The organism is Streptomyces sp. CB01201, from assembly GCF_002803085.1.
Classification (GTDB): domain Bacteria; phylum Actinomycetota; class Actinomycetes; order Streptomycetales; family Streptomycetaceae; genus Streptomyces; species Streptomyces hundungensis.
In genome coordinates, this window is record NZ_NNBJ01000013.1 from 1 (window position 1) to 40,533 (window position 40,533).

Consider the following 40,533-nt stretch of genomic DNA (forward strand, 5'->3'; position numbering starts at 1 on the left):
TCGGGCCCGATTCCCGGTCTCCCGGGGCCAAGTCGGCTTGTCTTCCCGGCTGTTGGGCCGTTCCGACGAGTGAGACATTAGCGGAATCCTGGCCCCCGACGCCAATCGGGGTGCGTTCTCGAACGCGGATTCCTCATTTCGCAAAAGCGCACGAAAAACGAGACGACTAGGTGTCGTTCATAAGAAGTGGTTGGTGCGGAATGGCTGTCCGGGGACCGACCGGGGTCGGCGCTCACGTCGGACAACTCGGAGAACACTACGTAGCGGGGATGGCCGTGTCAACCCTCGGCCGTGGCTCCCCGGGGGAGATCGGGGGCGGGCCGCCGGGGTGGTCCCACGGGGTGGTTCAGCGGGGTGGTTTGGCGGGCTCAGGCGTCCCGACCTCGTACTTTCGGCGGAGGCAGGCGTGGCGTGACGGCTGATCTCCTGGCGCTGCCCTGCGTCCTAGCTTGGCGAGTATGAGGTCTCTTCTTCGGATTGCCGTGGCCGCCGCGACCTTCCTCCTGGTGGGGATGGCCGTCGCGCCCGGGGCCGCACACGCCGTGAATGGCGATGAGCGGATCGCCCAGATGCGGCTGCGGGTCGTCGATGCGGTCAACGAGGGCACCCTGAGCGAGATCCAGCGGCTCCGGGGCGCCACCGGTGGTGGCCTGTCCGAGGAGGTGGTCCGGCTTGAGGCGAAGCTGCGCAGCGGGTGGCAGCTCGCGGCGGACCTGAGGTCGGTGCGGTCGCACGGGGCTGTGCAGGGACGGGGCTTCGTGGAGGCCGCCGGGACACACACGGCGATGGGGTCGGCGACGGGCGCTGTCGCGGACGACGCCGGTAGTGGCGCGGCTCTGCTGTCGACGCCGGCCTCGTCGGCCTCGTCGACGCCGGCTGTGTATTCGGTCGCGTACTCGGTGGATCCGTCGGGCGGGTCCGTGAGCGGTTCGGCGAGGGCCTCGGCAGGCGGCTCGGCAGCTGGCTCGTCTTCCGGGCGTGGTCGCGGTGGGGACAACGCGTTCGAGGCCGCGCGGGCCGCGCTGCCGGACACCCCGGTCGGGGTGCTGAGCCTCATCGGTGGAGGTGCACTGGCCCTCGTCGGGGGCGGGATGGCCGCCGCCGTGGTGCGGCGGCCGTACAAGAAGGACTAGCCGCGGCCCGGTTCAGCTGTTGCCGGAGGCCAGTTCGCGGCTGCGGTCGCGGGCCGCTTCGAGTGCCGCGATCAGGGCGGCCCGTACGCCGTGGTTCTCCAGCTCGCGGATCGCGCTGATGGTCGTGCCCGCCGGGGACATCACCGCCTCGCGGAGCTTCACCGGGTGCTCGCCGCTGTCGCGCAGCATCACGGCGGCGCCGATCGCGGACTGCACGATCAGGTCGTACGCCTGGGCGCGTGGCAGGCCGAGCAGGATGCCGGCGTCCGTCATGGCCTCGACCAGGTAGTAGAAGTAGGCCGGGCCCGAGCCGGAGAGGGCCGTTGCCGCGTCCTGCTGCGACTCCGGCACGCGCAGGGTCTTGCCCACGCCGCCGAAGATCTCCTCCGTATGGGCGAGGTGGTCCGGGGTCGCGTGGCTGCCCGCACTGATCACCGACATGCCCTCGTCGACCAGGACCGGCGTGTTCGGCATGACGCGTACGACCGGGGTGCCGGCGGCCAGGCGGGCCTCGATGAACGAGCTCGGGATGCCGGCGGCGGCACTGATCACCAGGCGGTCGTTGGTGAGGTGCGGGGCGAGTTCGTCCAGGAGCGTGCCCATGTCCTGGGGCTTCACGGCGAGGATCAGGGTGTCCGCGCGCTTGGCGGCCTCGGCGTTGGTGACGGCGTCCACGCCGTAACGGTTGTGGAGTTCCGCGGCGCGGTCGGGGCGGCGGGCGGTCACGAGGAGGTTGGCCGGGTGCCAGCCGGCCCGGATCATTCCGCTGAGGAGGGCCTCGCCGATCTTGCCGGTGCCGAGGACTGCGACGGTCTGGGTCATGGTCACCCTCCAGGTGGTGCGGCGCTTCGTGCCGTCATCCTCGCATCGGGGGCGGCCGGCCGAAGGGGGCGTCCGAAGGGCGGTACGGGGCGCGGCGTTACGCCGTTGCGGGGCCGGCGGGCAGGTACGGGTTCACGGGGTGCGGCGGGGCAGGGTGGCCGCGCCCAGGGCCAGGACCACGATCGCCACCGCGGCCACGATGCCGGCGTCCCGCGCGAAGGCGGCCGTGGGGTGGGGGTGGTGCAGGACCTGGGTCATCGCGTCGACCGCGTACGACATGGGCAGCACGTCGGAGATCCAGCGCAGTACCGGCTGCATGGTGTCGCGCGGGGTGAACAGGCCGCAGAGCAGGAGCTGGGGGAAGATCACCGCCGGCATGAACTGGACCGCCTGGAACTCCGATGCCGCGAACGCGGAGACGAACAGGCCGAGGGCGGTGCCGAGCAGCGCGTCGAGGAGGGCGACCAGAAGGAGCAGCCACGGGGAGCCGGTGACGTTCAGGTCGAGCAGCCAGAGGGCGATGCCCGTCGCGATGAGCGACTGGAGCACGGCGATCGCGCCGAACGCGAGTGCGTAGCCCCCGATGAGGTCGCCTTTGGCCAGGGGCATGGCGAGGAGGCGTTCCAGGGTGCCGGAGGTGCGTTCGCGCAGGGTGGCGATGGACGACACCAGGAACATCGTGATCAGCGGGAAGATGCCGAGCAGTGAGGCGCCGATGCTGTTGAACACGGCCGGGCTGCCGTCGAACACGTACCGGAGCAGGATGATCATCAGGGACGGGACGATCAGGAGCAGCGCGATCGTGCGGGGGTCGTGGCGCAGCTGACGCAGGACGCGGGCGGCGGTCGCGAGGGTGCGGGACGCGGTCATGGGGTTGCCTCGTCGGAGTGGGGGGTGCACGAAGGTGGCCGGGGGCGTGCCCGAAGGTGGCGGGGGGTGCGCGTAGGTGGCGGGGGCGGTCATCGGGCGGCCTCGTCCACCAGGTGCAGGAAGGCTTCTTCGACGGTTTCGGTGCGGGTACGGCTGCGCAGGGCGTCGGGGGTGTCCTCGGCGAGGAGCGTGCCGTCGCGGAGCAGGAGCAGGCGGTGGCAGCGCTCCGCTTCGTCCATGACGTGCGAGGACACCAGGAGGGTGGTTCCGCGGGTGGTGGCGATGGAGTGGAAGAGGGCCCACAGGTCGCGGCGGAGTACGGGGTCGAGGCCTACGGTCGGTTCGTCCAGGACGAGCAGTTCGGGGCTGCCGAGCAGGGCGACGGCGAGCGAGACCCGGCTCAGCTGGCCGCCGGAGAGCCGGCCCGCCAGGTCGTCGGCGTGGCTGGTGAGGTCGACGTCCTCGATGGCTCGGGCGACGGCTTCGGCGCGGGCGGTGCGGGCTTCGGCCCGGGTGGGGCGGGCCTGGGTTCGGCGGGCCTGGGTTGGGCGGGCTTCAGGGTGGGCTTCCGCTTGGGGCTCGCCGTGGGTGCGGCCGGGGTGGAGTACCGCCGCGAAGTAGTCCAGATTCTGACGCACCGTCAAGTCCTGGTAAATGGACGGGGCTTGAGTCACGTAGCCGATCCGTTTGCGCAGGGCGGGGGTGCCTGCGGGGGCGTCCAGGACCGTGAGCGTGCCGGTGGCTTTGGCCTGGGTGCCCACGATCGCCCGCATCAGGGTGGACTTTCCGCAGCCGGAGGGGCCGAGGAGACCGGTGATTCGGGCGCGCGGGACGGTGAAGTCCAGGCTCTGGAGGACTTTGCGGTTGTCTCTTACAACCGTGAGGGCGGTCGCCGTTACGGCGGGGCGGGGGCCGGGTGACTGCTCGGGGGTGGGGCCGGTGCCGGGCGGCCCGTTGTCGGGGGTGGTGCTGTTGCCCGGAGGGTGCGGGCTGTAATTCACCATGTGATGAATAGTGCGCCCGGGTGGGTTCGGGCGTCAAGGACCGTCGTGCGTCGTCATGGGGCGTCGTTGCGGGCCAGGCGCAGGTGGACCACGTAGCTTTCCTCGATCGTGCCGTCGGGGAAGAGTTCGCTCAGTACGGCGTGCTCGCGGGTCATGAACTCCTGCGTCCGCTCCTCGCCGGAGACCAGAAACAGGGAGTGGCTGCCGAGGTTCGCGAGGTGGGTGGCGAGCGGGACCTTGCGGGTGTGGGGGATGGTGCGTTCGGTGAAGGTCAGGCCGGGGATGTCGGTCCAGGGGTGGTCGCCCCGTTGGGTGGGCTCGGGGTGGTTGGGGCGGCCTGCTTGGACGGGTTGGCCCGTTTGGGCCGCCTGGTCTGCTGGGGCCGGTTGGGCTGCTGGGGTTGCCTGGTCTGCTTGGAAGAAGGCGCGGATTCGGGCGTCCTGGTCTGCGAGCCACTGAGCGGAGTGGTCCGTGTGGTTCCACCACAGGGCGAGTGCGCCGCCCGGACGCAGTACTCGGCGGGCTTCCGGGCCCGCCTTCGCCGGGTCGATCCAATGCCAGGCCTGGGCGTACGTGATGAAGTCCGCGGATGCGGTGGCGAGGGGGAGGTGGTTGCCGTCGCCCCGCACCAGAGGGATGTCCGGGTTGTTCCTGCGGAACTCGGCGGCCATGCCGTCGCCGGGCTCCACCGCTGTGACCCTGGCGCCTCGGGCGTGCAGGAGGGTGCTGGCGATGCCGGTGCCGGCGCCGATGTCCGCGACGTGCGCGTTGCGCAGGGGGTGGGCTGCGAGTGCCTCGACGGCGTCGAGGAGGGCCGGGGGGTAGGAGGGGCGGTTGGCGGCGTATTGGGCTGCGGCGGCGTTGAAGGAGTGGGCGCGGGGTCGGGTCATGGGGGGAGTTTGCCGTGCGGGGGGTTGGGGGGTGGTGGTTTTCCCGCCCGCCCGTTCCGCCGTGCCGAGGGGTTCGGGGGGTGGGGGAAGCGAATTCCTTCGCGCTGAGGTGGGCGGGTCCCCTTCCGACTGCCGACCGTGCGTGGTCGCTCGCGCAGTTCCCCGCGCCCCCAAGCACGCCAGCACCCGCAGAACCGAAATCCCACCCCGGGTGAGCCCGACCCCCTATCGACCAGCCACCATGCGTGGTCGCTCGCGCAGTTCCCCGCGCCCCTAAACACGCCAGCACCCGCAGAACCGAAATCCCACCCCGGGTGAGCCGGACCCCCTTTCGACCGCCCACCGGGCATGGCCTGTCGCGCCCCTGACCACGCCACCGCCGGTCGGCAGCGCCCGAAGCCGACCCCATCGTGAGGTGGCGCCTTCGGTCGGGCGACGGGGGTCGGTGCTCGGGGATAATCGGGGTCATGACCGAGAACAAGGGCGAGAGCGACGCCGCGCGCGGGGCCACTCCCGTCGGACCCCAGCCCGAGGCCATCCGATTCTTCGGCACCACCTGGGTGGACCACGACGGGGGCTACGGGCTGCGCCGGGTGGGCGCGGGGATCGGCGCGGTCGCGGCGGCGGTCGCGGCGTGCTTCGTCCTGCGGTTCGCCTACGAGGGCTTGCAGCTCGCGAACACCGGCTCGTTCGTCAACGTGCTGGTCGTCGTGATGTTCGCGATCTGTAGCGCGATGGCCTTCCGCAAGACCTGGGAGGGCTTCTCGACCCGGCCCGCCGACCCGGACGCGGACCGCTCCCTCCAGGGCCTCAAGGCCATCGGCTTCATCGGCTCGCTGCTGGCCTACGCCGCTCGCACCTTCACCGAGGCCCCCGGTGAAGCCCTGCACCGCAAGGAATACGAAGCGGCCCTCGCCCAATGGACCCGGCGCAAGAACAACCCCGCGACCCGCAAGCGCCCCAAGCGGAAGTAGGGGAAGTAGGGGACGACGGGGGGAAGGTAGGGCGCCGGGCGGGGCCGGTCAGCCGCAGCGCGGAGCCACGTAGCCGTCGCTGCCCGTCTTCACGTACGCGTCCGCGACGAACCGGCCGTTGCCGATGTTGTCCCAGATGTTCGACGTGCCGTAGGGGCCCGTGACCCGCGTGCCCGGGGTCTGGCAGTTCACCGGGACCGTCGCGCCCAGCGGCAGGACGTCCACGATCGAATAGCCCGTGCCCGGACCACTGCGTACGTTCAGTTCGCAGCCGGGGGCCACCGGGTAGCGGTGCACCGACCCCGACGCCATTGTTTCGGCCGACTCTGCTGTCATGTCCAACTCCCCCATTGGCTTCACTCTGCGTGCAACACGCAGGCTAGCAAGCGCCGTGGGTCCCTTAAGGCCCATCGACTAGGCTCCGTCGGGCGTACGCGTAAACCGGACACACGGGGGTGGGCCATGGCGTCGCCGCGCACTGTCGGGTTCGGGGCGCCGGGTGACGACGACCCGGAGTCCGTCGGGGCGTACCGGCTCGAAACCGTCATCGGCTCGGGTGGCATGGGGGTGGTGCATCTGGCCACGTCGCCGTCCGGCATGCGGCTCGCCGTCAAGGTCGTGCACGCCCAGCACGCCGCCGATCCGGAGTTCCGGGCGCGGTTCCGGCAGGAAGTCTCGGCGGCCCGGCGGGTCAGCGGCGCGTTCACCGCCTCCGTCGTCGACGCCGACCCCGATGCCGAGCGGCCCTGGATGGCCACCCTGCACGTCCCCGGGCCCACTCTCGCCGAGCGGGTCAAGCAGGACGGGCCCCTGAACGCCGTCGAGGTGCGCCGGCTCGGTGCCGGGCTCGCCGAGGCGTTGCGGGACATCCACCGGGCCGGGGTGGTGCACCGGGACCTCAAGCCGAGCAACGTCCTGCTCGCCGCCGACGGACCCAAGGTCATCGACTTCGGGATCTCGCGGCCGTACGACAGCGATCTGCGCACCGAGACCGGCAAGCTCATCGGCACCCCGCCGTTCATGGCGCCCGAGCAGTTCCAGCGGCCCCGGGAGGTCGGGCCCGCCGCGGACGTGTTCGCCATGGGAGCCGTGCTCGTGCACGCCGCGACCGGGCGGGGGCCCTTCGACTCCGACTCCCCGTATGTCGTCGCCTATCAAGTGGTCCACAACGAGCCCGACTTGGCCGGGGTGCCCGACGACCTGGTGCCCGTGCTGCGCGGCTGTCTCGCCAAGGACCCGCGGGAACGGCCCACTCCGGACCAGTTGATGTCGGCGCTGCGCTCCGCCGCGTACGGCTCCGAGGCCCATATTCCAACTCAGCAGTTTCGTAACCCTGTTGGTGGCGTCGGTTCCATGGATCGCGTCGACCCCGTCGGACCCGCCGAACCCGCCGGATCCGAGAAGGGGGCCCCGCGCCGGGCTCGGTGGGTCGCGGGGGCCGCCGTCCTGGTCGGGGTCGCCGCGGTCGTCGGAGCCGGTGTCGTCGGTGTGCGGATGCTGCCCGATGGTGCCGACGGTACGGAGGCCGTGGCCGCCGCGCCCGAGCAGCACGGGGCCGCTCAATTCCGGCCCTGGAATACCCAGTTGGAGGCATCAGGCAAGGCGAGCGGTGGCATTGGTGGGAACCGTACGGCCTTCTGCTCGGCGGGGGACGGCGACGGCGCCCTGTACTGTTCCGCGCCCGGCATCGCCCTGGCCCGACTCGACGCCGTCGGTGGGAAGGCCGTGTGGACGGTGGCAGGGGCGGGTGAACAGCTCCTCTCGGACGACTACGCGCCCATCGTGTCCGGCGGCCGGGTCCTGGCCAGGGTTCCGGGCGGACCGTTGCGGGCGTATGACCCGGGGACCGGGAAGCCGGTCTGGTCCGCCGACGTATCGGGGTACTCGGGGGTACGTTCCGCAGCCGGCGCGGTACTGCTCACCACGGCGGACGGGCACGCGACCGCGCTCAACTCCCGTACGGGCAACGAGATTTGGCGGAAGGCGCTGGGCGGTCCCCGGTCCCAGTGGATCGCGCCCGGCGGGGTTGGAACAGGGGCCGTCTACGTCGTGACGCCCCCCGGCGCCTCCGGTGACGGCGGCACGACCTCCATCGCCGCCGTCGATCCCGCCGACGGTTCGGTGCGGTGGCGGGCCGGCGTGAAGGGGCGGCTGACGCCCGTCGCGGCCGACGGCGGGGCCGTGATGCTGCTCGCCACCGACACGAGCGGGTTCACCACCGCGGTGGTACGCCTCGACACGGCCACCCGCACCGCCCGCCGCACCACGCTCACCGCGCCGCTCGACCAGGCGCAGGCCGGGGTCGACGGGGACGCGGTGTATCTGTTCGGGGCGGGTGGGGCACTGGTCTCGGTCGATTCCCTCCGCGGCGAGGAGAAGTGGCGGCTCGACACGGGGGTGGCCCGCGCCTCACGGCCGGTCGCCTCGGGCGGGCGGGTGTTCCTGACCGGCGCCGACGGCCGGCTGCTCGCCTTCGACGCGGGCAAGGGTGTACTCGTCGGGCAGACCAACCCCCGTATGAACGAGGGGCGTTACTCCTTCACGCCCGCACTCCCGGCGCCGCTCGCCGTCGGGGGGCGGGTGTATGCCGCCTCCCCCGACGGGTCGGTGTTCGGGGTCGATCCCGGGGACATCGGGAGCTGGTGACGTCCCGTCAGGCCGCTGTCGCCCGGTGGCTTCAGCCGAGCTTCGAGACGTCCCTGACCGCACCCCGGTCGGCGCTGGTGGCCATCGCCGCGTAGGCGCGCAGCGCTGCGGACACCTTGCGCTCGCGGTCCTTCGGGGCGTACACCCCGTTCAGTGCCTCGCGCCGGGTCGCCAACTCGGCGTCGGGGACCAGGAGTTCGATCGTACGGTTGGGGATGTCGATCCGGATGCGGTCGCCGTCCTCGACGAGCGCGATGGTGCCGCCGGACGCCGCCTCGGGCGAGGCGTGGCCGATGGACAGGCCCGAAGTGCCGCCGGAGAAGCGGCCGTCGGTGATCAGCGCGCAGGTCTTGCCGAGGCCGCGGCCCTTGAGGAACGACGTCGGGTACAGCATCTCCTGCATGCCGGGGCCGCCCTTGGGGCCCTCGTAGCGGATCACGACGACGTCGCCGTGCGTGATCTGCTTCTTGAGGATCTTGTCGACGGCCTGCTCCTGCGACTCGCAGACGACGGCCGGGCCCTCGAAGGTCCAGATCGACTCGTCGACCCCGGCCGTCTTCACGACACAGCCGTCCTCGGCGAGGTTGCCGTGCAGGACCGCGAGACCGCCGTCCTTGCTGTACGCGTGCGCCGCGTCCCGGATGCAGCCCTCGGCGGCGTCGGTGTCCAGCGTGTCCCAGCGCTCGGACTGCGAGAACGCGGTGGCCGAGCGGACGCAGCCGGGGGCGGCGTGCCACAGCTCGACCGCCTCGGCGGACGGGGAGCCGCCGCGCACGTCCCAGGCGTCCAGCCACTCCTTGATGGAGCGGGAGTGGACGGTGTGGACGTCCTCGTTGAGCAGGCCCGCGCGGTACAGCTCGCCGAGGATGGCGGGGATGCCGCCGGCCCGGTGGACGTCCTCCATGTAGTACGTACGGTTCTTGGCGACGTTCGGGGCGACCTTGGCCAGGCACGGGACGCGGCGGCTCACGGCGTCCATGTCGCCGAGGCCGTAGTCGAGTTCGGCCTCCTGGGCGGCGGCCAGCAGGTGCAGGATCGTGTTGGTCGAGCCGCCCATGGCGATGTCGAGCGCCATGGCGTTCTCGAACGCGGCGCGGGTCGCGATGGAGCGGGGCAGGACGGTGTGGTCGTCCTCCTCGTAGTGCCGCTTGGTGATCTCGACGACCGTGCGGGCCGCGTTCTCGTAGAGCGCGCGGCGGGCGGTGTGGGTCGCGAGCACCGAGCCGTTGCCGGGGAGGCTCAGGCCGATCGCCTCGGTCAGGCAGTTCATGGAGTTGGCCGTGAACATGCCGGAGCAGGAGCCGCAGGTGGGGCAGGCGTTCTCCTCGATGCGGAGGATGTCCGCGTCGGAGATCTTGTCGTTGACCGCGTCCGAGATCGCGTCGACCAGGTCGAGGGTGCGGACCGTGCCGTCCACCAGGGTCGCCTTGCCGGACTCCATCGGGCCGCCGGAGACGAAGACGGTGGGGATGTTGAGGCGGAGCGCCGCCATCAGCATGCCGGGGGTGATCTTGTCGCAGTTGGAGATGCAGATCAGGGCGTCGGCGCAGTGGGCTTCCACCATGTACTCCACGCTGTCCGCGATGAGGTCGCGGGAGGGGAGGCTGTAGAGCATGCCGCCGTGGCCCATGGCGATGCCGTCGTCCACGGCGATGGTGTTGAACTCGCGGGGGACCGCGCCGGCGGCCAGGATCGCCTCGCTGACGATCCGGCCCACCGGGGCGAGGTGGGTGTGGCCCGGCACGAACTCGGTGAAGCTGTTCGCCACGGCGATGATCGGCTTGCCGATGTCCTCGCTCGCTACACCGGAGGCCCGCATAAGGGCGCGGGCGCCCGCCATGTTGCGGCCGTGGGTGACTGTGCGGGACCTCAGCTCGGGCATCGTCGCTCGTCTCCTAGGTATGGGTCTGCTCTGGTGCGAGCCTACGCCTGGCTCCGCCATCTGGACAGGGCGTCCAGATGTTGGGACAGGGGGTTCGCCATGTGGCCCCCGGGCCGGGCGGGGCCGAGTCCCTGGGGCTTGCGCCCCCAGACCCCCGTTCGCGCCTGAACGGCGCTCGTCCTCAAACGCCGGACAGGCTGTAGGTGTCCCAGCACCCGGCGCTCTCAGGGGCGCGGGGAACTGCGCGAACGGCCCCCACGGGCCGCAGCCGAAGAACTCACCCCCGGGGTCTGGGGCGGAGCCCCAGGGGTCATGCCTCGGTCAGGTAGCGCTGGAGGGTGGGGCCCACCAAGGCCACGATCCGGGCGGGCGGGACCGACGCCAGGGGCTCCAGCTCCAGTACGTACCGCATGATCACGATCCCCATCATGTGCGACGCCGCCAGCTCCGCCCGGAGCCGGGGGTCGGGGACCGACAGCTCGGCCGCGACCCGCTCCAGGAGGCGCCGCAGCACCACCCCCCGCAGCACCTTCGCCGCCGCCTCGTGCGTGAGCGCCGAGCGGATCACGGCGAGCAGCGGCGTGCGGGTCGCCGGGTTCTCCCAGATCGCCAGGAAGTGGCGGGCCAGGCGTTCGCCGACGCCGTCGAAGGAGTCGCCCAGGATCGCCTCCACCGTCAGCGCCGGTTCGAAGTCGACTTCGATGGCCGCCGCGAACACCGCCTCCTTCGTGCCGAAGTAGTGGTGCACCAGCGCCGCGTCCACCCCCGCCGCCTTGGCGATCCCGCGCATGGACGTCTTGTCGTACCCCCGGCCGGAGAACTCCGTACGGGCCGCCCCGAGGATCCGTTCGCGGGTGCCGGGGCCGTCGTCCCCGGCGGAGCGCGGCGGGCGGCCGCGCCGGCGGGGGGTGGCCGGCCCCGCGCCCGTGCCGTTCGCCGCGTCCGTCATCCGCGGCGGGCCGGCGCGGACGCCAGGTGCAGCCGGGTGAAGGCGAGGGCCTCGGCCAGGTCGGCCTCGCGTTCGGCGGCGGACATGGCCCGGCGGGTGTTGACCTCGATGACGATGTGGCCGTCGAAGCCCGTCAGGGCGAGGCGCTCCAGGAGTTCCGCGCAGGGCTGGGTGCCGCGGCCCGGCACCAGGTGCTCGTCCTTCGCCGATCCGCGCCCGTCCGCGAGGTGGACGTGGGCCAGCCGGTCGCCCATCCGGTCGACCATGGCCATCGCGTCGATGCGGGAGGTCGCCGCGTGCGAGAGGTCGACGGTGAAGTTGCGGTAGTCGTCCTTCGTCACGTCCCAGTCGGGGGCGTACGCCAGCATCTCGCGGTCCCGGTAGCGCCACGGGTACATGTTCTCCACCGCGAATCTGACGTCCGTCTCGTCCGCCATCCGCCAGATCCCGTCGACGAAGTCGCGCGAGTACTGGCGCTGCCAGCGGAAGGGAGGGTGGACCACCACCGCGGAGGCGCCGAGCTTCTCCGCCGCCGAGCGCGCCCGCTGGAGCTTCACCCAGGGGTCGGTGGACCAGACCCGCTGCGTGATCAGCAGACATGGCGCGTGGACGGCCAGGATCGGCACCTGGTGATGGTCGGAGAGCCGCCGCAGGGCTTCGATGTCCTGGCTCACGGGGTCGGTCCAGACCATGACCTCGACACCGTCGTAGCCCAGGCGCGCGGCGATCTCGAAGGCCGTTGCCGTCGACTCCGGATAGACCGAGGCCGTGGACAGGGCGACCTTCGCATCCGGGATGCGCACCACTGGTTCTGCCACGCAGACAGGGTACGGGCCGTCACCGCCGGGAGGGGAGGCGGTCCGGCGACCCCGACGAACGTCACACTCGCCGGTAACCCCGGGCCCGCCCCCGGCCGCTTTCAGCCCACCGGCAGGTGGTCGAGGTGGCGCAGGATGACGCCCTCGCGCAGCGCCCAGGGGCAGACCTCCAGCTCGTCGACCGCGAACAGGTCCATCGCCCCCTCCGCGACCAGCGCCCCCGCCAGCAGTTGCGGGGCCCGGCCCTCCGAGACGCCGGGCAGCGTGGTGCGCTGCTCGGCGGTCATCGCGGCGAGCTTGGGCACCCACTCCTCCAGTGACCTGCGACTCAGGGTGCGCTGCACGTAGGCGCCCTCGCTCGACCGTGCGGCCCCCGCGATCCGCGCGAGCTGCTTGAACGTCTTGGAGGTGGCGACGACGTGGTCGGGGCGGCCCGAACGCGTGAACTCCCCTACCGTGCCCGCGATTTGAGCCCGGACATGGCGGCGCAGCGCCCGTACGTCGGCCGGGTCCGGCGGGTCGCCCGGCAGCCAGCCCGCGGTCAGCCGGCCCGCGCCCAGCGGCAGCGAGACCGCCGCGTCCGGTTCCTCGTCGATGCCGTACGCCACTTCGAGGGAGCCGCCGCCGATGTCGAGCAGCAGCAGCTTCCCGGCCGACCAGCCGTACCAGCGGCGGGCCGCGAGGAAGGTGAGGCGGGCCTCCTCCTCGCCGGACAGCACGGCGAGCTCGACACCGGTCTCGTCGTGGACCCGGGCGATGACGTGCTCGACGTTGCTGGCCTCGCGCACCGCCGAGGTCGCGAAGGGGAGCAGTTCCTGGACGCCCTTGTCCTCGGCGGAGAGCAGCGCCGCACTGATCGTGGCGACGAGCCGGTCGATGCCCTCCGGTCCGATCGCACCGTCCTCGTCGAGGAGTTCGGCCAGCCGCAGTTCGGCCTTGTGCGAGTGCGCGGGCAGCGGCGCGGCACCGGCGTGCGCGTCCACCACCAGCAGATGAACCGTGTTCGACCCCACATCGAGGACTCCGAGTCTCATGGACTGAACGCTACTGCGCGTGGCGACACCCCCTCGGACATACGCTGGAGGTGTGCCAAAGACGAAAAAGGCGAAGCCGGGCAAAGCCAATGCCCCGAAGAATCCCGCGAAGCCGTCGCAGGACGGGCGGAAGAAGGTCCAGGACGAGCAGGGGATCGACTTTCCGCGGGCCTGGGTCGAGTTCTCCGATCCCGCCGACGACGAGCAGGTCTTCCGCTGCGACCTGACGTGGCTCACCTCACGGTGGACCTGCATCTTCGGCAGCGGCTGCCAGGGCATCGAGGCGGGCCGGGCGGACGACGGCTGCTGCACGCTCGGCGCCCACTTCTCCGACAAGGACGACGAGAAGCGGGTGGCCGGGCACGTGGCGCGGCTCACTCCGGAGCTCTGGCAGTTCCACGACGTGGGTACGGAGTCGGGCTGGATCCAGACCGACGAGGACGGCGACCGCCAGACCCGGCGCTGGAACGGCTCGTGCATCTTCCAGAACCGGCCGGGCTTCGCGGGCGGCGCCGGCTGCTCGCTGCACATCCTGGCCCTCAAGGAGGGCAAGGAGCCGCTGGAGACCAAGCCGGACGTCTGCTGGCAGCTGCCGGTGCGCCGGACGTACGACTGGATCGAGCGGCCCGACGACACCAAGGTGCTCCAGATCTCGATCGGCGAGTACGACCGGCGCGGCTGGGGCCCCGGCGGCCACGACCTGCACTGGTGGTGCACCTCGGCGACCTCCGCGCACGGGGCGGGTGAGCCGGTGTACGTGACGTACCGGCCGGAGCTGACCGAGCTGATGGGCGCGGAGGCGTACGCCGTCCTCGTCGAGCAGTGTGAGGCGCGGCTCGCCTCGCAGCTTCCGCTCGTCGCTCCGCATCCGGCCGATCCGAAGCGGTAACTCTCGTACGGGGCAAGTGAGTTGTCAGCCGCTCGGAGTCGCGGTCGGGGACGGCGGCGTCTGCGTAGGTGTGGGCGTTGCCGTCGGGGTGGGGCTCTGGCTGGGCGGGGTCGGCGTCGGCGTGGGGCTGCCCGGGCTCTGAGTGGGCGGGGGCGAGCCCGGCGCGCTGGATCCGCCGGGTCCGGGGTGGCCCGTGGTGCCGGGGTCGGGCGAGGACGGGGTCACGATCGGGGTGCCGTCGCCGCCGATGCGTACCGCGGCACCGGACGGGGCCACCTCGACCCGGGCCGACCAGGCGTGGTGCGGCTCCGCGGCGTGGTCGACGCGGATGTACACGGTGACGCTCTCGCCGGGCGCGAGCCGGCCCGCGCTCTGGCTGAAGGTGAGCCAGCGGGCCCGGCTGCGCAGCGACCAGTCGACGGGGGCGCCGCCGGTCGAGGTGAGCGTGAGGACGGTCGTGTCGCCCGCCGAACTCGCGGCGACCGCGAGCCGGGCCGCGCCCGCCGGGGCCGTCGTGGGGCTGATGACCTCCACCGACACATCCGGGGCGCGGCTGCCCGCGGTGAAGCGGCTGTCGGGCTCGCTGCGGGCGTTGCCCGCGTTCTCGTAACGGTCGTACGGATGCCCGGCGATCCCGCCCGGGTTGTCGGCCTCGCTCGCGGTGACCTTGGCGCCGCCCTCGGGCTCGCCGGTCGCGGGGGCGCCGCGGTAGGCGGCCCACAGCGCGAAGACGGGGGCCGCCACGACCGTGGCGACGACCGTGGTGGTCACGGCCCTGGCGCGCAGCCGGTCGCGCCGGGCGGCCCGGTCCTTGGGGTCCATCGGGAAGCCGGTGCGGTCGAAGCGCGGGGCCCCGCCGCGCGCCCTCGGCACGTGCAGCATCGCGGCCTGCGCGGCGGCCCGCGGCGCCTCGGCCAGCGGCAGCGCGGCAGGCGTCACGGTCGAACCGGGCCAGGGATCGGCCGCGCCGGCGCGCTCGGCGGCGCGGCGGCAGCGGGGGCAGTCGTCGACGTGCCGGACCAGCTCGCGGCGCAGCGCCGCGGAGAGCAACACCTGGTGGTCACCGGTGAGTTGGGCGACCGTGGGGCAGCCGCCCATCTCGACGACGGCGAGCGCGGCCCGGGTCCGCTCGACCTCGCAGGCGCCCGCCGCGAGCAGTTCGCGCGCGGCCGGGTAGCTCAGGCCGAGCACCGAGGCGACCTCGCGGGTGCCGAGCTGGTGGCGGACGGCGAGTTCGAGCGCCTCGCGCTGCTCGGGCGTGGTGCCGGCGGCCTCCGGCCAGGCCAGCAGGGCGAGTTCGCGGTGGCGGCGCTCGCGCTCCTCCTCGGAGACCTCCACGGCCGGGGCCGGCTCGGGGGCCCGGCCGGTGTGGGCGCCCTGGCGGCCGCGCCTGCGCTCGGCGAGCTTGCGCAGACAGGCCCAGCGGGCCAGCGCGTACAGCCACGCCTTGCGTTCGGCCTCGCCCGCGGGGCAGCGCGCGTACTGGCGCTCGGAGACGGCGAGCAGGTCGCCGAGGGCCTCGGTCGCCTCGTCGTGGTCGCACAGGACGGACAGGCAATAGGTGAACAGGCCGTCGAGGTAGGCCTCGTACCGCGCGGGCGGCCGCTGGGTCAGGGTCCGGGGCGCACGGCGCTGCGCCCGGTGTGCGCCGGTGTTGTGCGCTGGTTGATCCAGTCTGCTGCTCGTCACGCGTGCGACCGTAGGGGCAGCATGAAGGGTTCTTCGTACCGGTTGAGCACATTTAATCCTTACGGGTGAACGTGTCCCTCAAAAGGGGACAGGAATGGGGAATTCCACGGCATTCCATGGCAGAGCCATCACGCACTGTGCAAACGGGCGCAAGGGATCGGGGCGACGTGCGCCCGGCCGCATCCACCCGAACGGCGGGGCGCGGAAAGCCGGGCCCCGCTCCCCGGCGCCGCTCCCGGCCCCACCGCCCGGCCTCGCGCCCCAGCCCCGCTCCGGTACGGCTCCGGCACGGCTCCCCGGCCCGGCCCCCCGCGCTCCCCGCCTCCACAGGTCCGCCGGGCGGGACTGTCAGTGGGCCCCTATACGGTGACGCCATGGCTGCCCGTACGAAATCCGCGAAGGACCGGCCGTCCTACCGCTGCACCGAATGCGGCTGGACCACCGCCAAATGGCTCGGCCGTTGCCCCGAGTGCCAGGCGTGGGGGACGGTCGAGGAGTACGGCGCGCCCGCGGTCCGCACCACGGCGGCGGGCCGGGTCTCCACGGCCGCGCTGCCCATCGGCGAGGTCGACGGCCGCCAGGCCACGGCCCGCTCCACGGGCGTCGACGAGCTGGACCGGGTGCTCGGCGGCGGTCTCGTGCCGGGCGCGGTGGTGCTGCTCGCGGGCGAGCCCGGGGTCGGCAAGTCCACGCTGCTCCTGGACGTGGCGGCCAAGGCGGCCAGTGACGAGCACCGCACGCTCTACATCACGGGCGAGGAGTCGGCGAGCCAGGTCCGGCTGCGTGCCGACCGCATCAAGGCCCTCGACGACCACCTCTACCTGGCGGCCGAGACCGACCTGTCCGCGGTGCTCGGCCACCTCGACGCGGTGAAGCCCTCCCTGCTCGTCCTCGACTCCGTGCAGACCGTCGCCTCGCCCGAGATCGACGGCGCCCCCGGCGGCATGGCCCAGGTCCGCGAGGTGGCGGGCGCCCTGATCCGCGCCTCGAAGGAACGCGGCATGTCCACGCTCCTGGTCGGCCACGTCACCAAGGACGGCGCGATCGCGGGCCCCCGCCTCCTGGAGCACCTGGTGGACGTGGTGCTCTCCTTCGAAGGCGACCGGCACGCGCGGCTGCGCCTGGTACGCGGTGTCAAGAACCGCTACGGGGCGACGGACGAGGTCGGCTGCTTCGAGCTGCACGACGAGGGCATCACCGGACTCGCCGACCCCAGCGGCCTGTTCCTCACCCGGCGTGACGTGGCGGTGCCCGGCACCTGTCTGACGGTCACCCTGGAGGGCCGCCGTCCGCTGGTCGCCGAGGTGCAGGCGCTCACGGTCGACTCGCAGATCCCCTCGCCGCGCCGCACCACCTCGGGCTTGGAGACCTCGCGCGTCTCGATGATGCTCGCGGTGCTCGAACAGCGGGGCCGCATCACGGCGCTCGGCAAACGCGACATCTACAGCGCGACCGTCGGCGGGGTGAAGCTCTCCGAGCCCGCCGCCGACCTCGCGATCGCGCTCGCGCTCGCCTCGGCGGCCAGCGACACTCCGCTGCCGAAGAACCTCGTCGCGATCGGCGAGGTGGGTCTCGCGGGCGAGGTCAGACGGGTCACCGGGGTGCAGCGCCGGCTCGCCGAGGCGCACCGGCTCGGCTTCACGCACGCCCTGGTGCCGACCGACCCGGGCAAGGTCCCGGCCGGTATGAAGGTCACGGAAGTCGCCGACATGGGGGACGCGCTGCGGGTGCTGCCGCGCGGGCGTCGCGCACAGGCCCCACGGGAGGAGTAGCCGCGCCGGTAGACTTTGCCCTGGTCTCGCCCGTCCGTACGTGCAGTACGCAAGCAGCACGCGAGCAGTACGCGCCGTAAGAGCAACACCGGAGGAGTGCAGTGGCAGCCAACGACCGGGCATCATCACCCGGAAAGTCCGGCACAGGCTCCGGTAACGAAGCACTGATGCGGGCCGCGCTGAGCGCGGTCGCGCCCGGCACCGCGCTCCGCGACGGCCTGGAGCGCATCCTGCGCGGCAACACGGGCGGCCTGATCGTCCTCGGCCTGGACAAGACCGTCGACTCGATGTGTACGGGCGGCTTCGTCCTGGACGTCGAGTTCGCCGCGACGCGGCTGCGTGAGCTGTGCAAGCTCGACGGCGCACTCGTCCTGGACAAGGACATCACCAAGATCCACCGGGCCGGCGTGCAGCTCGTGCCGGACGCGGGCATCCCCACCGAGGAGACCGGCACCCGCCACCGCACGGCGGACCGCGTCTCGAAGCAGTGCAACTACCCGGTGGTGTCCGTCAGCCAGTCCATGCGCCTGATCGCGCTGTATGTGAACGGCGAGCGCCGGGTCCTGGAGGAGTCGGCGGCGATCCTGTCCCGCGCGAACCAGGCGCTCGCCACCCTGGAGCGCTACAAGCTCCGCCTCGACGAGGTGGCGGGCACGTTGTCCGCCCTGGAGATCGAGGACCTGGTGACGGTGCGGGACGTCACCGCGGTCGCCCAGCGCCTGGAGATGGTGCGGCGCATCGCCACCGAAATCGCCGAGTACGTCGTCGAGTTGGGCACGGACGGGCGCCTGCTCTCGCTCCAGCTGGACGAGCTGATCGCCGGGGTCGAGCCCGAGCGGGAGCTGGTCGTACGGGACTACGTGCCCGAGCCCACGGCGAAGCGCTCCCGCACGGTGGACGAGGCGCTGCGCGAGCTCAACGACCTCACGCACGCGGAGCTGCTCGAACTGCCCATAGTGGCACGGGCGTTGGGCTACAGCGGCTCGCCCGAGACGCTGGACTCGGCGGTGTCCCCGCGGGGCTACCGGCTCCTCGCGAAGGTGCCGCGACTGCCGGGGGCGATCATCGAGCGCCTGGTCGAGCACTTCGGGGGGTTGCAGAAGCTGCTGGCCGCCTCGGTGGACGACCTCCAGGCGGTCGACGGGGTCGGGGAGGCGCGGGCGCGGAGCGTGCGGGAGGGGCTTTCGCGGTTGGCGGAGTCTTCGATTCTGGAGCGGTACGTATAGCTGGGGCCGGCCTGGGGGTTTGCCCACCCGCCCGTTGCCCGGGGTTGGTAGGCCCCGGGTCCCCCTGGGGCTCCGCCCCAGACCCCGGGCATCTTGCCCACCCTCCCGCCCGTGCAGCGGATTGGATCAGCTGAGCCCTGGGGCTACGCCCCAGACCCCCTGAGGGGCTCCGCCCCTCGAACCCCCGTCGCGCCTGAACGGCGCTCGTCCTCAAACGCCGGACGGGCTGGGGATGCCTGCGCCGGCCAGCACCAAGTCTTTTAGGGGCGCGAGGAACTGCGCGAGAAGCGACCACGACCCGCAGACGAAAACGGGGTTGGGGGCGCGAGGAACTGCGCGAACAGCCTCCACGGCCCACGCACGAAAACGGGTTTCAGGGGCGCGGGGAACGGCGCGAGAAGCGACCACGGCCCGCAGACGGAAACGGGGTTGGGGGCGCGGGGAACGGCGCGAACAGCCCCCACGACCCGCGGACGAAAACGGGTTTCAGGGGCGCGGGGAACGGCGCGAGAAGCGACCACGGCCCGCAGACGGAAACGGATTTTGGGGGCGCGGGGAACTGCGCGAACAGCCCCACGGTCCGCGCCGGGGGCAGGGGCCCCGGGGCGTAGGCCCGGGAGGTTGGGGGCGTGGGGCTAGTCCTTGGCCAGGGCGAAGGAGGCTCGGGCCACCGGGAGGCCGGGGAGGTGGGCCTCCAGGAGGTAGGTGCCGGGCGGGACCGCACCCGGCGAGGGAGTCGCACAGGCCGGCGCCGACTTCGTACGGTCCCACTCCACGGTGTGGGTGATCGTCGAACCACCGGGCACCTGGAAGAAGGCACCCGCATCGCCCGACGCGCAGTCGTCCGTCGACCACACCCGGTCGTTCGCGGTGGACGTGACCGTCACCACCGCCCCCTTGGGCCCGAGGTCCGCCTTGCACGCCGACCCCGAGTTGTTCTTGAGGAGGATCTCGATACGGGGCTTCTCCCCCGGCTCGTACGAGGTCTTCGTGCTGCGCAGGGTCAGCGACAGCGCCCCCGGCGCACAGGTCGGCAGGCTGGAGTCCGCCGGCACCTGGCTGCCCGCGCTGCCGCCACCGCCCGAACTCCCGCCCCCGGAAGCGGAGTTGGCGCCGCCGGAGCCACCCGAGCCCGTACTCGTACCGCCGTCACCGGAGTTGGCGCCCCCGGAGCCGCCCGAGCCTGCGGAGCCGGAGCCTCCCGAGCCGCCCGACCCGCCCGAGCCGCCCGACTCGTCGCGGCCGCCCGGAGCCGTGCTGATGGCGGGGCCGGAGCCCGAGGGGCCCGGGGTGATGGACTGCGTGGGGTTCGGGCCCTTGTCGTTGCCGCCGCCCTTGTTCCCGCTGCCGCCACCGGAAGTGACGGCCCATAGGACAAGAACGGCAAGCAGCGCGATCAAGGACAGCGCTACTGCCCTCCGTCGCCAATAGATGGAGGAGGGAAGCGGCCCGACCGGATTGCGCAGAGATCCCACGCACCGAACCTTACGAGAGATCGTGGCCAACTCCGGCCCCACCCGCCGCCACTCCGGCCAAGTTTTCCGGATCATCATCCCGGAGCACCCCGCTCCGCGGTCCTGGCGCAGCCTCACGGCCGACTCGTGGTCACCCCCCATTCATGATTCATACTGTCGGTCACCATGGATAGTGAGCTCTACCGCAACATCACCGACTTCGCCCACGACATGCCGTCCTGGGTGCAGAGCTTCGTCGAGGTCTGGACGGAGCTCGGCCTGCTCCTGTTCGGCGTGCTGTTCGTCTGCGCCTGGTGGCGGGCCCGCCGCCGGGACACGACGGCGTTCGCCCTCGCCCTGCTCGCGCCGCTGGCGACCGCGGCCGCCTACCTGTGCAGCGAGGTGATCAAGTCGCTGATCGACGAGGAACGGCCCTGCCGGGCGGTGGCCGGCGCGGCGACCTCGCTGATCGCCTGCCCCGCCAACGGCGACTGGTCGTTCCCCTCGAACCACGCCACCATCGCGGGCGCGGCGGCCGTCGGCCTGGCCCTCGCCTGGTCGCGCATCTGGATGCTCACCGTCCCGATGGCCCTGGCGATGGCCTTCTCACGGGTCTTCGTCGGGGTGCACTACCCGCACGACGTGGCGGTCGGCCTGGTGCTCGGCACCGTGATCGCGCTGATCGTGGTGAAGGCGGGGACCCGGCCCGTGCGGGCGTTGGCCGAGTCGATGCGGAGCAGCGACATCGCGGCCGTCGCCTGGTTCACCGGACCCGGCGCACGTGTGCACGCGAGGCAGCACGCAGGCCGCTGAGGGCCGCTGCGCGCCCCCCTTCGGGCCCGAACATGCCAGGATCGGCTCTGCGATGAACATTCTGCCGACGATGCCCACCGTGACCACGCCCATGAACGAGACGAACCCGGCGGCCCCGGCCGCCGAGCCCGCCGTCCTCCACGAATCCGTCATCGGATGGTTCGGCGAACACGCCCGCGACCTGCCCTGGCGCCGCCCCGAAGCGGGCGCCTGGGGCGTGATGGTCAGCGAGTTCATGCTCCAGCAGACCCCGGTCAGCCGGGTCCTTCCGGTGTACGAGCAGTGGCTGGCGCGCTGGCCGCGCCCGGCCGACCTGGCCGCCGAGGCACCCGGCGAGGCGGTCCGCGCCTGGGGCCGGCTCGGCTACCCGCGCCGCGCGCTGCGGCTGCACGGCGCGGCCCTGGCCATAACGGAACGGCACGGCGGCGACGTACCGTCCGACCACGCGCAGCTGCTCGCGCTGCCCGGTATCGGCGAGTACACGGCAGCGGCGGTCGCCTCGTTCGCGTACGGGCAGCGCCACGCGGTCCTGGACACCAACGTCCGCCGGGTCTTCGCCCGGGCCGTCACCGGCGTGCAGTACCCGCCGACCGCCACCACCGCCGCCGAGCGGCGCCTGGCGCGCGCGCTGCTGCCCGAGGACGACGTGACGGCGGCCCGCTGGGCGGCCGCCTCCATGGAGCTCGGCGCGCTGGTCTGCACGGCGAAGAACGAGACGTGCGGGCGCTGCCCGATCGCGGCGCAGTGCGCCTGGCGGCTCGCCGGCAAACCCGCGCACCAGGGCCCGGCCCGGCGCGGCCAGACGTACGCGGGCACCGACCGCCAAGTGCGCGGCCGGCTGCTCGCGGTGCTGCGCGACGCCACCGGTTCCGTACCGCAGTCGGCGCTCGACGCGGTGTGGCACGAGCCGGTGCAGCGGGCCAGGGCGCTCGACGGGCTGGTCTCGGACGGTCTCGTCGAGCCGCTCGAAGACGGCTTCTACCGGCTGCCCCAGTCCTGATCCCGGCCCGGCGGCCGAGGGTGCCCGACTGTGTCCGTAACGCCCGAAAGAGCGGCGTTACCCCTGGAAAACGGCGGTAAACCTCGGCTGTTACACAACCGATGGCTCTCCGTGCGTCGGCCGACGGCTGCTCCGCACAGGCCCGTGACAAGTCCTCCGTAGGTTCATTCACGTAAGCGACCAGCAGGGCGAGCGGGACCAGCTCACGGGGATGACGGAGGCGGTTGGGTATGGCGCAGGGCGAGGTGCTTGAGTTCGAGGAGTACGTACGCACCCGGCAGGACGCGCTGCTGCGCAGTGCCCGGCGGCTCGTTCCGGACCCGGTGGACGCGCAGGACCTCCTGCAGACCGCACTGGCCCGTACGTACGGCCGCTGGGACGGCATCGCCGACAAGACGCTGGCCGACGCGTACCTGCGCCGGGTCATGATCAACACCCGGACCGAGTGGTGGCGGGCCCGCAAGCTCGAAGAGGTGCCCACCGAGCAGCTGCCCGACGCCCGCGTCGAGGACGGCTCCGAGCAGCGCGCCGACCGCGCCCTCCTGATGGACATCCTGAAGGTGCTCGCCCCCAAGCAGCGCAGCGTCGTGGTGCTGCGACACTGGGAGCAGATGAGCACCGAGGAGACGGCCGCGGCCCTCGGCATGTCGGCCGGCACCGTGAAGAGCACGCTGCACCGGGCGCTGGCCCGGCTCCGCCAGGAGCTGGAGAGCCGCGAGCTGGACTTCCGTGCGCTGGAGCACGGTTACACGGGCGAGGTAAAGGGGCGGGAGCGGTGCGCGGCCTGAGCAGGCGGAGCGGGGGCGCTTTGACGGCGGGGACCACGGCACTGGCCGGGCTCTCCGCCCTCGGGCTGCTCATGGCCGGTTGTTCCACCGGCGGCACCGGGACCCGGGACGAGGGCGAGGCCCCCCGGTCCGACAAGGTCGCCCACGCCACACCGTCGCCGAGCGTGTCCTCGCCGGCGCCGTTCACCAAGGTCGACCCGGTACGGCTGCTCAAGGGCGACCCGAAGGTGAGCCCCCGGGTCAAGGCCGAGCTCAAGCCCTGCACCAAGGACGAGTACCCCATCGACGTGACGTACGGGCACCTGACCGGCACGACCGGCCAGGACGTCGTCGTGAACGTCATGAACTGCGCGGACGCGGTCGGTCTCGGCTCCTACGTCTACCGCGCCTCCGGGGCCTCGTACGACAACGTCTTCATCGCCGAGGAAACGCCGGTGTACGCGGAGATCGACCGCGGCGACCTGGTGGTGACCCGGCAGATGTACGCGCCCGGCGACAAGCCGGCCTTCGCCTCCAGCGAGGTCGTCACGACGTATCGCTGGTCCGGCGGCACGAACGGTAAGTTCGCCCAGCAGGACCAGGTGGAGAACGACTACAGCAAGGCCGTCGACGGCAACGGGACCCCCGCGCCCGTCCCCGCCACTCCCTGAGCCGCCCGCCCGTGTCGGCAAGCTGCGCGGTGGGCATGCCGCAGACTGGTACTGCGCCCGGAGCCGCTCGCCACCACGAGAGCGGCACCGCCGAACACCGTACGACCTGCACGACCCGCACCGCCGCACCACCGCCGGGCGCCGGAAGAGACCGCCGGAGAACTGAGAGAGCAGCGCGATGGCCGAGACCCATGTTCTGTTCGTCGAGGACGACGACGTCATCCGTGAAGCCACCCAGCTCGCCCTGGAGCGGGACGGCTTCACCGTGACCGCCATGCCCGACGGGCTCTCCGGCCTGGAGGCGTTCCGCGCCGACCGGCCGGACATCGCCCTGCTCGACGTGATGCTGCCGGGCCTCGACGGCGTCAGCCTGTGTCGCCGCATCCGCGACGAGTCGACCGTGCCGGTCATCATGCTGTCCGCGCGGGCCGACTCCATCGACGTCGTCCTCGGCCTGGAAGCCGGTGCGGACGACTACGTCACCAAGCCGTTCGACGGCGCCGTCCTGGTCGCCCGGATCCGCGCCGTGCTGCGCCGCTTCGGGCACGCGGGCGGGCCCGGCGCCGCCACCGACACGGCCGACGAGGCGCCCGAGCGCGGGGTGCTCGCCTTCGGCGACATCGAGATCGACACCGAGGGCATGGAGGTCCGCAAGCGCGGCGAGACCGTCGCCCTGACGCCGACCGAGATGCGGCTGCTGCTCGAATTCTCCTCGGCTCCCGGCACGGTCCTGTCCCGCGACAAGCTCCTGGAGCGGGTGTGGGACTACGGCTGGGGCGGCGACACCCGGGTCGTGGACGTGCACGTCCAGCGCCTGCGCACCAAGATCGGGCAGGACCGGATCGAGACCGTCCGTGGCTTCGGCTACAAGTTGAAGGCGTGATGGCCACGTGAGGCGCCCCGCCGAAGCCGAAGCCGAAGCCGAACAGGAGCACCGCGCATGAGGCGGTTCGCCCTGCGTACCGGCGTGCGCTGGAAGATCAGCATCGCCATTACCGCGGTCGGTGCGCTCACCGTCATGGCGCTCAGCCTCGTCGTGCACAACGCGGCCCGTGTCTCCATGCTCGACAACGCCCGCGAAGTGCAGATGGAGCGGTTGAACTTCGCGCAGAACTACTACGAGACCAGCAACAAGCGGGTCCGCTTCGGCACCAAGCTGAACGATCCCGCGCTGCCGCCCGCGCTGAAGTCCAAGGCACTGCAAGGGCGCAAGGTCTCGTCCGTGCAGGAGCGCGGCAGCGGGCCGCCCGACATCTGGGCGGCGGTCCCGGTGGGCAACGGTGACGTCCTGTCGCTGCACTCCACCTTCACCGACCGCAGCTCCAACGTGATGGCCGACCTCGACCGGGCCCTGGTCATCGGCTCGGTCGCGGTCGTCTTCGGCGGCTGCGCGCTGGGCATCCTCATCGGCGGCCAGATCTCGCGCCGGCTGCGCAAGGCGGCGGACGCGGCGGGCAAGGTCGCCGAGGGCAACACGGACGTACGGGTACGGGACGCCATCGGCGGTTTCGTACGCGACGAGACCGACGAGCTGGCCCGCGCGGTCGACGCGCTCACCGACGCGCTACAGGAGCGCATCGAGGCCGAGCGCCGGGTCACCGCGGACATCGCGCACGAGCTGCGCACCCCGGTCACCGGACTGCTCACCGCCGCCGAACTCCTGCCCCCGGGCCGCCCCACCGAGCTGGTGCGCAACCGGGCCCAGGCCATGCGCACGCTGGTCGAGGACGTGCTGGAGGTGGCGCGGCTCGACAGCGCGTCCGAGCGGGCCGAGTTGCAGGACGTGGCGCTCGGCGAGTTCGTGAGCCGCCGGGTCGCGGCCTTCGACCCCGAGGTGAAGGTGCGGGTGGTGCACGAGTCGTGGGTCAGCACCGACCCGCGCCGCCTGGAACGCATCCTGGGCAATCTGCTCGGCAACGCCGCCAAGCACGGCAAGGGGCCGGTCGAGGTCACCGTCGAGGGGCGCGTCGTACGGGTCCGCGACCACGGGTCCGGCTTCCCCGAGGCGCTGCTGCGCGAGGGGCCGAGCCGGTTCCGTACCGGGTCGAGCGACCGGGCGGGCAACGGGCACGGCCTGGGGCTGACGATCGCGGCGGGCCAGGCCAAGGTGCTCGGCGCCCGGCTGACCTTCCGCAACGCCGCGCCCGAGGGCGCCCCGAACGCGGCGGGCACCGGCGGGGCGATCGCCGTGCTCTGGCTGCCCGAGCACGCACCGACCAACACGGGAAGCTTCCCTGTGCAGCCGCCTTCGTCGAAGAGCGCGCGCCAGGTGTAGCCGACGGGTGGGCGAACCGGGGGGCGCCAACGGGCAACAGTGGCAACACTGTTGACCATGCATGAGGGCCCACACACTTCGCCGTCCGATCCCCTATCGACATCGCCGTCGCTGTCGGCATCGCCGTCGCTGTCGCCGTCGTCCGAGCCGCCCGAGGCGCCCGAGGCGCCCGAGGCGCCCGGGGCGGTGGAGGCGGTGGAGGGCGAGCGGCGGGCGACCTGGTTCGAGCTGTTCTGCGACCTCGTGTTCGTCGCGGCCGTCGGTCAGATCACCCGGCGGATCAGCGCCGAGCCGACCCTTGGCTCGGTCGCGGCCGCGGCCGCCCTGTTCGTACCGCTGTGGTGGACCTGGGTGCTGTACGCGGTCCGGGCCAACCGGGCCGACCGGGACGTCACCTCGCACCGGCTGCTGACCATGGCGGGGCTGGTCGCCGTGTGCGGGCTCGCGGTGTTCGTGGGCGGCGTGGGCCACTCCGACAGCGCGGACACCGGCTTCGCCCTGTCGTACCTCGGCGCGCGCCTCGGCGTCGCGCTGCTGTACGCCCTGGAGGCCCGGCGGGACCGGCGCCTGGTCCCGCTGCTGCGTTCCTTCGCCACGGGGTCGGCGCTCTCCGCCCTGTTCTGGGCGGGCGGCGCGCTGTTCGCCCCGGCGGGGGCGGTGCGGTACGGGATCTGGGCCGGCGGGATGGCGGTCGACCTGGCGATCCCGCTGCTCTCGGGGAGCCGGATCGCACGGGCCCCGCACCACAGCGAGCATCTGCGGGAACGCTTCGGCCTGTTCACGATCATCGTGCTCGGTGAGTCGGTGCTCGGCTTCACCAACGGGCTCGTCCAGGCGCGTACGGCCGGCTCCGCGATGGTGACCGGGGCGGCGGCGTTCGCGCTGTGCGCCTGCCTGTGGTGGTCCTACTTCAGCGCGAGCGGTACGCGGCCGGGTGCGCACGCCGAACTCGCCGACAGCCCACGGCTGTTGAACACGTACGTCCTGGGGCATCTGCCCGTGCAGCTCGGCCTCGCGGTGGCCGGGGGCGCGGTGGGTACGGCCGTCCTCGGCTCGGGCAGCCGGCTCACGACCGCGCTCGCGCTGTGCGTGCTGGGCGGGGTCGCGCTGTTCCTGGTCTCCACGGCGGCGGTACGGGTCGCCTTCACGGGGGTGGGGGATCCGGTGGTACGCCTCCGTCTGGTGACGGCGCTCCTCATTGCGGCGCTGGTGCCTGCGGCGGGGCGGGCTCCGGTGTGGGCGATGCTGGCCGGGCCTGCCCTGCTGCTCGCCCTGTCCGTGGCGGCGGAGGCGCCGAGTCATCGCCGGCGTGTCGCCGAAGCGGGCTGAGCTGGGGGCCGTTTGGGGCTGCGCCGCGGACCCGGGGGGCCGGAGTTTGCCCACCCGCCCGCCCGTGACCCGGGGTTGGTTGGTTCCGGGTCCCCCTGGGGCTCCGCCCCAGACCCCGGGGCATCTTGCCCACCCACCCGCCCGTGCGGCGGAGTCGAAGGGCTCGGGCCCTGGGGCTGCGCCCCAGACCCCCCTGAGGGGCTGCGCCCCTCGGACCCCCCGCAGGGGGCTACGCCCCCTGCACCCCGCTTCGGGGCTCCGCCCCGGACCCCGTATCGCGCCTGAACGGCGCTCGTCCTCAATCGCCGGACGGGCTGGGGATGCCTGTGCGGGGCCAGCACGGATCAGCCGCCCGGGCTGAAGTGCCCGACGCGGGCCAGCACCGAGGCCTTTAGGGGCGCGGGGAACTGCGCAACCAGACGCGCACGATCCGCGGACGAGAACGGGGTTCAGGGGCGCGAGGAACTGCGGGCCCCCCGATCCGCGGACGAGAACGGGCTTCGGGGGCGCGGGGAACTGCGCGAACGCCCCCCACGATCCGCGGACGGAAACGGGTTTTAGGGGCGCGGGGAACTGCGCGAACGCCCCCCGATCCGCGGACGGAAAGGGCTTTTAGGGGCGCGACGAACTGCGCAACCAGCCCCCACGATCCGCACCCGAACAAACGGGCCCCGGGGCGCAGCCCCCGGAATACCACCCATTCACCCCCGGAGGGTTGCGGGAAGGGGCGGGGAGGAGCAAAACCCCGGGGCCTGGGGCAAAGCCCCAGCGGCCCACATCCACCCGAACCTCCCAGAGCCAGCACCGAAAAAACCGCCTCCCCGCCCCCAACCGCACGCACGCGGAAGAAGACAGGAAGGCGGCAAAGGCCATCCCAGAGCCGAGCCGAGCCGAGCCAAACCACCCCGGCCGAGCCAAGGGATCCAGACCAGGGCCAAGACCAAGGCATCCGAACCAGGGCCAGGCCGGCCAAGGCCAAGGCATCCGAACCAGCGCCAGGCCGGCCAAGGCCAAGGCGGTCGGGGCCAGGGCGGCCCGAGCCCTGGCCCTGGCCCGGGTTACAGCACGGGCTCGGACAGCGGCGCCGCATCCACCGGCGCCTTGCCCGACTCGGGGGCCGGCGCCGCACCCCGCAGCGGGACCTCCTTGACGAAGAGGGCCGCCACGAACATGGCCACCGCGATGATCGAACCGACCAGGAACGTCCCGTGCGTACCGGAGGAGACCGCGTACTGGTACGCCTCCCGCACCGGCGCCGGCAGCTTCAGCAGGCTCGCGTGGTCCAGCTGGGCCGAGGCCAGCTTGCCGGCGCCCGAGCCGAGGCGGTGGGTCATCTCGTCGCCCACCCGGTTCGTGAAGATCGCGCCCATGATCGAGACGCCGAAGGACGAGCCGAGCGTACGGAAGAGGGTCGTGGAGGACGAGGCGACGCCCATGTCCTTCATCTCGACGCTGTTCTGCGCGACCAGCATCGTGATCTGCATCAGGAAGCCCATGCCCGCGCCGAGCACGGCCATGTAGACGCCGGACATGAACCGCGTCGTGGTGGTGTCCATCGTGGACAGCAGGAACAGGCCGACGACCACGAGCGCGCCGCCGAGGATCGGGAAGATCTTGTACTTGCCGCTGTTGGTGGTGACCCGGCCCGCGATCAGCGAGACGGCCATCATCGAGAGCAGCATCGGAAGCAGCAGCAGACCGGAGTTGGTGGCGGAGGCGCCCTGCACGGACTGCTGGTACAGCGGCAGGAACAGCATCGCGCCGAACATCACGAAGCCGGTGAGGAAGCCGATGCCGGACATCAGCGAGAAGTTGCGGTTGCGGAAGATGTGCAGCGGCACGATCGGCTCGGCGGCCTTCGTCTCGACGAAGAGGAAGCCGACGATCGCGAGGACGCCGAGCACGATGAGCCCGATGATGGTCCCGGAGCCCCAGGCGTACTGCGAGCCGCCCCAGGTGGTGACCAGGACGATCGAGGTGATGCCGACGGTGAGGAGAATCGTGCCGAGGTAGTCGATCCGGCCGCGGGCCCGCTTCTTGGGCAGGTGCAGCACGGCGGTGACCATGGCGAGCGCGACCGCGCCGAGCGGGATGTTGATGTAGAAGGTCCAGCGCCAGCCGAGGTGGTCGGTGATGGCGCCGCCGACCAGCGGGCCGCCGATCATGGCGAGCGCCATGACGCCGGCCATCATGCCCTGGTACTTGCCGCGCTCACGGGGCGGAATGAGGTCACCGATGATCGCCATGACGCCGACCATGAGACCGCCCGCGCCCAGACCCTGGATCGCGCGGAAGCCGATGAGCTGGCTCATGTCCTGGGCCATGCCGCTGAGCGCGGAGCCGATCAGGAAGATCACGATGGAGGTGAGGAAGGCGCCCTTGCGCCCGTACATGTCGCCGAGCTTGCCCCAGATAGGCGTGGACGCGGCGGTGGCCAGCGTATAGGCCGTCACCACCCACGACAGGTGTTCAAGCCCGCCCAGCTCGCCCACGATCGTCGGCATCGCCGTGTTCACGATCATGTTGTCGAGCATGGCGAGCAGCATCGCGATCATGAGCGCGAGCAGCACGACCCGCACGCTGCGCGGCTGCGGCCCGTCGGTCACCCCCGGCTCCGCCGCCTTCTCTTTAGGTATCCCCGTCGCCATCGTCCCCAACTCCCTGAAACCTGCCGTCCACCGGATGAGGCACTTACTTGCCGCCCGGCTAGTTACCACTACACTGGGGAAGGTAGACCGTAACTAGCCGGGCGTCAAGTAAGTACATGGCTCACGGCACGGCCGCCGGGGGACGGCGGCCGTACGCATTCGGGAGAGCGGCATGGCCAGAGGAAACACCCGCCAGCGGATCCAGGACGTTGCCCTGGAGCTCTTCGGTGAGCAGGGGTACGAGAAGACCTCGCTGCGCGAGATCGCCGAGCGGCTGGATGTGACGAAGGCGGCGCTCTACTACCACTTCAAGACCAAGGAAGACATCATCATCAGCCTCTTCCAGGACCTCACCAGGCCCATGGACGAGGTGATCGAGTGGGGCCGGACCCAGCCGGGCACCCTCGACGTCAAACTGGAGATCCTGCGCCGCTACAGCGAGGCCCTCTTCGGGGCGGAGCCGCTGTTCCGGTTCATGCAGGAGAACCAGGCGACCATGCGCGAGCTGAGCATCGGCGAGATGTTCAAGGAGCGGATGCACGCGATGGTCGACCTGCTGAAGGACCCGGACGCCTCGATGGCCGACCGGATCCGGTGCTTCACGGCGCTGTTCTCGATGCACGCCGGGATGTTCGTCCTCAAGGACATGGAGGGCGACCCCGAGGAGAAGCGCATCAGCGTCCTTGAGGTCGCCAGCGACCTGGTCACCCAGGCCCACCACAACTCGCCCCGCACTTAGGCGGGTCGAGGGGCCCGTCGAGCAGCCCCGGCGGTCAGACGGTGACGCCGACCGTACGCAGGAAGGCGACGGGGTTGACGGCCGAGCCGTAGTTCGGCGACGTGCGGATCTCGAAGTGCAGGTGCGGGCCACTGGAGTTGCCGGTGTTGCCGGAGAGCGCGATCCGCTCGCCGGTGCCCACGCTCTGCCCGACGCGCACGTTGATCTTCGACAGGTGGGCGTACTGCGAGTACGTGTTGTTGGCGTGCCGGACCACGACGGCGTTGCCGTAGGCGGGGCCGTCACCGGCGCCGACCGGGCCGGCCTTGACGACGGTGCCGGCGTGCGCGGCGAGGACCGGCGTGCCGTTGGGCACCGCGAAGTCCTGTCCGGAGTGCTTGTGCGACCACATCGAACCGCCGAGGCCGAAGCTGGCACTCAGCGTGTAGCGCGAGACCGGGTGCACCCAGGAGGCGGCCTTGGCGGCGGCGGCCTGCTTGACCGCGGCGGCGGCCTTGGTCTGCGCCTTGGCCTGGTCGGCGACGGCGGACGTGGTGACGGAGGTCGGGGCCAGCGACGCGGAGTCGGCGGCCGCGGCACCCGCGCCGAGGAGCGTCGCGGCGCCCGTTCCGGCGGCGACGGCGGCGATCGCCGCGGCGCGCAGGCGGAACGCGGACGGGCGGACGGTCTTGGACAGGGTGCGCTGGGGCATGCGGGAGCTCTTCCTTACGGCGACAAGGGGATCCGCCGAGTGCGACCCAGGACTGAGTTCCGGCGGCATGCGCGGACCCGGCACGCACAGCGGCACACCGGGTCGGCCTCACCTTGGTAACCCAAGCCCCCATCTCCGCCCAAAACGCCCATCTACTAACGAAAGCCGTAACGATCAGCCGGGGAATACGCCCGATGCGCGGCCAACGCCCCCTAGGCCGCGTAGTAGGCCCCCGGGGCCCTGTGTGCCTTGTCACCGCCTCCGGCCCCAAGTCCATGTCCTCGGTCCTTCCCTTTCGGGACCAAGGCCCGGCGGTCCTCGCCGGCCCACGCATCGCGGGTCCCGCACGCCGACCGTCCCCCGCCCGCCGACCGGCCTTCGCCGACCGGCCTTCGCCGACCGCCGGCGCGGACCGCTCGGCTCCGGAACCCGGGGCGGAGGTGTCCCGGGCCGCCCTCGACCGGCCCCCCGAGCCCTTCCCGCCCGTCCGGGTGCCGATGGCGGCTGCGGGGGCGGACGGACCGCACGCGAACCCCCGCCCCGCGCCACCATCCGTCTCCCACCCCTGTCCCAACTCCCCACCCCGGCGCGAGAATTGAGGGCAACGAGGGGACAGTGCCATGACCGACAACAACACGCACGCATCCGACGCGTTCGACGGGATCGAGCTGGCCGACGCCATCGAGTCCGTACGCGAGCAGTTGACCGAGGCCGCCGCCCGGGCTTCGGGGCACGCTCTGATCTTCGAACTCGGCGACATTCAGATGGAGTTCACACTTGAGCTCCGCAAGGAGGTCAAGGGCGGGCTCAAGGTGCGGGCCTGGGTGGTGGACGCGGGCGTCGACGCCGGGCGGGGTACGGGGCGTACGCACAAGGTGGCCTTCACCCTGAAGCCGCACGCTGCCGCCGACGGCGCCGCCTGGCGGGTCGGCAACGACCGGCCGGGCGGGAGCTTCGGGGCCGGGCCGCGATGAGCGGCGCCCTACCCACGACCGCCGACCGCGTCGTGGCCGTACTCTCCGACGGGCGCCAGGGCAGCGGGGTCATCGTCTCGCCGTGGCTGGTGCTCACCTGTGCGCACAATCTGGCGGGCGGTCCGCCGACCCGGCTCGCGCACCCCTCCCTCGGCGAGGTGAGCGCCCAAGTCCTGTGGCGGGACGACGAGTTGGACGCGGCACTGATCTACAGCGACGAGGAGCTGCTGCCCGGTCTGCTGCGGCTCGGCAGCGTCGACACCGCGCAGTCGCTGCCGGGCTGCGAGATCATCGGCTTCCCCGACATCCAGCGCTACGGCGCCGACCACCACCTCGACTACGACCAGTTCGTCGGCACGGTCCTGCCGGTCGCGGGCAGTCTGCGCGACGACCTGGTCTGCGAGCTGCACCGGCCACCCGCCGCCGAACGCGCCGACGGCAGCTCGCCGCTCGCGGGCCTGTCGGGCGCCCCGCTGTTCGCCGCGGCGACCCTGCTCGGCCTGGTCAAGGAGATCCCGCGCGGACGCGGCCACCGCAGGGTGGTGTGCGTGCCGCTGCGGGGCATCTTCGCCTCGGACGGCTTCCGCGCCGCGTTCGCCACCCTGGCCACGCCCGCCCCGCTCGAACTGGTCACCGGCGTACCACCGGAGGACCAGAGCTACGAGCACGAGTACGCGGAGGCCATCGGCGCCTCGTACCGCAAGACGAAGATCTTCGGCCTGGACGAGCTGAACAAGCGGGACTCCGAATGGGACCTGGACACCGCCTACCTCAGCCTGGAGGCGAGACCCAAGGCCACCGAGCCGCCGCAGGCCGGCCGCACCCTGATGGACAGCGCCCCGCAGCGCATCGACGCGCTGCTCGCATCGCGGCCCCGCGTCCTGATCCGGGGCGAGGCGGGCGCCGGCAAGACCACCCTGGTGTGGTGGCTGGCGGCGCACGCGGCGGCCGGCCGGCTCGGCCCCGGACTCGCCGACCTCAACGCGCTCATCCCGTTCGTGGTGCCGCTGCGCACCCTGCGCGCCCAGGGCGCCACCTTCCCGCTGCCCGCCCAACTCCCCACTGCGGCACGGCTCGTGGTGGACGCGGCACCCGAGGGATGGGCCGGCCGGGTCCTGAAGACCGGGCAGGGGCTGCTCCTGGTGGACGGGCTCGACGAGGTGCCGCAGGAGGACCGCGAGGAGGCCCACCGCTGGCTCGCCGCCCTCCTGGACCGCTATCCGCGCACCCGCTGTGTGGTGACGGTACGGCCGATGGCGGTCGAGCCGGACTGGCTGAAGTACGCGGGCTTCGAGGAGCTGCGGCTGCTCCCGATGAACGACGAGGACATCACCGCGTTCATCGCCGCCTGGCACCGCGCGGCCCGGCTCGACAGCGGCCCGCACGAGGACCTGGACGAGCTGGAGCGCGACCTGTCCGAACAGTTCAAGCAGAACAGCACCCTCAAGGGCCTCGCCCGCACTCCCCTGCTGTGCGCGGTGATCTGCGCCCTGCACCGGCTGCGCCAGGGCTTCCTGCCCGACACCCGCTGGAAACTGTACGAGGCGGCCCTGCGGATGCTGCTCGGCAACCGGGACCAGCAGCGCAAGGTCGAGGCGCCCGAGGGCATCGAGATCAGCGCCGAGGAGTGCACCGAACTGCTCCAGCGGATCGCGGTGTGGCTGGTGCGCGAGGGCCAGTTGGAGTTCTCCCGCGACCAGGCGCTGCGCCAGCTCAAGCGGGCCCTGTCCGGCATGGAGAACGTACGCGGCCAGGGCACCCCCGAGGACGTCCTGCGCCACCTCCTCAACCGCAGCGGGCTGCTCCAGGAACGCGCCGACGACGTCTTCCAGTTCACCCACCGCACCTTCCAGGACTTCCTCGCCGCCAAGGAGTTCGTGGAGGACGGGCACCTCGGCGAGCTGCTTCGGCACGCCTCGGAGGAGCAGCAGTGGCAGGACGTGATCCTGCTCGCCGCCGGCCACTGCGGCCGGCGCGACCGGCCCGTCCTCGTCAACGGTCTGCTCGACGCGGGCTCCCGCCACCAGTCCCACCAGGACAAGGCCAAGATCCATGTCCTGGCGGCCCGTTGCGCCCAGCACGCCGCCTATCTCGACGAGACGACCGCCCGCCGGGTCCGCGAACACATCGCGGCGCTGCTTCCGCCCCGCGACCTGGAGACCGTCACGCTGCTCGCGCGGCTCGGCCCGTCCGTACTCGGCCATCTCCCGGACCCGGCCGCCACCTCGGCCGAGGCGCTCGGACACGTCGTCGGGCTCATCAACCGGGTCGGCAACGCCGAGGCCATCGAGCACGCCCGCGCCTGGTCGGCCGCCCACCCGGACGCGGTCGACCTGTTCGCCTCCGAGTGGTCGCGCTACCCCGCCGAGCGCTACGCCCGCGAGGTGCTCGCGCACCTCGATCTGCGGGAGGCCCGGCTGCACGTGGAGACCCGCTGGCAGCTCGCCCAGCTCCCGCTCGTGCCCGACGCCCGCCGGCTGTGGATCACCGTGCCGCCCGACCTCACGGCGGACGAGCTGCACGGCGCGCTGCGCGGCCGCGAGGTGGCGGCCCTGCGGCTGAACGGCACCGAGCGCCTGCGGGACCTCGCCTTCCTGCGGCACAGCGCGGAGCGCCTGGCGGACCTGGAGGTGCTGCGGGGCTCGGGCCTGCGCGACCTCACCCAGCTGGCCCGGCTGCCGCGCCTCACCTCGCTCGGGCTGCTCGACGTGTCCGCGCAGGAGGTCGACCTCGCGCCGCTCGGTGAGGTCCCGGCGCTGCGCACGCTGCTGTTCGGCAGCAGCACCGATCTGCACCTCGCCCAGCTCCCGGTCCTGAGCCACGTCACGACCCTGCATCTGGAGGCGGACCAGGTGGCCGGCTTCGACGCCCTGAGCCGCTGGCCGGCCCTCAGCCATCTGGAGCTCGCCCCCTCCTCGTCGGCGACCACCCGACGGCTCCTGGCGTATGTGCGCGGGCAGCCCGGCATCGTCCGGCTCGGCGTCGCGCTGAGCTCGGTGGCCGCGCTCGCCGGGGTGGCCCCGCTGGCCAGCGTCCGCCACCTCGATTTGTGGCTCGCCAACTCCGACGGCGATCTCGGCGCGGTCCTGGCGGCGTTCCCGGCGCTGACGACGGTGGACCTGGCGGTCGGCACCGTGCAGGCCGGCTCGTGGAACCCGGGCGCACTGCTGCGCCACCCCGGCCTGACCGTCACCGTCAACGGCGGCCCGCTGGCCCCGTGAAGCACCCGGCGGCGGCCATGGAAAAGGGGCTGCCCCGGTCCGTACGTGACGTACGGGCCGGGGCAGCCCCTTCAGGCGAGGCCTCCGAAGAGGACTACGCCTCCTTGCTCAGGTTGGGACCCGCGCCGCCGGCGGCCGCGTCCTCGATCGGCGGGACGTCGGGCAGGGCCGACTTCTCCTCGCCGCGGAAGGTGAACTTCTTCTCCTCACCCTCGCCCTCGGTGCCGATGACCACGATGTGACCGGGGCGCAGCTCACCGAAGAGGATCTTCTCGGAGAGGATGTCCTCGATCTCCCGCTGGATCGTCCGGCGCAGCGGCCGGGCGCCCATGATCGGGTCGTAGCCCTTCTTGGCGAGCAGCGACTTGGCCTCGGCATTGAGCTCGATGCCCATGTCGCGGTCCTTGAGGCGCTCGTCCACCTTGTCGATCATGAGGTCGACGATCTGGATGATGTCTTCCTCGGTCAGCTGGTGGAAGACCACCGTGTCGTCGACACGGTTGAGGAACTCGGGGCGGAAGTGCTGCTTCAGCTCCTCGTTGACCTTGGCCTTCATCCGGTCGTAGCCGGTCTTGACGTCACCCTGGGCGGCGAAGCCCAGGTTGAAGCCCTTGGAGATGTCCCGGGTCCCGAGGTTGGTCGTCATGATGATGACCGTGTTCTTGAAGTCCACGACCCGGCCCTGGGAGTCGGTCAGACGACCGTCTTCCAGAATCTGGAGCAGGGAATTGAAGATATCGGGGTGGGCCTTCTCGACCTCGTCGAAGAGGACGACGGAGAACGGCTTGCGGCGCACCTTCTCGGTGAGCTGGCCGCCCTCTTCGTAACCCACGTAACCGGGGGGCGAACCGAAGAGGCGGGAAACCGTGTGCTTCTCGCTGAACTCCGACATGTCGAGGGAGATCAGCGCGTCCTCGTCACCGAAGAGGAATTCCGCCAGCGTCTTCGACAGCTCGGTCTTACCGACACCGGACGGGCCGGCGAAGATGAACGAACCACCGGGACGCTTCGGGTCCTTCAGACCGGCACGCGTACGCCGGATCGCCTGCGAGAGCGCCTTGATGGCGTCCTTCTGGCCGATGACGCGCTTGTGCAGCTCGTCCTCCATGCGGAGCAGCCGCGAGGACTCCTCCTCGGTGAGCTTGAAGACCGGGATGCCCGTGGCCGTGGCCAGGACCTCGGCGATCAGCTCGCCGTCGACCTCGGCGACGACGTCCATGTCGCCGGCCTTCCACTCCTTCTCGCGCTTGGCCTTCGCGGCGAGCAGCTGCTTCTCCTTGTCGCGGAGGGAGGCCGCCTTCTCGAAGTCCTGGGAGTCGATGGCCGACTCCTTGTCGCGACGCACGCCCGCGATCTTCTCGTCGAACTCGCGGAGGTCCGGCGGCGCGGTCATCCGGCGGATGCGCATCCGGGAACCGGCCTCGTCGATCAGGTCGATCGCCTTGTCCGGCAGGAAGCGGTCCGAGATGTACCGGTCGGCCAGCGTCGCGGCCTGGACGAGGGCCTCGTCCGTGATCGAGACGCGGTGGTGGGCCTCGTAGCGGTCGCGCAGACCCTTGAGGATCTCGATGGTGTGCGGCAGCGACGGCTCGGCGACCTGGATGGGCTGGAAGCGGCGCTCAAGAGCGGCGTCCTTCTCCAGGTGCTTGCGGTACTCGTCGAGCGTGGTGGCACCGATGGTCTGGAGCTCACCACGGGCCAGCATCGGCTTGAGGATGCTCGCCGCGTCGATCGCGCCCTCGGCGGCACCCGCACCCACCAGGGTGTGGAGCTCGTCGATGAACAGGATGATGTCGCCGCGGGTGCGGATCTCCTTGAGGACCTTCTTCAGGCGCTCCTCGAAGTCACCGCGGTAGCGGGAGCCGGCGACCAGGGCGCCGAGGTCCAGCGTGTAGAGGTGCTTGTCCTTGAGCGTCTCGGGCACCTCGCCCTTGACGATCGCCTGGGCCAGGCCCTCGACGACGGCGGTCTTGCCGACGCCGGGCTCGCCGATGAGGACCGGGTTGTTCTTGGTGCGGCGCGACAGGACCTGCATGACGCGCTCGATCTCCTTCTCGCGCCCGATGACCGGGTCGAGCTTGGATTCGCGAGCGGCCTGCGTCAGGTTGCGGCCGAACTGGTCGAGCACCAGGGACGTGGAGGGGGTGCCCTCCGCAGGGCCGCCGGCCGTGGCGGCTTCCTTGCCCTGGTAGCCGGAGAGCAGCTGGATGACCTGCTGCCGCACCCGGTTGAGATCGGCGCCCAGCTTCACCAGGACCTGGGCGGCGACGCCCTCGCCCTCGCGGATCAGGCCGAGCAGGATGTGCTCGGTGCCGATGTAGTTGTGGCCGAGCTGGAGGGCCTCGCGGAGCGACAGCTCCAGGACCTTCTTGGCACGGGGCGTGAAGGGGATGTGCCCGGACGGGGCCTGCTGGCCCTGACCGATGATCTCCTCCACCTGCTGGCGGACCGCCTCGAGCGAAATCCCGAGGCTCTCCAGGGCCTTAGCGGCGACACCCTCACCCTCGTGGATCAGGCCCAGGAGAATGTGCTCGGTGCCGATGTAGTTGTGGTTGAGCATCCGGGCTTCTTCCTGAGCCAGGACGACAACCCGCCGCGCGCGGTCGGTGAACCTCTCGAACATCGTTAATCGCTCCTCAGAGCGGTCGGGCAGTAAGGGGGCGGTCCCCTCCCTGTCCTTCCGCATGCTAGTCCCGCAGGGCGGGACAGCTCATTCCAACTGCCGACACCCGTTCAATGCCTCCCGGCCCGAACAGCCGACAACTGCTCCAACCCGATGGTGCGAGACGATGTTCCCGCAGGCCAGACAGATACCCCTGTCTCCAGTACGCCGATGGCGAACGTGAGACCGCCTGACGAGCGTGTCGCCCCTCCCCACTAGGAATGTCTTACCCGCCCGCACTGACACTCCATGCGAAAGACCCCGGTTCCGTAAGCTACGGGCGAACAACCTTGCGTCCGCCCATCCCCCGGAGCGACGCACAATTGCCGACGGAGCGCGTTCGTACGGAAACCCAGCGTAACTCGGCGCCGTTTCTTCAGTTGCTCCGGGCATGGCCCTCACCGTCCCGCAGCCCCGCGCACCCATGGATGGCTCGCTCGCGCAGTGGTACGAGCGCGGGCTCGGCTGGGCCGTCTGCGAGGGGCCCCCGGTCCAGCTGCTCACCGGGCTGCGCTTCGACGTTCTGGAACTCCCGGCGAGCGCCGGCTTCGCACTCCTGGAGCGGTACCGGCGGACCGGTCCCGTAGCTCTGGCGGGGGGCCGGATGCGGCTGCTCGTGGCGGCCGGCAGCGCGGACGAGCTGCCGGGGCTGCTCGACTGGCTGGAGTGGGGCGGGGTGGCCCTGGACCTGCGCGCCCTCGGCGCGGGGGGCCGCATGACCGCCCCGGTGCCGCCGGGCTGGGCCGGCTCGCGGGGGGCCGCCGTATGGCTGCGGCCCCCCGAGCCCGGGTGCGAGATCGAGGCGCGGTTGCCCTCGTTCACCGGATTCACTCAGTGCGGTGGTGCCGGCGACGGGGACGCTTCGGATGCCTCCCGGGCCGCGCGGGGCGGCCACGCCGCGGGCCTCAGCCTCGTGAGGCTGGTGGCCGCGGCGGCGACGGAATGCCACCGGGCCCGGTTGTTTCACGCGAAATCCCCAGGTGGAACGGGGAACGCGGGAAGTCAGCCGTTCTGCTTCTCGTAGGCCTCACGGATTTCGGCCGGGACGCGTCCGCGGTCGTTCACGTTGTAGCCCTGCTCCTTGGCCCACTTGCGGATCTCGGCCGTGTTCTGGTTGCCGGTGCCGAGCAGCGCGCCACGGGCCTTGCCACGACCGCCGGCCGCGCGGCCACCGGTGCGCCGGCCGCTCTTGACGTACGGCTCAAGGAGACCCCGGAGCTTGTCCGCGTTGGCCGTGGTGAGGTCGATCTCGAAGCTCTTCCCGTCAAGAGCGAACGTCACGGTCTCGTCAGCCTCGCCACCGTCGAGGTCATCGACAAGAAGGACCTGAACCTTCTGTGCCACCGGATTTCCTTTCATCGAAAATGCAGTACGCGGAAAGGAAACCGCTTTTGACTGGAAAACACAAACCCCCGGGAGAGGTTCAGGATCCTTGCTCCGCGGGAAACGTACGCGATTCGGACATAGGGTTCCGACAGCTTCCCGCCGCTTCCCCGATCACAGGTGCAGAAGCATCCGGGTGTTGCCCAAGGTGTTCGGCTTCACTCGTTCGAGACCGAGGAACTCGGCGACGCCCTCGTCATAGGAGCGCAGCAGCTCGCTGTAGACATCTGTGTCGACGGTATCGACGGGAGTCTCGCCGATCTCGGTGAACCCGTGCTTCGCGAAGAACGCCACTTCGAAGGTGAGGCAGAAAACCCGCCGCACTCCGAGCCAGCGAGCGGTCTGGAGCAGCTTGGTGAGCACGAGATGTCCGATGCCGGAACCGTGGAACTCGGGGTCCACGGCAAGAGTTCGCACTTCGGCGAGGTCTTCCCACATCACGTGCAGTGCCCCGCAGCCGATCACCCGGGCGTCCGAGTCGCGTTCCGCGACCCAGAACTCCTGGATGGACTCGTAAAGCGTGACCGTTGCTTTGTCGAGCAGGATCCCGCCTCCGACGTACGCGTCGAGAAGGCTTCGCACGGCCGGTACATCGCCGGTCCTGGCGCGGCGGACGGTGACCGCATTCGCGGCGGGATAAGACATGCCTGGACGCTATCGCCCCGCTTCGGGTCCGGGCGCATCGCCCTCTTCGGATCCCTGTTCGGGTTCGCGGTCCCGTTCGGGTTCCGGCTCCTGCACCATGCGCACGGCATCGCGCAGTGCTTCGCGCTCCTCGGGGGACATCATGCCGAAGAAGGCCACGAGTGCGGCCGCCCGGTTGTCGCTCCGGGACCAGGCTTCGTTCATCAGTGCTGCGGCGTAGGCGGCCCGGGTGGAGACCGCCGTATATCGATAGGCCCGCCCGTCCACTTCCCGGCGGACCCAGCCCTTCTGATGGAGATTGTCCATTACGGTCATGACCGTGGTGTACGCGATGGACCGTTCCTGCTGAAGGTCTTCGAGGACTTCCCGGACGGTCACCGGGCGGTTCCACTGCCAGACCCGGGTCATGACGGCGTCTTCCAGCTCTCCCAATTGACGGGGCACAACTGCACCATAGTGGGAGATGTCGCGAATGGCTGCTTATTTGCAGTTAGCACGCAGCAAAAAGGGCGCACGTGGGGAAATACCCCGTGCGCCCCCGCTGTGCGTACCCCGCCGGACCGCGTGCGGTCAGGGTGCGGCGGGCTTCTGCTGTGCGGCCTCGGCGCGGGCGAGCGCGCTGTCCACGGCCGCGTCCTCCTTGCCCTTGTTGGGGCCGCCCTG

General features: G+C 71.6%; 34 protein-coding genes. 17 read left to right on the forward strand and 17 right to left on the reverse strand.

What is annotated here, in order from left to right; genetic code table 11:
* Positions 1-458: 458 nt before the first annotated feature.
* The gene (locus tag CG740_RS25660; protein WP_159030408.1) at positions 459-1,133 is read left to right on the forward strand and encodes a hypothetical protein; all 675 of its coding nucleotides are present in this window, start codon (positions 459-461) and stop codon (positions 1,131-1,133) included.
* Between the two features lie 12 nt (positions 1,134-1,145).
* On the opposite strand, the gene proC is transcribed toward CG740_RS25660, so the two are convergent.
* The 4 genes from proC to CG740_RS25680 form a co-directional block, all read right to left on the reverse strand.
* On the reverse strand, positions 1,146-1,955 hold the full coding sequence (gene proC, locus CG740_RS25665; RefSeq protein ID WP_100577642.1) for a pyrroline-5-carboxylate reductase: 810 nt from the start codon (positions 1,953-1,955) through the stop codon (positions 1,146-1,148).
* A gap of 132 nt (positions 1,956-2,087) precedes the next feature.
* On the reverse strand, positions 2,088-2,825 hold the full coding sequence (locus CG740_RS25670) for an ABC transporter permease (protein WP_234376486.1): 738 nt from the start codon (positions 2,823-2,825) through the stop codon (positions 2,088-2,090).
* Positions 2,826-2,914: 89 nt separating this feature from the next.
* Complete coding sequence (locus CG740_RS25675; RefSeq protein ID WP_100577644.1) at positions 2,915-3,829, reverse strand: ABC transporter ATP-binding protein; 915 nt, start codon at positions 3,827-3,829, stop codon at positions 2,915-2,917.
* Positions 3,830-3,882: 53 nt separating this feature from the next.
* Positions 3,883-4,719, reverse strand: a complete 837-nt coding sequence (locus CG740_RS25680) for a class I SAM-dependent methyltransferase (protein ID WP_100577645.1) — start codon at positions 4,717-4,719, stop codon at positions 3,883-3,885.
* A 467-nt stretch (positions 4,720-5,186) separates the two neighbouring features.
* On the opposite strand from CG740_RS25680, the gene CG740_RS25685 reads away from it, so the two are divergent.
* The gene (locus CG740_RS25685; RefSeq protein ID WP_100577646.1) at positions 5,187-5,693 is read left to right on the forward strand and encodes a hypothetical protein; all 507 of its coding nucleotides are present in this window, start codon (positions 5,187-5,189) and stop codon (positions 5,691-5,693) included.
* Positions 5,694-5,741: 48 nt separating this feature from the next.
* On the opposite strand, the gene CG740_RS25690 is transcribed toward CG740_RS25685, so the two are convergent.
* Positions 5,742-6,029 carry a hypothetical protein gene (locus CG740_RS25690; protein ID WP_234376487.1) on the reverse strand — a complete coding sequence of 96 codons (288 nt, stop codon included), beginning with the start codon at positions 6,027-6,029 and terminating at the stop codon, positions 5,742-5,744.
* 126 nt (positions 6,030-6,155) lie between these two features.
* Between CG740_RS25690 and CG740_RS25695 the strand changes: the two genes are divergently transcribed.
* Entirely contained in the window at positions 6,156-8,339 is a 2,184-nt protein-coding gene (locus CG740_RS25695) for a protein kinase domain-containing protein (RefSeq protein ID WP_100577648.1), read from the forward strand.
* A 31-nt stretch (positions 8,340-8,370) separates the two neighbouring features.
* On the opposite strand, the gene ilvD is transcribed toward CG740_RS25695, so the two are convergent.
* The 4 genes from ilvD to CG740_RS25715 all read right to left on the reverse strand — a co-directional run bounded on the left by ilvD (position 8,371) and on the right by CG740_RS25715 (position 13,022).
* Positions 8,371-10,221: a dihydroxy-acid dehydratase gene (ilvD, locus tag CG740_RS25700; protein ID WP_100577649.1), complete on the reverse strand. Its 1,851-nt coding sequence runs from the start codon at positions 10,219-10,221 to the stop codon at positions 8,371-8,373.
* A gap of 310 nt (positions 10,222-10,531) precedes the next feature.
* A complete protein-coding gene (locus CG740_RS25705; RefSeq protein ID WP_100577650.1) occupies positions 10,532-11,170 on the reverse strand; it encodes a TetR/AcrR family transcriptional regulator in 639 nt (212 codons plus the stop codon).
* Entirely contained in the window at positions 11,167-11,988 is an 822-nt protein-coding gene (locus tag CG740_RS25710) for a sugar phosphate isomerase/epimerase family protein (RefSeq protein WP_199846572.1), read from the reverse strand. Before CG740_RS25710 ends, CG740_RS25705 begins: the two co-directional genes overlap by 4 nt.
* A 101-nt stretch (positions 11,989-12,089) precedes the next feature.
* On the reverse strand, positions 12,090-13,022 hold the full coding sequence (locus CG740_RS25715) for a Ppx/GppA phosphatase family protein (RefSeq protein ID WP_100577652.1): 933 nt from the start codon (positions 13,020-13,022) through the stop codon (positions 12,090-12,092).
* Between the two features lie 52 nt (positions 13,023-13,074).
* Here CG740_RS25715 and CG740_RS25720 point away from each other — a divergent pair, with 52 nt between their 5' ends.
* A complete protein-coding gene (locus tag CG740_RS25720; protein ID WP_100577653.1) occupies positions 13,075-13,911 on the forward strand; it encodes a hypothetical protein in 837 nt (278 codons plus the stop codon).
* A gap of 24 nt (positions 13,912-13,935) precedes the next feature.
* Here CG740_RS25720 and CG740_RS25725 read toward each other — a convergent pair whose 3' ends face one another.
* A complete protein-coding gene (locus tag CG740_RS25725; protein WP_100577654.1) occupies positions 13,936-15,600 on the reverse strand; it encodes a BACON domain-containing protein in 1,665 nt (554 codons plus the stop codon).
* A gap of 374 nt (positions 15,601-15,974) precedes the next feature.
* On the opposite strand from CG740_RS25725, the gene radA reads away from it, so the two are divergent.
* Both radA and disA read left to right on the forward strand, forming a co-directional pair.
* Complete coding sequence (gene radA, locus CG740_RS25730) at positions 15,975-17,372, forward strand: DNA repair protein RadA (protein WP_100577655.1); 1,398 nt, start codon at positions 15,975-15,977, stop codon at positions 17,370-17,372.
* 101 nt (positions 17,373-17,473) lie between these two features.
* A complete protein-coding gene (gene disA, locus CG740_RS25735) occupies positions 17,474-18,598 on the forward strand; it encodes a DNA integrity scanning diadenylate cyclase DisA (protein WP_100577656.1) in 1,125 nt (374 codons plus the stop codon).
* 635 nt (positions 18,599-19,233) lie between these two features.
* On the opposite strand, the gene CG740_RS25740 is transcribed toward disA, so the two are convergent.
* Positions 19,234-20,073 carry a hypothetical protein gene (locus CG740_RS25740; protein ID WP_100577657.1) on the reverse strand — a complete coding sequence of 280 codons (840 nt, stop codon included), beginning with the start codon at positions 20,071-20,073 and terminating at the stop codon, positions 19,234-19,236.
* 165 nt (positions 20,074-20,238) lie between these two features.
* On the opposite strand from CG740_RS25740, the gene CG740_RS25745 reads away from it, so the two are divergent.
* The 7 genes from CG740_RS25745 to CG740_RS25775 all read left to right on the forward strand — a co-directional run bounded on the left by CG740_RS25745 (position 20,239) and on the right by CG740_RS25775 (position 26,907).
* On the forward strand, positions 20,239-20,865 hold the full coding sequence (locus tag CG740_RS25745) for a phosphatase PAP2 family protein (protein WP_100577658.1): 627 nt from the start codon (positions 20,239-20,241) through the stop codon (positions 20,863-20,865).
* Positions 20,866-20,956: 91 nt separating this feature from the next.
* The gene (locus tag CG740_RS25750) at positions 20,957-21,865 is read left to right on the forward strand and encodes an A/G-specific adenine glycosylase (protein ID WP_234376502.1); all 909 of its coding nucleotides are present in this window, start codon (positions 20,957-20,959) and stop codon (positions 21,863-21,865) included.
* Between the two features lie 230 nt (positions 21,866-22,095).
* Positions 22,096-22,653 (forward strand): SigE family RNA polymerase sigma factor, encoded by a 558-nt coding sequence (locus CG740_RS25755; RefSeq protein WP_100577659.1) that lies wholly within the window; start codon positions 22,096-22,098, stop codon positions 22,651-22,653.
* Positions 22,654-22,673: 20 nt separating this feature from the next.
* Positions 22,674-23,303 carry a hypothetical protein gene (locus tag CG740_RS25760; protein ID WP_234376488.1) on the forward strand — a complete coding sequence of 210 codons (630 nt, stop codon included), beginning with the start codon at positions 22,674-22,676 and terminating at the stop codon, positions 23,301-23,303.
* 178 nt (positions 23,304-23,481) lie between these two features.
* Positions 23,482-24,186 (forward strand): two-component system response regulator CseB, encoded by a 705-nt coding sequence (gene cseB / locus CG740_RS25765; RefSeq protein WP_100577661.1) that lies wholly within the window; start codon positions 23,482-23,484, stop codon positions 24,184-24,186.
* Positions 24,187-24,243: 57 nt separating this feature from the next.
* A complete protein-coding gene (cseC, locus tag CG740_RS25770) occupies positions 24,244-25,578 on the forward strand; it encodes a two-component system sensor histidine kinase CseC (RefSeq protein ID WP_100577662.1) in 1,335 nt (444 codons plus the stop codon).
* 57 nt (positions 25,579-25,635) lie between these two features.
* Positions 25,636-26,907 (forward strand): low temperature requirement protein A, encoded by a 1,272-nt coding sequence (locus tag CG740_RS25775; protein WP_100577663.1) that lies wholly within the window; start codon positions 25,636-25,638, stop codon positions 26,905-26,907.
* A 1,058-nt stretch (positions 26,908-27,965) separates the two neighbouring features.
* On the opposite strand, the gene CG740_RS25780 is transcribed toward CG740_RS25775, so the two are convergent.
* The gene (locus CG740_RS25780; protein ID WP_100577664.1) at positions 27,966-29,555 is read right to left on the reverse strand and encodes an MDR family MFS transporter; all 1,590 of its coding nucleotides are present in this window, start codon (positions 29,553-29,555) and stop codon (positions 27,966-27,968) included.
* A gap of 172 nt (positions 29,556-29,727) precedes the next feature.
* On the opposite strand from CG740_RS25780, the gene CG740_RS25785 reads away from it, so the two are divergent.
* Complete coding sequence (locus tag CG740_RS25785) at positions 29,728-30,294, forward strand: TetR/AcrR family transcriptional regulator (RefSeq protein ID WP_100577665.1); 567 nt, start codon at positions 29,728-29,730, stop codon at positions 30,292-30,294.
* Between the two features lie 34 nt (positions 30,295-30,328).
* Here the strand turns inward: CG740_RS25785 and CG740_RS25790 are convergent, their stop codons facing one another.
* Complete coding sequence (locus tag CG740_RS25790; RefSeq protein ID WP_100577666.1) at positions 30,329-30,985, reverse strand: M23 family metallopeptidase; 657 nt, start codon at positions 30,983-30,985, stop codon at positions 30,329-30,331.
* A gap of 620 nt (positions 30,986-31,605) precedes the next feature.
* Here CG740_RS25790 and CG740_RS25795 point away from each other — a divergent pair.
* Both CG740_RS25795 and CG740_RS41610 read left to right on the forward strand, forming a co-directional pair.
* Positions 31,606-31,959 (forward strand): trypco2 family protein, encoded by a 354-nt coding sequence (locus CG740_RS25795; RefSeq protein WP_100577667.1) that lies wholly within the window; start codon positions 31,606-31,608, stop codon positions 31,957-31,959.
* Positions 31,956-35,180 (forward strand): NACHT domain-containing protein, encoded by a 3,225-nt coding sequence (locus CG740_RS41610; protein WP_100577668.1) that lies wholly within the window; start codon positions 31,956-31,958, stop codon positions 35,178-35,180. The genes CG740_RS25795 and CG740_RS41610 overlap by 4 nt, the downstream gene beginning before the upstream one ends.
* Positions 35,181-35,274: 94 nt before the next feature.
* Here the strand turns inward: CG740_RS41610 and CG740_RS25805 are convergent, their stop codons facing one another.
* Positions 35,275-37,803, reverse strand: coding sequence for an ATP-dependent Clp protease ATP-binding subunit (locus CG740_RS25805; protein WP_100577669.1), 2,529 nt, complete (start codon positions 37,801-37,803; stop codon positions 35,275-35,277).
* A gap of 430 nt (positions 37,804-38,233) precedes the next feature.
* Here CG740_RS25805 and CG740_RS25815 point away from each other — a divergent pair, with 430 nt between their 5' ends.
* Positions 38,234-38,866: an SCO3374 family protein gene (locus tag CG740_RS25815; protein WP_100577670.1), complete on the forward strand. Its 633-nt coding sequence runs from the start codon at positions 38,234-38,236 to the stop codon at positions 38,864-38,866.
* Here the strand turns inward: CG740_RS25815 and CG740_RS25820 are convergent.
* The 3 genes from CG740_RS25820 to CG740_RS25830 form a co-directional block, all read right to left on the reverse strand.
* Complete coding sequence (locus CG740_RS25820) at positions 38,845-39,186, reverse strand: histone-like nucleoid-structuring protein Lsr2 (RefSeq protein ID WP_053729112.1); 342 nt, start codon at positions 39,184-39,186, stop codon at positions 38,845-38,847. The genes CG740_RS25815 and CG740_RS25820 overlap by 22 nt on opposite strands.
* Before the next feature lie 153 nt (positions 39,187-39,339).
* A complete protein-coding gene (locus tag CG740_RS25825; protein WP_100577671.1) occupies positions 39,340-39,870 on the reverse strand; it encodes an amino-acid N-acetyltransferase in 531 nt (176 codons plus the stop codon).
* A 9-nt stretch (positions 39,871-39,879) separates the two neighbouring features.
* A complete protein-coding gene (locus tag CG740_RS25830; protein ID WP_100577672.1) occupies positions 39,880-40,314 on the reverse strand; it encodes a BlaI/MecI/CopY family transcriptional regulator in 435 nt (144 codons plus the stop codon).
* Between the last annotated feature and the right edge of the window lie 219 nt (positions 40,315-40,533).

Excerpts from the sequence above, each read along its gene's own strand:
- CG740_RS25660 (WP_159030408.1), top strand. The coding sequence starts at position 459 with ATGAGGTCTCTTCTTCGGATTGCCGTGGCCGCCGCGACCTTCCTCCTG.
- proC (WP_100577642.1), bottom strand. The coding sequence starts at position 1,955 with ATGACCCAGACCGTCGCAGTCCTCGGCACCGGCAAGATCGGCGAGGCC.
- CG740_RS25670 (WP_234376486.1), bottom strand. The coding sequence starts at position 2,825 with ATGACCGCGTCCCGCACCCTCGCGACCGCCGCCCGCGTCCTGCGTCAG.
- CG740_RS25675 (WP_100577644.1), bottom strand. The coding sequence starts at position 3,829 with ATGGTGAATTACAGCCCGCACCCTCCGGGCAACAGCACCACCCCCGAC.
- CG740_RS25680 (WP_100577645.1), bottom strand. The coding sequence starts at position 4,719 with ATGACCCGACCCCGCGCCCACTCCTTCAACGCCGCCGCAGCCCAATAC.
- CG740_RS25685 (WP_100577646.1), top strand. The coding sequence starts at position 5,187 with ATGACCGAGAACAAGGGCGAGAGCGACGCCGCGCGCGGGGCCACTCCC.
- CG740_RS25690 (WP_234376487.1), bottom strand. The coding sequence starts at position 6,029 with ATGACAGCAGAGTCGGCCGAAACAATGGCGTCGGGGTCGGTGCACCGC.
- CG740_RS25695 (WP_100577648.1), top strand. The coding sequence starts at position 6,156 with ATGGCGTCGCCGCGCACTGTCGGGTTCGGGGCGCCGGGTGACGACGAC.
- ilvD (WP_100577649.1), bottom strand. The coding sequence starts at position 10,221 with ATGCCCGAGCTGAGGTCCCGCACAGTCACCCACGGCCGCAACATGGCG.
- CG740_RS25705 (WP_100577650.1), bottom strand. The coding sequence starts at position 11,170 with ATGACGGACGCGGCGAACGGCACGGGCGCGGGGCCGGCCACCCCCCGC.
- CG740_RS25715 (WP_100577652.1), bottom strand. The coding sequence starts at position 13,022 with ATGAGACTCGGAGTCCTCGATGTGGGGTCGAACACGGTTCATCTGCTG.
- radA (WP_100577655.1), top strand. The coding sequence starts at position 15,975 with ATGGCTGCCCGTACGAAATCCGCGAAGGACCGGCCGTCCTACCGCTGC.
- CG740_RS25745 (WP_100577658.1), top strand. The coding sequence starts at position 20,239 with ATGGATAGTGAGCTCTACCGCAACATCACCGACTTCGCCCACGACATG.
- CG740_RS25750 (WP_234376502.1), top strand. The coding sequence starts at position 20,957 with ATGAACGAGACGAACCCGGCGGCCCCGGCCGCCGAGCCCGCCGTCCTC.
- CG740_RS25755 (WP_100577659.1), top strand. The coding sequence starts at position 22,096 with ATGGCGCAGGGCGAGGTGCTTGAGTTCGAGGAGTACGTACGCACCCGG.
- cseB (WP_100577661.1), top strand. The coding sequence starts at position 23,482 with ATGGCCGAGACCCATGTTCTGTTCGTCGAGGACGACGACGTCATCCGT.
- cseC (WP_100577662.1), top strand. The coding sequence starts at position 24,244 with ATGAGGCGGTTCGCCCTGCGTACCGGCGTGCGCTGGAAGATCAGCATC.
- CG740_RS25775 (WP_100577663.1), top strand. The coding sequence starts at position 25,636 with ATGCATGAGGGCCCACACACTTCGCCGTCCGATCCCCTATCGACATCG.
- CG740_RS25780 (WP_100577664.1), bottom strand. The coding sequence starts at position 29,555 with ATGGCGACGGGGATACCTAAAGAGAAGGCGGCGGAGCCGGGGGTGACC.
- CG740_RS25785 (WP_100577665.1), top strand. The coding sequence starts at position 29,728 with ATGGCCAGAGGAAACACCCGCCAGCGGATCCAGGACGTTGCCCTGGAG.
- CG740_RS25790 (WP_100577666.1), bottom strand. The coding sequence starts at position 30,985 with ATGCCCCAGCGCACCCTGTCCAAGACCGTCCGCCCGTCCGCGTTCCGC.
- CG740_RS25795 (WP_100577667.1), top strand. The coding sequence starts at position 31,606 with ATGACCGACAACAACACGCACGCATCCGACGCGTTCGACGGGATCGAG.
- CG740_RS41610 (WP_100577668.1), top strand. The coding sequence starts at position 31,956 with ATGAGCGGCGCCCTACCCACGACCGCCGACCGCGTCGTGGCCGTACTC.
- CG740_RS25805 (WP_100577669.1), bottom strand. The coding sequence starts at position 37,803 with ATGTTCGAGAGGTTCACCGACCGCGCGCGGCGGGTTGTCGTCCTGGCT.
- CG740_RS25815 (WP_100577670.1), top strand. The coding sequence starts at position 38,234 with ATGGCCCTCACCGTCCCGCAGCCCCGCGCACCCATGGATGGCTCGCTC.
- CG740_RS25825 (WP_100577671.1), bottom strand. The coding sequence starts at position 39,870 with ATGTCTTATCCCGCCGCGAATGCGGTCACCGTCCGCCGCGCCAGGACC.